This is a genomic window from Mycolicibacterium hodleri (assembly GCF_025822245.1).
In the GTDB taxonomy this organism is placed as follows: Bacteria; Actinomycetota; Actinomycetes; order Mycobacteriales; family Mycobacteriaceae; genus Mycobacterium; species Mycobacterium hodleri.
In genome coordinates, this window is sequence record NZ_JACKTL010000019.1 from 54,528 (window position 1) to 110,552 (window position 56,025).

59 protein-coding genes (2 of these 59 running past the window's edge) are annotated in these 56,025 nt (G+C 68.1%); 39 read left to right on the top strand and 20 right to left on the bottom strand.

What is annotated here, in order from left to right:
* On the bottom strand, positions 1-29 hold the 5' portion of the coding sequence (locus H7J06_RS05770) for a thiolase family protein (protein WP_264037704.1). It extends 1,117 nt beyond the left edge of the window; 29 of the gene's 1,146 nt are visible here — the first part of the coding sequence; its start codon is at positions 27-29; its stop codon lies off the left edge, out of view.
* Positions 30-217: 188 nt separating this feature from the next.
* On the opposite strand from H7J06_RS05770, the gene H7J06_RS05775 reads away from it, so the two are divergent.
* A complete protein-coding gene (locus H7J06_RS05775; protein ID WP_264037705.1) occupies positions 218-1,015 on the top strand; it encodes a FadR/GntR family transcriptional regulator in 798 nt (265 codons plus the stop codon).
* Here the strand turns inward: H7J06_RS05775 and H7J06_RS05780 are convergent.
* Positions 1,005-2,744 carry a DUF3556 domain-containing protein gene (locus H7J06_RS05780; RefSeq protein ID WP_264037706.1) on the bottom strand — a complete coding sequence of 580 codons (1,740 nt, stop codon included), beginning with the start codon at positions 2,742-2,744 and terminating at the stop codon, positions 1,005-1,007. The genes H7J06_RS05775 and H7J06_RS05780 overlap by 11 nt on opposite strands.
* Before the next feature lie 88 nt (positions 2,745-2,832).
* Between H7J06_RS05780 and H7J06_RS05785 the strand changes: the two genes are divergently transcribed.
* Complete coding sequence (locus H7J06_RS05785; protein WP_264037843.1) at positions 2,833-3,417, top strand: TetR/AcrR family transcriptional regulator; 585 nt, start codon at positions 2,833-2,835, stop codon at positions 3,415-3,417.
* On the opposite strand, the gene H7J06_RS05790 is transcribed toward H7J06_RS05785, so the two are convergent.
* Positions 3,414-4,691 carry a WS/DGAT domain-containing protein gene (locus H7J06_RS05790; RefSeq protein WP_264037707.1) on the bottom strand — a complete coding sequence of 426 codons (1,278 nt, stop codon included), beginning with the start codon at positions 4,689-4,691 and terminating at the stop codon, positions 3,414-3,416. The two genes, H7J06_RS05785 and H7J06_RS05790, sit on opposite strands and share 4 nt — an antisense overlap.
* A 23-nt stretch (positions 4,692-4,714) precedes the next feature.
* Here H7J06_RS05790 and H7J06_RS05795 point away from each other — a divergent pair, with 23 nt between their 5' ends.
* Complete coding sequence (locus tag H7J06_RS05795) at positions 4,715-5,518, top strand: SDR family NAD(P)-dependent oxidoreductase (protein WP_264037708.1); 804 nt, start codon at positions 4,715-4,717, stop codon at positions 5,516-5,518.
* On the opposite strand, the gene H7J06_RS05800 is transcribed toward H7J06_RS05795, so the two are convergent.
* Positions 5,519-6,439, bottom strand: coding sequence for an alpha/beta fold hydrolase (locus tag H7J06_RS05800; protein WP_264037709.1), 921 nt, complete (start codon positions 6,437-6,439; stop codon positions 5,519-5,521).
* Between the two features lie 66 nt (positions 6,440-6,505).
* Positions 6,506-6,979: a VOC family protein gene (locus tag H7J06_RS05805; protein ID WP_264037710.1), complete on the bottom strand. Its 474-nt coding sequence runs from the start codon at positions 6,977-6,979 to the stop codon at positions 6,506-6,508.
* Between the two features lie 117 nt (positions 6,980-7,096).
* Here H7J06_RS05805 and H7J06_RS05810 point away from each other — a divergent pair, with 117 nt between their 5' ends.
* The 4 genes from H7J06_RS05810 to H7J06_RS05825 all read left to right on the top strand — a co-directional run bounded on the left by H7J06_RS05810 (position 7,097) and on the right by H7J06_RS05825 (position 12,184).
* Positions 7,097-7,966 carry an alpha/beta fold hydrolase gene (locus H7J06_RS05810; RefSeq protein WP_264037711.1) on the top strand — a complete coding sequence of 290 codons (870 nt, stop codon included), beginning with the start codon at positions 7,097-7,099 and terminating at the stop codon, positions 7,964-7,966.
* On the top strand, positions 7,963-10,881 hold the full coding sequence (locus H7J06_RS05815; RefSeq protein ID WP_264037713.1) for an aminotransferase: 2,919 nt from the start codon (positions 7,963-7,965) through the stop codon (positions 10,879-10,881). Before H7J06_RS05810 ends, H7J06_RS05815 begins: the two co-directional genes overlap by 4 nt.
* 52 nt (positions 10,882-10,933) lie before the next feature.
* Complete coding sequence (locus tag H7J06_RS05820) at positions 10,934-11,308, top strand: limonene-1,2-epoxide hydrolase family protein (protein ID WP_264037714.1); 375 nt, start codon at positions 10,934-10,936, stop codon at positions 11,306-11,308.
* A gap of 108 nt (positions 11,309-11,416) precedes the next feature.
* Positions 11,417-12,184 (top strand): adenylate/guanylate cyclase domain-containing protein, encoded by a 768-nt coding sequence (locus H7J06_RS05825; RefSeq protein ID WP_264037844.1) that lies wholly within the window; start codon positions 11,417-11,419, stop codon positions 12,182-12,184.
* A gap of 5 nt (positions 12,185-12,189) precedes the next feature.
* Here H7J06_RS05825 and H7J06_RS05830 read toward each other — a convergent pair whose 3' ends face one another.
* A complete protein-coding gene (locus H7J06_RS05830; RefSeq protein ID WP_264037715.1) occupies positions 12,190-12,351 on the bottom strand; it encodes a hypothetical protein in 162 nt (53 codons plus the stop codon).
* A 64-nt stretch (positions 12,352-12,415) separates the two neighbouring features.
* Here H7J06_RS05830 and H7J06_RS05835 point away from each other — a divergent pair, with 64 nt between their 5' ends.
* Positions 12,416-13,108 (top strand): guanylate cyclase, encoded by a 693-nt coding sequence (locus H7J06_RS05835; RefSeq protein ID WP_264037716.1) that lies wholly within the window; start codon positions 12,416-12,418, stop codon positions 13,106-13,108.
* A gap of 29 nt (positions 13,109-13,137) precedes the next feature.
* Positions 13,138-13,395 carry a hypothetical protein gene (locus H7J06_RS05840; RefSeq protein WP_264037717.1) on the top strand — a complete coding sequence of 86 codons (258 nt, stop codon included), beginning with the start codon at positions 13,138-13,140 and terminating at the stop codon, positions 13,393-13,395.
* On the opposite strand, the gene H7J06_RS05845 is transcribed toward H7J06_RS05840, so the two are convergent.
* The 5 genes from H7J06_RS05845 to H7J06_RS05865 all read right to left on the bottom strand — a co-directional run bounded on the left by H7J06_RS05845 (position 13,388) and on the right by H7J06_RS05865 (position 20,187).
* Complete coding sequence (locus H7J06_RS05845; protein ID WP_264037718.1) at positions 13,388-14,374, bottom strand: FAD binding domain-containing protein; 987 nt, start codon at positions 14,372-14,374, stop codon at positions 13,388-13,390. The genes H7J06_RS05840 and H7J06_RS05845 overlap by 8 nt on opposite strands.
* Positions 14,371-14,898 (bottom strand): (2Fe-2S)-binding protein, encoded by a 528-nt coding sequence (locus H7J06_RS05850; protein ID WP_264037719.1) that lies wholly within the window; start codon positions 14,896-14,898, stop codon positions 14,371-14,373. Before H7J06_RS05850 ends, H7J06_RS05845 begins: the two co-directional genes overlap by 4 nt.
* A complete protein-coding gene (locus H7J06_RS05855; RefSeq protein ID WP_264037720.1) occupies positions 14,895-17,096 on the bottom strand; it encodes a xanthine dehydrogenase family protein molybdopterin-binding subunit in 2,202 nt (733 codons plus the stop codon). Before H7J06_RS05855 ends, H7J06_RS05850 begins: the two co-directional genes overlap by 4 nt.
* Positions 17,097-17,160: 64 nt before the next feature.
* On the bottom strand, positions 17,161-18,336 hold the full coding sequence (locus H7J06_RS05860; RefSeq protein ID WP_264037722.1) for an FAD binding domain-containing protein: 1,176 nt from the start codon (positions 18,334-18,336) through the stop codon (positions 17,161-17,163).
* Between the two features lie 75 nt (positions 18,337-18,411).
* The gene (locus H7J06_RS05865; RefSeq protein WP_264037723.1) at positions 18,412-20,187 is read right to left on the bottom strand and encodes a helix-turn-helix domain-containing protein; all 1,776 of its coding nucleotides are present in this window, start codon (positions 20,185-20,187) and stop codon (positions 18,412-18,414) included.
* A gap of 103 nt (positions 20,188-20,290) precedes the next feature.
* Between H7J06_RS05865 and H7J06_RS05870 the strand changes: the two genes are divergently transcribed.
* The 7 genes from H7J06_RS05870 (at position 20,291) to H7J06_RS05900 (ending at position 26,919) form a co-directional block, all read left to right on the top strand.
* Positions 20,291-21,781, top strand: coding sequence for an aldehyde dehydrogenase (locus H7J06_RS05870; protein ID WP_264037724.1), 1,491 nt, complete (start codon positions 20,291-20,293; stop codon positions 21,779-21,781).
* Between the two features lie 41 nt (positions 21,782-21,822).
* Positions 21,823-23,193 (top strand): MFS transporter, encoded by a 1,371-nt coding sequence (locus H7J06_RS05875; protein ID WP_264037725.1) that lies wholly within the window; start codon positions 21,823-21,825, stop codon positions 23,191-23,193.
* Positions 23,190-24,380 (top strand): FAD binding domain-containing protein, encoded by a 1,191-nt coding sequence (locus tag H7J06_RS05880; protein ID WP_264037726.1) that lies wholly within the window; start codon positions 23,190-23,192, stop codon positions 24,378-24,380. The genes H7J06_RS05875 and H7J06_RS05880 overlap by 4 nt, the downstream gene beginning before the upstream one ends.
* 28 nt (positions 24,381-24,408) lie before the next feature.
* Positions 24,409-24,849, top strand: a complete 441-nt coding sequence (locus tag H7J06_RS05885; protein WP_264037727.1) for a cupin domain-containing protein — start codon at positions 24,409-24,411, stop codon at positions 24,847-24,849.
* An 8-nt stretch (positions 24,850-24,857) separates the two neighbouring features.
* Positions 24,858-25,946, top strand: a complete 1,089-nt coding sequence (locus tag H7J06_RS05890) for an NADH:flavin oxidoreductase/NADH oxidase (protein ID WP_264037729.1) — start codon at positions 24,858-24,860, stop codon at positions 25,944-25,946.
* Between the two features lie 37 nt (positions 25,947-25,983).
* A complete protein-coding gene (locus tag H7J06_RS05895; protein ID WP_264037730.1) occupies positions 25,984-26,337 on the top strand; it encodes a hypothetical protein in 354 nt (117 codons plus the stop codon).
* A 321-nt stretch (positions 26,338-26,658) separates the two neighbouring features.
* Entirely contained in the window at positions 26,659-26,919 is a 261-nt protein-coding gene (locus H7J06_RS05900) for a hypothetical protein (protein WP_264037731.1), read from the top strand.
* 73 nt (positions 26,920-26,992) lie between these two features.
* Here the strand turns inward: H7J06_RS05900 and H7J06_RS05905 are convergent, their stop codons facing one another.
* The 6 genes from H7J06_RS05905 to H7J06_RS05930 all read right to left on the bottom strand — a co-directional run bounded on the left by H7J06_RS05905 (position 26,993) and on the right by H7J06_RS05930 (position 30,971).
* A complete protein-coding gene (locus H7J06_RS05905; protein ID WP_264037845.1) occupies positions 26,993-27,502 on the bottom strand; it encodes a P-loop nucleotide/nucleoside kinase family protein in 510 nt (169 codons plus the stop codon).
* Positions 27,503-27,504: 2 nt separating this feature from the next.
* Positions 27,505-28,533, bottom strand: a complete 1,029-nt coding sequence (locus H7J06_RS05910; protein ID WP_264037732.1) for a cation diffusion facilitator family transporter — start codon at positions 28,531-28,533, stop codon at positions 27,505-27,507.
* A complete protein-coding gene (locus H7J06_RS05915; protein ID WP_264037733.1) occupies positions 28,533-28,934 on the bottom strand; it encodes an ArsR/SmtB family transcription factor in 402 nt (133 codons plus the stop codon). Before H7J06_RS05915 ends, H7J06_RS05910 begins: the two co-directional genes overlap by 1 nt.
* A gap of 120 nt (positions 28,935-29,054) precedes the next feature.
* The gene (locus H7J06_RS05920) at positions 29,055-29,453 is read right to left on the bottom strand and encodes an ester cyclase (RefSeq protein ID WP_264037734.1); all 399 of its coding nucleotides are present in this window, start codon (positions 29,451-29,453) and stop codon (positions 29,055-29,057) included.
* A gap of 7 nt (positions 29,454-29,460) precedes the next feature.
* On the bottom strand, positions 29,461-30,483 hold the full coding sequence (locus H7J06_RS05925) for a hypothetical protein (RefSeq protein WP_264037735.1): 1,023 nt from the start codon (positions 30,481-30,483) through the stop codon (positions 29,461-29,463).
* An 80-nt stretch (positions 30,484-30,563) separates the two neighbouring features.
* Entirely contained in the window at positions 30,564-30,971 is a 408-nt protein-coding gene (locus H7J06_RS05930) for a styrene oxide isomerase (RefSeq protein ID WP_264037736.1), read from the bottom strand.
* Positions 30,972-31,122: 151 nt separating this feature from the next.
* Here H7J06_RS05930 and H7J06_RS05935 point away from each other — a divergent pair, with 151 nt between their 5' ends.
* From H7J06_RS05935 to H7J06_RS05990, 12 genes are all read left to right on the top strand, one after another.
* Positions 31,123-31,764 carry a class I SAM-dependent methyltransferase gene (locus H7J06_RS05935; RefSeq protein ID WP_264037738.1) on the top strand — a complete coding sequence of 214 codons (642 nt, stop codon included), beginning with the start codon at positions 31,123-31,125 and terminating at the stop codon, positions 31,762-31,764.
* Between the two features lie 121 nt (positions 31,765-31,885).
* Positions 31,886-33,250 (top strand): recombinase family protein, encoded by a 1,365-nt coding sequence (locus H7J06_RS05940; protein WP_264037739.1) that lies wholly within the window; start codon positions 31,886-31,888, stop codon positions 33,248-33,250.
* Positions 33,251-34,128: 878 nt separating this feature from the next.
* Positions 34,129-34,341 carry a helix-turn-helix transcriptional regulator gene (locus H7J06_RS05945; RefSeq protein WP_264037740.1) on the top strand — a complete coding sequence of 71 codons (213 nt, stop codon included), beginning with the start codon at positions 34,129-34,131 and terminating at the stop codon, positions 34,339-34,341.
* 202 nt (positions 34,342-34,543) lie between these two features.
* The gene (locus H7J06_RS05950) at positions 34,544-34,807 is read left to right on the top strand and encodes a hypothetical protein (RefSeq protein WP_264037741.1); all 264 of its coding nucleotides are present in this window, start codon (positions 34,544-34,546) and stop codon (positions 34,805-34,807) included.
* On the top strand, positions 34,807-35,265 hold the full coding sequence (locus tag H7J06_RS05955) for a hypothetical protein (protein WP_264037742.1): 459 nt from the start codon (positions 34,807-34,809) through the stop codon (positions 35,263-35,265). Before H7J06_RS05950 ends, H7J06_RS05955 begins: the two co-directional genes overlap by 1 nt.
* Before the next feature lie 582 nt (positions 35,266-35,847).
* Positions 35,848-37,305: a terminase large subunit domain-containing protein gene (locus H7J06_RS05960; RefSeq protein WP_308205709.1), complete on the top strand. Its 1,458-nt coding sequence runs from the start codon at positions 35,848-35,850 to the stop codon at positions 37,303-37,305.
* Positions 37,302-38,627 (top strand): phage portal protein, encoded by a 1,326-nt coding sequence (locus H7J06_RS05965; RefSeq protein ID WP_264037743.1) that lies wholly within the window; start codon positions 37,302-37,304, stop codon positions 38,625-38,627. The genes H7J06_RS05960 and H7J06_RS05965 overlap by 4 nt, the downstream gene beginning before the upstream one ends.
* Before the next feature lie 10 nt (positions 38,628-38,637).
* Positions 38,638-39,066, top strand: coding sequence for a hypothetical protein (locus H7J06_RS05970; RefSeq protein WP_264037744.1), 429 nt, complete (start codon positions 38,638-38,640; stop codon positions 39,064-39,066).
* Between the two features lie 124 nt (positions 39,067-39,190).
* Positions 39,191-40,018, top strand: a complete 828-nt coding sequence (locus H7J06_RS05975) for a phage major capsid protein (protein WP_264037746.1) — start codon at positions 39,191-39,193, stop codon at positions 40,016-40,018.
* A 2-nt stretch (positions 40,019-40,020) separates the two neighbouring features.
* Positions 40,021-40,344 carry a hypothetical protein gene (locus H7J06_RS05980; RefSeq protein WP_264037747.1) on the top strand — a complete coding sequence of 108 codons (324 nt, stop codon included), beginning with the start codon at positions 40,021-40,023 and terminating at the stop codon, positions 40,342-40,344.
* Positions 40,344-40,691, top strand: a complete 348-nt coding sequence (locus H7J06_RS05985) for a hypothetical protein (RefSeq protein WP_264037748.1) — start codon at positions 40,344-40,346, stop codon at positions 40,689-40,691. Before H7J06_RS05980 ends, H7J06_RS05985 begins: the two co-directional genes overlap by 1 nt.
* Before the next feature lie 359 nt (positions 40,692-41,050).
* Positions 41,051-41,911: a DUF4393 domain-containing protein gene (locus H7J06_RS05990; RefSeq protein ID WP_264037749.1), complete on the top strand. Its 861-nt coding sequence runs from the start codon at positions 41,051-41,053 to the stop codon at positions 41,909-41,911.
* Positions 41,912-42,013: 102 nt separating this feature from the next.
* Here H7J06_RS05990 and ychF read toward each other — a convergent pair whose 3' ends face one another.
* Positions 42,014-43,105 carry a redox-regulated ATPase YchF gene (gene ychF, locus H7J06_RS05995; RefSeq protein ID WP_264037750.1) on the bottom strand — a complete coding sequence of 364 codons (1,092 nt, stop codon included), beginning with the start codon at positions 43,103-43,105 and terminating at the stop codon, positions 42,014-42,016.
* A 95-nt stretch (positions 43,106-43,200) separates the two neighbouring features.
* On the opposite strand from ychF, the gene H7J06_RS06000 reads away from it, so the two are divergent.
* Positions 43,201-44,397, top strand: a complete 1,197-nt coding sequence (locus tag H7J06_RS06000; protein WP_264037751.1) for a DUF6542 domain-containing protein — start codon at positions 43,201-43,203, stop codon at positions 44,395-44,397.
* 9 nt (positions 44,398-44,406) lie between these two features.
* On the opposite strand, the gene H7J06_RS06005 is transcribed toward H7J06_RS06000, so the two are convergent.
* A complete protein-coding gene (locus H7J06_RS06005) occupies positions 44,407-45,411 on the bottom strand; it encodes a 4-hydroxy-3-methylbut-2-enyl diphosphate reductase (RefSeq protein WP_264037752.1) in 1,005 nt (334 codons plus the stop codon).
* 66 nt (positions 45,412-45,477) lie between these two features.
* Here H7J06_RS06005 and H7J06_RS06010 point away from each other — a divergent pair, with 66 nt between their 5' ends.
* The 10 genes from H7J06_RS06010 to H7J06_RS06055 all read left to right on the top strand — a co-directional run bounded on the left by H7J06_RS06010 (position 45,478) and on the right by H7J06_RS06055 (position 55,266).
* Complete coding sequence (locus H7J06_RS06010; RefSeq protein ID WP_264037753.1) at positions 45,478-46,065, top strand: lipid droplet-associated protein; 588 nt, start codon at positions 45,478-45,480, stop codon at positions 46,063-46,065.
* A gap of 28 nt (positions 46,066-46,093) precedes the next feature.
* Entirely contained in the window at positions 46,094-47,332 is a 1,239-nt protein-coding gene (gene xseA, locus H7J06_RS06015) for an exodeoxyribonuclease VII large subunit (RefSeq protein WP_264037754.1), read from the top strand.
* Complete coding sequence (locus H7J06_RS06020) at positions 47,319-47,531, top strand: exodeoxyribonuclease VII small subunit (RefSeq protein ID WP_149482412.1); 213 nt, start codon at positions 47,319-47,321, stop codon at positions 47,529-47,531. Before xseA ends, H7J06_RS06020 begins: the two co-directional genes overlap by 14 nt.
* A gap of 62 nt (positions 47,532-47,593) precedes the next feature.
* On the top strand, positions 47,594-48,676 hold the full coding sequence (locus H7J06_RS06025) for a 3-beta-hydroxysteroid dehydrogenase (RefSeq protein ID WP_264037755.1): 1,083 nt from the start codon (positions 47,594-47,596) through the stop codon (positions 48,674-48,676).
* An 83-nt stretch (positions 48,677-48,759) separates the two neighbouring features.
* On the top strand, positions 48,760-50,310 hold the full coding sequence (locus tag H7J06_RS06030; RefSeq protein WP_264037756.1) for an arylsulfatase: 1,551 nt from the start codon (positions 48,760-48,762) through the stop codon (positions 50,308-50,310).
* Positions 50,311-51,195: an HAD family hydrolase gene (locus tag H7J06_RS06035; RefSeq protein WP_264037757.1), complete on the top strand. Its 885-nt coding sequence runs from the start codon at positions 50,311-50,313 to the stop codon at positions 51,193-51,195. It begins immediately after the preceding gene.
* 36 nt (positions 51,196-51,231) lie between these two features.
* Positions 51,232-52,143 carry a formylglycine-generating enzyme family protein gene (locus tag H7J06_RS06040; RefSeq protein WP_372515244.1) on the top strand — a complete coding sequence of 304 codons (912 nt, stop codon included), beginning with the start codon at positions 51,232-51,234 and terminating at the stop codon, positions 52,141-52,143.
* Positions 52,144-52,227: 84 nt separating this feature from the next.
* On the top strand, positions 52,228-53,295 hold the full coding sequence (locus H7J06_RS06045; protein WP_264037759.1) for an NAD-dependent epimerase/dehydratase family protein: 1,068 nt from the start codon (positions 52,228-52,230) through the stop codon (positions 53,293-53,295).
* Positions 53,292-54,041 (top strand): SDR family NAD(P)-dependent oxidoreductase, encoded by a 750-nt coding sequence (locus H7J06_RS06050; RefSeq protein WP_264037760.1) that lies wholly within the window; start codon positions 53,292-53,294, stop codon positions 54,039-54,041. The genes H7J06_RS06045 and H7J06_RS06050 overlap by 4 nt, the downstream gene beginning before the upstream one ends.
* A 16-nt stretch (positions 54,042-54,057) precedes the next feature.
* On the top strand, positions 54,058-55,266 hold the full coding sequence (locus H7J06_RS06055; protein WP_264037849.1) for an AI-2E family transporter: 1,209 nt from the start codon (positions 54,058-54,060) through the stop codon (positions 55,264-55,266).
* Here the strand turns inward: H7J06_RS06055 and H7J06_RS06060 are convergent.
* On the bottom strand, positions 55,241-56,025 hold the 3' portion of the coding sequence (locus H7J06_RS06060) for a dienelactone hydrolase family protein (protein WP_264037761.1). It continues 19 nt past the right edge of the window; 785 of the gene's 804 nt are visible here — the last part of the coding sequence; its start codon lies off the right edge, out of view; its stop codon occupies positions 55,241-55,243. The two genes, H7J06_RS06055 and H7J06_RS06060, sit on opposite strands and share 26 nt — an antisense overlap.

Here is a 56,025-nt window from a genome sequence, read left to right on the forward strand (position 1 = left end):
ACCGCTTCTACGATGACGGCTTCGGCCATGGACATCTCCTTTGACGTGGTGCAACTGGACGGTTCGCGTGATGTTGCGATGACTTCGAAGGTAGATGAGTAGGTTTACTAGGTCAACCTACTGGTTGGTAGGCGGGCGGCGACGATCACGCGGCTGGGCTTGCCCCCACATGGTTTACTGAGTTGAACAACCGGCCGGCTACAGCACGGAGACCACGTTGGCTCGCACCACGCCTTTGGCACCCATGATGGGGCCGAATGCCGTCGCGCAGCGCGGCGGTACCACGATCCGCTCCCCCAAGACCGCCGAACTGGTCGCCGGGACGCTGCGCCGCATGGTGGTCGACGGCCAGCTCAAGGAAGGCGACTTCCTGCCCAACGAAGCCGAGCTGATGACGCACTTCGGCGTCAGCCGGCCGACGCTGCGCGAAGCGGTCCGGGTGCTCGAATCCGAACGACTCGTCGAGGTGCGGCGCGGTTCCCGTACGGGTGCGCGGGTCCGCGTGCCGGGCCCGGAGATCGTCGCCCGGCCGGCCGGGCTGCTCCTGGAACTCTCGGGCGCCACCATCGCCGACGTGCTCGTCGCGCGCTCGGGCATCGAGCCGCTCGCCGTGCGGCTCCTGGCCGAGACCGCGTCACCCGGCGCCCTCGACGAACTCGACGCCATGCTCGCCGACGACATCCCCGCGGGCTGGCAGTCGGGGCGGCTGGCCGAGGCCACCGGCGAGTTTCACCGTCGCATGGTGGAGCTCTCGGGCAACGCCACCCTGACGATCATCGCGGGCATGCTGCACGAGATCACCGTGCGCCACACGGCATTCGCCATCAAGGAGCTCCGCGAGGTCTCCAAGGCCGACTACGACAAGCTGACCCGGTCCTATCGGCGGCTGATGACGCTGCTGCGCGCAGGTGACGGGTCCGGCGCGGAGACACACTGGCGCAAGCACCTCGACACCGCACGCAACCTGCTACTGCAGGGCCTCGAGGACGTCAAGGTCCGCGACGTCATGCAGTAGTGGCACCTTCCGACCACGTCACGTGGACGGGCACGTCGTCGGCCCACGGCTGGCGCGTGACCATGTCGGCCACCCGCACGAAGCCGCGTTCGAACTCGCCGGTGGCCGCGTCGACCAGCCGGTAGGCCTGCCGCTGCCGGTGAATGGGCTGGGCGTCGAGCAGCACCACCCGCACCTCGCCCGGCTCGAAGCCGCAGCGCTCCTGCATCGCGGCGATCAGCTGCTCGTTGTGCATGTGCCCGTCGCCGAAGTTCCAGCCGATCGCGGTGCTGCACAGCCGTTCGCCCTCGGTGACGACGTAGTCGGCTTCGTCGCCGTCGGCCATCGCGCGGTGCACCAGGGTGAACAGCGCCCGGCCGTGGGTGTTCATCGCCCGGAACGCATAACCGGAGTGCAGCATCACCAGCGCCTGCTCGGGGCTGCCGTAGATGCGTTCCACTTGTGACTGCGGCATGCTCGCGATCGCGACCAGCCCGGCCCTGATCTTCTCCTCCGCCGAGGGCTTCATGCACCACTGCGTGGTGTCCCAGTTGCCTGCGTAGTAGCGCATGCCGGGCAGGAAGGACACCTTGCGCGGGAACAGGTTTCCCACCGCGACGGTGCCGGCCAGCACGGCGAACAGGACGATCGGCAGCGGGCTGGTCAGGTCGCCGAGGCCGACGTCCGCGTGGCCGACGAACAACGCCAGCACGCTGAACATCATGAAGACGTTCCACTCCAGCGGCACGCCCATCGGAATCGCCGAGAGGATGCCGAAGTGGAAGACCAGCATCACGAACGCCGCGATGGCGGTCGGCCAGCCACCATGGGTGAAGAACAGGACGAGCGGCACCAATCCCTCGACCGCCGTGCTGAAGTGGGCCACGATCCGTGAGATCCGCCCCGGCCGCAGGTCGTCGGGGAATCGCTCGAAGAACGCCCGCTTGAACGCCTTGGTGCGCACCAGCGGACTGTTGGACATCATCGTGGAGATCACGAACGGGAAGTGCTTGTTGAGCTTCGAGGTGGCCGCGCCGATCCAGATGGCCAGACACACCAGCTTGGCGGCGATGATCATGTCCACCCCGCCGAAGAGGAACGCCACCGTGAAGGAGGCGTACACCTCGCCGCGCGCGGCCAGGAAGATCACCTTGTCACGCAGGCCGGCGACGGCCAGCAGGCCCAGGATGGTCCAGATCTGCCACGTCGGTAGCACCCCGACGGTGGTGCCGAGGGCCGGAATGGGGCCGGTGCCGTCCGAGAAGAGAGCGACGACGAGCACCACGAGCAGCGCGCCGTAGAGCAGGGCGTCCAGCGGAGTGCGGGCCGTGCCCCGGGTCAGAGGGACACGTGTCGGCCACGGTGGCAGCCGGATCGTCCCCGGCCGCAGCCAGTAGAGGATCGATCCCATCGGCGGGAAGAACCGGTTGTTGAGCGGGCCGAAGCCGCACCCGAGCCCGACGACCTCGAACAGCATCGTGAAGAGCACGACCTTTTGGAACACGATCGGCTCGTCGTACCAGGCGGCCACATTGGTCAGTCCGCCGATTCCCGAGGTGGCGACCGCGAACAGCGCCCCGGCCAGGACGTAGAGCAGGATCTTGACGACGTAGAACAGGTGCAGCACCACCGGCGTGCCGAAGCCCACCTCGGCCCAATGGCGGGCCAGTGGTCTGATCCTCTCCGCGCGGGTGCCCTTGCTCCATTCGGCGAAGTCGACCACCGGTAGGTCGGGCTTGAGAAATCCCATGCCGGCCAGACTAGAACGTGTTCTAGATGCGTCGGGGCACTTTCCCCGGTCGCGTGGCGTAAAGTTTGGACCCGTGAGTCCAAACGGGATGCAGAAACTCACCCCGAAGGGCCGTGCGACGCGGCAGCGGATCGTCGACGGGGCGGCCGCCGAGATCCGAGTCCGCGGCGCGGTCGCCACCACACTCGAAGACGTCATGGCGCACACCGCAACCTCCAAGAGCCAACTGTTCCACTACTTTCCCGGCGGCAAGGACCAACTGCTGCTGGCCGTGGCCGAGCAGGAGGCGGCGCGGGTGCTCAGCGACCAGCAGCCGCACCTCGGCCAGCTCGTCTCGTGGGCGGCGTGGCAGAGGTGGCGCGACGCCGTCGTCGAGCGGTACCGCCAGCAGGGGCAACTCTGCCCGCTGTCGACGGTGATGTCGGAGATCGGTCGCACGCCCGGCGCACAGGCCGTCACGTCGACCCTGATCGACCAGTGGCGCTCGGAGATCGAGGCGGGCGTGCGGGCCATGCAGGCCCAGGGCAAGGTCGACGCCGGCGTGGACGCCTCGCGCGCCGCGGCGGCGATGCTGGCGGGCATCCAGGGCGGCGTGCTGGTCCTGATGAGCACCGGCGACCTCGGCTACCTGGAGGCCGCGCTCGACGTCGGCATCGCGGCGCTGCGGGGTTAGGTGTCCGACAGCGCGGTGCCGAGCGCGGCCACGTACTCGTCGATCCCGTCGGGGCCACCCAGTGCCGACTCGGCGGCGTGCACGCCGATCGTGACGGTGTCGCCGACACCGCCGACCACGTGGGTCAGGCCCATCATCGGCGACAGTCCGGCGAAGGCGGTCATCAGCGCGACCGGCGCCCCGCCGAAGCTGAAGTCGGCGGCGCCGCAGTTGACGCTGGAGACCACGGTGTTGCCCGTCACCGCCGCGGGGCGGACGTCGGCGTCGAACTTGCCCATCCCCCAACGCAACAACGTCGCGGGCGTCGCGGCGAACGCCAGGTCGGCCGCGCGCATCGCCTGGTGACCGGCGCGCAACCGCCGGGCCGCCAGGTCGTCGGTGATCCGGGCGATCCGGACCCGCCCGGGCAGGCCCGGATACAGACCGACGCCGACGTTGCCAAAGTGGTTGTAGCCCAACCGCGGTGGTGGCTTCGTCATGGGCACCTCGGCACCGAGCGCCGACACGTCGTCGCCCACGGCCGCCAGTCGCGCACCGAGCGCGGCCGACACCGCGGACAGGGCGGCCACCGTCACCGTGGCATCCGCCAGCTCGGAACGCCGCCGGACGACGGTCCGAAGGCTGCGTGGTCCCGACGGTCGGTCGTTGGTGCGCAGCAACGGGCGCAGCTCCGCCTGCGCGGGCACCGCCCCGCTCTCGACGTCGGCCATCAGCCTGCGGTGCGCCCGGGCGGCCCGAAAACCGGCCAACGGCAAGCTGATCGGGCCGATCGACCGGGGATGGATCGCCGGCAGGTCGACGTCGGCTCTGCCGAACATCAGCGCCGCATGCGCCGAGGTGCGGCCGCCGCCACCCAGGGCGTGCGAGATCTGCAGCACCGCCACGGTGCCGGGACCGTCCACCCCGGGCAGCGCGTCGACGTCGGTGAAGACGTGCAACCGCCACGCCGTGTCGGTGGCGTCCAACTGCTCGTCGACCAGCGCACCGACCGCGGCCAGGCACCCCGCCCAGGTGCGGTCCTCCAGGTCGTGCACCACGAACTGCGACCGGTCGACGTCGCGGTGCACCCAGCGCGGATAGCCCCACGCCCCGCCGTCCTGCACGCGCACCGACAACTCGGGACAGCTGCGGGCACGGGACTCGAGACCGTCGAGCGTGCGAGCCACGTCGGCGGGACCACCCGCGAAGCCGAACAGCAGGACGGTGTCGTTCGGGATCTTGCCCGCCAGCCAGAACGTCTGTGCGTCGATCGGCGTCAGCCGCTCCCGCGTCATGGGCCCAAGGCTAGGCTGCGGGCATGCTTCCAGCGGCCAGTGACCACGGGACGGTGCTCGTCACCGGCGCCTCGTCGGGCATCGGTGCGGAGCTCGCCAGGGAATTCTCCAGGCGGGGCCGGCACGTGGTGCTGGTGGCGCGGCGGGCCGACAAGCTGCAGGCCCTCGCGGCGTCGCTCGGGTCGGGCGCCGAGGTGCTGGCCGCCGACCTCTCCAAGGCCGACGAGCGCGCGGCCCTCCCCGGGCGGGTCGCCGAACTGGGACTGGTCGTCGACGTGCTGGTCAACAACGCCGGGCTCAGCACGTCCGGTCCGGTCGCGACGTCGGACCCCGTCGCCGAGCTCAACCTCGTCGAGGTCGACGTCGCCGCGGTGGTGGACCTGTGTAGCCGCTTCGTGCCGGCCATGGTCTCCCGCGGCCGTGGTGCCGTGCTCAACGTCGCGTCGGTCGGGGCCTTCGGGCCGCTGCCGGGACAGGCCGCCTACGGCGCGGCCAAGGCGTTCGTGCTGTCCTACACCCAGGCCCTCGGTCAGGAGCTGACCGGCACCGGCGTCGTCGCGGCGGCATTGTGCCCAGGTCCGGTGAAGACGGAATTCGGTGCGGCAGCCGGCATCTCCGACGCGGACGCCGAGGCCGCGCTGCCGAAGGCGATGTGGGTCAGCGCCGCCGACGTCGCCGCCGCGGCGGTGGACGGGTTGGCCGCCGGCAAGACGGTCATCGTCCCCGGCGTGTTCAACAGGGTGGGCGCCGCGGCCTACCAGATCCTGCCGCGCCGGCTGTTGCTGCCGATCCTGGCCCGCACCCACCCGGCCCTGAAGAAGCGCTAGCTAGCCGTCGGTTCCGACGAAGTCGACGATGCGGCGTGCCACGTCGTCCGGTCGATCCAGTTGCATGAAGTGCCCTGCGCCGTCGACGATCTCGGCCCGGCTGCCCGCCGGCAGCGCTGGCTCCACCCACCGCGTGTAGTCCGCCGAGGCGCACCCGTCGTCGGAGCCGTGCAGGTACAGCGTCGGCAACCGAAGGGGTGACAGCCAGTGCTCGTGCAGCTCGGCGTAGCGCGGCGGCGGGGTGCTTCCACGGACCGCCGCGCGGTAGTAGCCGAGCGCGGCACGCCAGTTGTCGGGGGCACCGATCGCGTCGAGCACCAGTGCCACGTCCTCGTCGGCGGCATACGACGGTGACCACTGCCGCCAGAGGCGGGGCACCACCCAGGACGCAGAACGCTCTGGCAGCAGCGGCAATTGGAAGAACATGATGTACCAGCTCCGCAGCAGCTGACGAGGAAGTTGGGCGGCCAGCTTGCCGGCGTCGGGGACCTGGCCGAACGGCCGGAAGGACCCCGCGGGCGGCACCGACATGATGACGGCCTTGCGGAACGGGCTGTCGGGCACGGCCGCCAGCCCGGCACCCGCGATCGCCCCCCAGTCGTGTCCGACCAGTACGTCGCGACCGGTCGGGCCGGCCGCGTCGAGCACGCGCAACGCGTCGTCCATCAGGGCCCCGACGTGGTAGCTCCCGTCGGCCGAGGTCGACGACGGGGCGTACCCGCGCATGAACGGCGCCACCACCCGCCACCCCGCGTCCACCAGCGTCGGCGCAATCTTGCGCCAACCGTGTGCGGTGTCGGGAAAGCCGTGCAGGCACAGCGCAATCGGGGCGTCGTCGGGGCCCCAGGTCAAGGCCTTGAGGCGGACGTCCGGGGTGGTGACGTCGAGCCAGCGTGGCTCCGTCCTCTCCTCGCCTGCCATGTTCGCTCCTTCGGCGTCGCCCGCGCGTCGCACTCAAGGTACCGGCCCGTCGTGCGGCGACCGGAGTCAGACGTCGCGCACGGCCTCCTCCAGTTCCGCGACGACGATCCGGCGCATGCCGAGCATTGCCGCGGTCGCAGCCGCGGCCCGGGCGGGGTCGGGGTCGTCGAGCAGTTCGAACAGCCGCTCGGGAACGATCTGCCAGCTCAGCCCGAAGCGGTCCTCGAGCCATCCGCAATGCGACTCGACACCGCCGTCCAGAAGCCGGTTCCAGTAGTAGTCGACCTCGTCCTGGTCGGCGCACCGCACCTCGAACGACACCGCCTCGGTGAACGGAAACTGCGGGCCACCGTTGATGCCGACGAAGCGGTGTCCGTCGAGCACGAACGTGCCGGACATGACCTCTCCCGGCGTGCCGGGGCCCGCCTCGGTGTAGCGGTTGAACCCCTCGATCGACGAATTGGGGAACACCGAGGTGTAGAACTCGGCGGCGTTCTCGAGATCGCCGTCGAACCAGAGCGACGGGGTGATCGGTGGCATGGTCGACGACCTCCTGTGTGGGATTGATTCACCCGTGCTGACCGGGCTCGACGCCGAAAGTCATCGCGGGCGTGCGGCCAGCGTCGAACGAAGATCGGCACCTTGTAACGTGCGGGCATGGCCACGAGCGAGGCAAGCAGCACGTTGACGACGGTGACGTTCCGCGGAGCGGACGACCTCGCCTTGGTCGCCGACGAATGGAACAGGGGTGTGGGCACCGCCGACGGGCGGCCCTCCATCCTGATGCTGCACGGCGGCGGGCAGAACAGGCACTCGTGGAAGAACACCGGCCAGGTCCTCGCCGACGGCGGCTTCCACGTCGTCGCCCTCGACAGCCGCGGCCACGGCGACAGCGACCGCTCGCCCACCGCCGACTACTCCGTCGACTCGCTCTGCGCCGACACGTTGCGGGTGGTCGACCAGATCGGCGGGCCGACGGTACTGATCGGCGCCAGCATGGGCGGGCTCACGGGCATTCTCGCCGCGCACGAGGCGGGTGCCGGCGTGGTCACCAAGTTGGTGTTGGTCGACGTCGTCCCCCGGTTCGAGAAGGACGGCAGCGCCCGCATCCGCGACTTCATGTTCAGCGGCGTCGACGGTTTCGAATCGCTGGAGCAGGCGGCCGACGCGGTCTCCGCCTACCTGCCGCACCGCGCCAAACCCCGCAGCCCCGAGGGGTTGAAGAAGAACCTGCGGCTGCGCGACGGCCGATGGTACTGGCACTGGGATCCGGCGTTCCTCACCAAGCCCGCCGACGACCCGTTCGTCCGAATGGACGCACTCGAACAGGCCGCGATCGACCTCCGGATTCCCATCCTGTTGATCCGTGGCAAGCTGTCCGACGTGGTGAGCACCGAAGGTGTCCAGGACTTCCTCGCCAAGGTGCCGCGCGCGGAGTTCGTCGAGCTCTCCGCCGCCGGCCACACCGCCGCGGGTGACGACAACGACGCGTTCACCGACGCCGTCGTGGGATTCGTGAACCGATGAGCGCCACCTTCCGTGTCACGGGCTTCAACTTCCTCGAGCAGCCGGAGCTGCCGGCGCCCCAGGTCGACGACGAGCGAGCCGAGGCGGTGTTGGCCACTCATTACGGCCTGACCGCCAGGGTGAAATCCCTTGGCAGCAATCAGGACAAGAACTTCCTGGTCTACGACGGCGACGACCGGCTGCTCGGCGTTCTGAAGATCGCCAACACCGCCTTCACCGCCACCGAACTGGCTGCGCAGGACGCCGCGGCCGAGGCCATCGCCGCGGCGGAGCCGACGCTGCGGGTGGCGGTGCCGCTGCCCAACCTGGCAGGCGAGCCGGCGACGACGGTCACCGATCTGGTGGACGGGACCGCTCACGTCCGGCTGCTGAGGTTCGTCGACGGCGGCACGCTGGTCGACAGGGGCTATCTGGCACCCGCAGTCGTCGCAGGCATGGGCGAGCTCGCGGGCCGGGTCAGCCGCGCGCTGAAGGACTTTCGCCATCCTGGCCTGGACCGGGCGCTGCAATGGGACCTCCGCTACGGCCACGACGTCGTCATGGCTCTGGCCGCGCACGTCGTCGACCCGTCGGCTCGGGAACACCTGACACGCGCCGCCGCCAACGCGTGGGCGAGGATCGCGCCCCTGGCCGACGACCTACCCCGCCAGGCGGTGCATCTCGACCTGACCGACGCCAACGTCGTCGCGGGGAACGGCACCGGCCGACCGGACGGCATCATCGACTTCGGCGACCTGTCGGACACCTGGGCGGTCTCCGAGCTCGCCGTCACCCTGTCCTCGGTGCTCAGCCATCCCGGCGCCGGCCCCACGTCGATCCTGCCCGGCGTCAAGGCCTTTCACGCGATCCGGCCGCTGAGCTCCGCCGAGGCCGACGTGCTCTGGCCGCTGCTGGTGCTCCGCACCGCAGTGCTCATCGTCAGCTGCGCCCAGCAGGTCGTGCTGGATCCCGACAACGAGTATCTGACCAACCAGTCCGACGACGAGATCCGGATGTTCGAGCGGGCGGCGTCGGTGCCGCTCGACGTGATGACGGCCGTCATCCGGGCCGAGCTCGGCCTCGCCGACGACGCGGGACCGGTGAGCGGGGCGTTGATTTCGGGTCTCGACGCCACGACCGTGCGAACGCTCGACCTCTCCACCGTCTCCGAGGTCTTCGACGACGCCCCGGAGGACTTCGTCGCCCCGGCTTTTCAGGACGTGTTGGCGCGCAAGGAGGTCGACGGAGGCGCGAGCCTGGTCGTCACCCGGTTCGGCGAGCCCAACCTGACCCGTGCGCCACTGTTGAGCCAGGACTCGCCAGCCGTCGTGGCCACCGGTGTGTCGCTGTGGCCGGCCGCACCGGTCACGATGGTGGCGCCGTGGGCCGGTGACGTCGTCCGGTCCGAGAGCGAATTCACGCTGACCGGTGCGGATTACGAGCTGACGGTCAGCGGGGTGCCGACGGCCGACCGCGTCGAGGAGGGCGCGGAGCTGACCACCGTCGCCGCCGACCGTTGGACCACCGTGAGCGTCCGGCCCGTCGGCGCGCCGGTGGCCCCGGCCTTCACGACCGCGGAGCTGGCCCCCGGCTGGCTGGCGCTCTCGCGTGACCCGCGTCCGCTCCTGGGCCTGCCCGCCGTGCCGGGCACCAAGGCGCGCGATCTGCTGGCCCGCCGCGACCAGAGCTTCGCCCGGGTGCAGGAGCACTACTACGCCGACCCACCGCAGATCGAACGGGGCCGACGGCACTACTTGATGTCGACGGCGGGTCGGGTGTACCTCGACATGGTCAACAACGTGACGGTGCTCGGGCATGCGCATCCGCGGATCGCCGAGGTCGCCGCGCGCCAGTTGCGCCGACTGAACACGAACTCCCGCTTCAACTACGAGGCGGTCGTCGAATTCAGCGAGCGCCTGGCCGCCACCCTGCCCGAGCCCCTGGACACCGTCTTCCTGGTGAACTCCGGTTCCGAGGCAAGCGATTTGGCGCTACGCCTGGCCATCGCGGTGTCGGGGCGCCGGGACGTGATCGCCGTCGGCGAGGCATACCACGGGTGGACCTACGCGACCGACGCGGTGTCGACGTCGACGGCCGACAATCCGAATGCGCTGACCACGCGACCGGACTGGATCCACGTGGTGGAGTCGCCCAACAGCTTTCGCGGCACCTACCGCGGCGCCGACGCCAGCCGGTACGCACCCGATGCGGTCGCCACGGTGGCCGAGATGGTCGCGGCGGGGCGCCCGCCCGCAGGGTTCATCTGCGAGTCGGTGTACGGCAACGCCGGCGGCATGGCCTTGCCCGACGGGTACCTGGCCCAGGTGTACGCCGCGGTCCGGGAGGCCGGCGGCTTCGCTGTCGCCGACGAGGTGCAGGTCGGGTACGGCCGCCTCGGCGAATGGTTCTGGGGCTTCGACCAACAGCAGGTGGTGCCCGACATCGTGTCGGTCGCGAAGTCGGTGGGCAACGGGTATCCGCTGGGCGCGGTGATCACCAGCCGTGCGATTGCCGAGGCGTTCAGCTCACAGGGCTACTTCTTCTCGTCCACGGGTGGCAGCCCGCTGTCCAGCGCGATCGGCATCACCGTGCTCGACGTACTGCGGGACGAAGACCTGCAGGGCAACGCGTCCCGGGTGGGAGGCCACCTCAAGAGCCGGCTGCTGGCGCTGCGTGAGAAGCACCCCGTCATCGGCACCGTGCACGGCATGGGCCTCTACCTCGGCGTCGAGATGGTCCGCGACCCCGAGGCCCTGGAGCCGGCCACTGAGGAGACGGCGGCCATCTGCAACCGGATGCTCGAGCTCGGGGTGGTCATCCAGCCGACCGGCGACCGGCAGAACATCCTGAAGACCAAGCCGCCGCTGTGTCTCGACGTGGCAGGCGCGGACTTCTACGTCGACGCGTTGGACCGGGTGCTTACCGAGGGGTGGTGAGCGCGGCGACTCCGTGGTTGCCTTTCGCCGCCACCGCACGTTTCATCGAGGCATGACAAACGATCCCGCCGAGCTGGTGACCGAGTTCTGCGCCCTGTGGGCCAACCCGGATCTCGAGACGATCCTGAGTTACTTCACCGAAGACGCGGTCTACCACAACATTCCGATGGCACCCGCCGAGGGCTTGGCGGCGATTCGGGCTCTACTGCCCATGATGCTCGACGGCATGGAGGGCATCGACTTCACGATTCATCGGCAGATCGCCAAGGGCAGTCTGGTGATGAACGAGCGCACCGACGTCATGCGACGGACGAACGGCGGTCGGCTCGAACTGCCCGTGATGGGCACCTTCGAGGTCCGCGACGGGCACATCGCCGCGTGGCGGGACTACTTCGATCTGGCGACGGTGACCGCCGGCTTGGCGTAGCTCGGCGCCGAGTGTGGGCCCTACGGCGATCAGTGGTGGCAAAATCCGCCATGGGGCCCACGGTCGGCGCGATGGTCCGGCATTGATAATCAACCCGTGTCGCTACCGATGATCGCGATCTACCTGCTGCTCGCCGTAGCCGTCGCCGAAGCCGGCGCCATCGCCGTCCTGTGGCAGCGGGTCAAGAAGCGCGACCAGGAGCTGGGTGAGTTGCAGCGCCGGCTCGACACCCGGGCCAACCTGGTGTCCGGCGGACGCGAGGCCGTCAAGACCGTGTGGCAGACCGCGAACATCTTCCGCAAGGAGGGATTCGGCGCAGCGGTCCGATCCAACATCGAGGACCTCGCCGACTGGGCGACCGTCGAACGCCCCGACCTGGCCCGGCTGGCGCCCAACGGACGCGTCGCCATCGTGTTCTCCGACATCGAGGGGTCCACCGCACTCAACGAGCGCATCGGCGACAAGGCCTGGGTGCGCCTCATCGACCGGCACGACAAGACGGTGAGCCGCTTGGTCAAACGCCACTCCGGATACGTCGTCAAGAGTCAGGGCGACGGCTTCATGATCGCCTTCGCCCGGCCCGAGCAGGCGGTGTGGTGCAGCATGGATCTGCAGCGCGAACTCGCCAAGCGGCCCAACGGGATTCGGGTCCGCATCGGCATTCACGCGGGCAAGTCGGTGCGCCGAGGCGACGACCTGTTCGGCCGCAACGTGGCCATGGCGGCCAGGGTGGCGGCGGCGGCCGAGGGCGGTGAGATCCTGATCAGCGAGTCGGTGCGCGATGCCCTCGGCGACGACGTCACCGTCGACGAGGGCAGGGACGTCGAACTCAAGGGGTTCAACGGCACTCACCGGCTGTACGCGGTGACCGCCTGAGCCGCCTACTCCTTCGCGTCGGACTCCGCCAGCCGCTGGTGCAGCTTCGCCCTGATGTCGTCGGGCGTATAGGCATTTCGCTTGCGCTGATCCCGCGCGACCAAGGCGCCGCCGGCCACCACCCCGGCAACACCGGCCAGTCCGATCCACTTCCAGATGCCTCGCATCGCCCCAGTCTGCATGAGAGCCCCGGGTCGCTTCGCTCATGCCCACCGAACCTAAGCTGCCATGGTGAATGCGAACACGGTGACGCTCGAACACGCGCTGGCCGAAACGCGAACCGGGGACATCTGGCTGTTCCGCGGCGAGTCGGGTCCCGACCGCGCGATCCAGACCATGACCAACGCCCCCGTCAACCACGTCGGCATGACGGTGGCCGTCGACGATCTGCCGCCGCTGATCTGGCACGCCGAACTCGGCGACAAGCTGGAATGCCTCTGGAGCGGCGGCCATCACCGCGGCGTGCAGCTCAACGATCTGCGGCAGGCGGTCGAGCGGTGGATGCTCACCTACGGCCAGCGATGCTGGCTGCGCCAGATGACCCCCTACGCCACCCGTCAGCAGGAAGACGACCTGCTGCGGGTGATCGCCCGGATGGACGGCACCGCGTTCCCGACGACCGCCAAACTCACCGCGCGATGGTTCCGCGGTCGGCTGCCCACGTTGCACGACTGGACGAAGGGCATTCCGATTCTGGACGACCGGGTTCAGCACCTCACCGGGCGCAAACGGGAGCGCCGCCGCAAGGTGGGTCTGGAGACCGCATACTGCGCCGAGACCGTCGCCGTCACCTACCAGGAGATGGGGCTACTGGCCACCGACAAGGACACCAACTGGTTCGATCCCGGCAAGTTCTGGAGCGGTGACACCCTCCCCCTCGCCCCGGGCTACGACCTGAGTGACGAGATCTCCGTCGTCCTCTGAACCTCGGCTGGGTACCGTAGCGTCGAGGCATGTACCGAACCGTCGCGGTCTTGGCCGCCATAGGTGTCGCCCTCGCGGGTTGCGCGGGGATCGGCGACGCGTCCACCACGTGCCATGACTTCACCGGCATGAGTCGAGACACCCGCAGTGCCACCGTCGCGAACGTCCTCAAGGCGCGCAACGGCCGCAACGCCTCCACCTCCGACGTCGCGACGCGCGTCGCGGCCACCCTCGAGTTCTGCGGCAAGGACGCCAACCGCGACAAGACCGTCGGCGACCTCAGCTGACCCGCAGGGCCGTCGACAGCGCACGCACCACCGAGTGCCGACCCAGGTCGACCTTGAACCCGTTCTGGCCCAACGGTTCGGCGTCCGCCATGATCCGCTTCGCGGCGCGCCGGAAGACGGCGTCGGTCGGCGACTGACCGATCAGCAGGGCGTCGGCCTCCGCCACGCGCCACGGCATCGGGGCGACCCCGCCGAGCGCCACGGCCGCGGCGGTGACGACCCCGTCCTCGACGCGCAACCCGGCTGCGACGGACACCAGCGCGAAGGCGTAGCTGTGCCGGTCGCGGACCTTGAGGTACCAGGAATGCTCGGCGAACGGCGACGGCGGCAGCTCGATCCCGACGATCAACTCCGCAGCGCGCAGGGTGTTGTCCCGATGAGGCTCGTCTCCGGGCAGCCGGAAGAACTCCGAGATCGACACCTCGCGGCGGCCGTCGGGTCCGTGCACGTGCACGACGGCGTCCAGGATGGCCAGGGCGACGGCCATGTCGGACGGATGGATCGCGACGCAGGACTCGCTGGCCCCGAAGATGGCGTGCTCGCGGTTGAAGCCGTCCCTGGCCGCGCATCCCGAGCCGGGATTGCGCTTGTTGCACTGCGCGAACGCGGTTTCCATGAAGTACGGGCACCGGGTCCGCTGCATCAGGTTTCCGCCGACGGTCGCCATGTTGCGAAGTTGGGTCGTCGCTCCCGACAGGATCGCTTGCGACAGAACGGGATACCGAGACCTGATCAACGGGTGGTTGGCCAGCGCGCTGTTGGTGACGCCCGACCCGATGAGGACGCCGCCCGATTCGGTGGCGGTCACGTCGCGCAGTCCCAGGCGGCGGACGTCGACGAGCGCTGCCGGTTCCTCGACGCCACCCTTCATCAGGTCAAGCAGATTCGTTCCACCGGCGTAGAACTTCCCGCCCGTCGCGACGACGCGGTCGACGGCGCCCTCGACGGTGGTGGCGTGCTCGAACTCGAAGGTCTTCACTTCTGCTCCTTCACCACGCCCGCGATGGCCTCGACGATGTTCGCATAGGCGCCGCAGCGGCAGATGTTGCCGGCCATGCGCTCGCGAATCTCGCTGTCGGACAACGTGTCCGGACCGTGGCACACCGTGGCTCGGCCCGCCTCGAAGGACGCCGTGGACAGGTCGCCCCTGGCGTGCTCGTGCAGCATGGCGTGCGCCGAGGAGATCTGGCCCGAGGTGCAGAAGCCGCATTGAAAACCGTCGCAGTCGACGAACGCTTGCTGCAGAGGATGCAGTTGGTCGCCGTCGGCGATGCCCTCGACGGTCAGAACGTCGCCGCCGTCGACCGACGCGGCCAGGGTCAAGCAGCTGACCACGCGCTCGCCGTCGACGGCGACGGTGCAGGCGCCGCAGAGACCGTGGTCGCAGCCCTTCTTGGTGCCGGTGAGGTGCAACGTCTCGCGAAGCAGGTCGAGAAGCGTCGACCGGACGTCGGCGGACACGGTGTGCGAGGTGCCGTTCACGGTGAGGGTGACGTCTCTCATGGGGTGCCTCCAGCATCCTCGAACGGGGTCATCAACTGCTCCAGGGTGATCGGCAGGTCGCGCAGCCGCTTGCCGGTGGCGTGGAAGATCGCGTTCGAAATCGCCGCGGGCACACCGCAGGTGCCGATCTCGCCGATCCCCCGCACCCCGACGGGATCGAGGCCGTAGTCGGGGACGTCGACGAAGCCGATGTCGAACTCGGGTCGGTCGGCGTGCGTGGGCAAGTAGTACTCGCCGATGAGTTGCGCGAGGTGCACGTCGTAGGGCACCTGCTCGAGCAGAGCCATGCCAAGCCCGAACGTGATGCCGCCCATCACCTGGTTGCGGGCCAGCTTCGGGTTGAGCACCCGGCCACAGTCCATGACCGCGACCCAGCGCGTCACCGACACCCGGCCGATCTCCTCGTCGACCGTGACCTCGCAGAAGTGCGCGCCGAACGACTGGGACACGGGCCCGTCGTCAGCGGCGCCGTCACTGGTCGTGGTGAAGCTCAGAGTTTCGAGTTGCCCGGGGCTGAGGCCGTCCAGTCGACCGCCCATGTCGTCCAAGCGCTTTCGCCATTCGGTGGCGGCCTGGTGCACGGCAGAGCCGACGGTGGCCGTCGTCTGCGACGCCCCGCTGTAGGGCGCGTCGGGAAACAGCGAGTCGCCGGAGTCGAAGCCCACCACCGCGACGTCGAGGCCCGCGGCATCCGCGGCGATCTGGGTCATCACGGTGCGGACGCCCGTGCCGACCTCGTGGGTGGCCGACGAGAACCGCACCTGGCCGGAGGCGTCGGTGGTGACGCGGCAACTCGCGGGCATGCGTCGGCCGGGGTAGGTGGCGGTGGCCATGCCCCAGCCCACCTGGAGACCGTCCCGGCGAAGCGACCGCGGGGCCATCGGACGTTGCGCCCACCCGAAGCGCTCCGCGCCCTGCAGATAACACTCGCGCAGATGCTTGCCCGACCATGCCTTGCCGCTGGCCTGGTCGTGGTCGGTGTCGTTGCGCAGGCGCAGTTCGAGCGGGTCGACGCCCGCGGCGTAGGCCAGTTCGTCCATCGCGACTTCGAGGGCGAACAGGCCCGGCGCCTCCCCTGGACCCCGCATGAAACACGGTGTGGGGTAGTTGATCCGGGCGACGGTGTGCGAGACGACCAGCCGCGGCGAATCGTAGAGGAACCGAGCCGAGAGGCCGACGGGTTCGCAAAAGTGCGCGACGGTGGACGTCTCGGTCAGGGTGTGTTGCTCGGTGCTCAGGATGTGCGCCGACTCGTCGGCGACCAGGGACAGGTGCTGCTCGGTGCGGGGGCGATGACCGGTGGAGGAGAACATCTGCTCGCGGGTCAGCACCAGCTTGACGGGACGCCCAACCTCTCGCGCGGCGACGGCGCACAGCGCGACGTGCATCCAGAGGAAGCTCTTGGAGCCGAATGCGCCGCCGACGAGTGGAGACAGGATGCGCACCTTGGCCTCGGGAATGCCGAGATAGGCGGCCAGCGCCATGCGTTCCCCGGTGATCCACCGGGTGGTGTCGTGGACGGTGAGGACGTCGTCGTCCCACTGCGCGATCGTCGCCGACAGCTCGATCGGGTAGTGCGTGTTCAGCGGGGTGGTGTAGGTGGCCGAAACCGTTGCGGCGCCCGTGGGTTCGTCGTCGGCGCCGCGGCTGTCCTGCAGCTTCTCCTCGCTGAGCTTGACGAAGTGGTCCGGCTGATAGACGCCGTGGCGGATGGCCCCGTCGTCGTCTCCGGCGCAGGCCCCCTCGTCGAGCACCGCTCGGGCGCTGAGCTGAGGTGCGGCGGTCTCGTAGGCCAGCTCGAACGTCGACGCCGCGGCGGTGGCGTTCTCCAGCGTGTCCGCGACCACCAGGGCCATGTGCTGGCCGACGTGTTGCACGGTCAGGTCGGACAGCGGTGGGCGTCGCTCCAGGGGCAGGTCGTCGCTCATCTGGGTTGGCGGGGCGTGCAGCGGAGGGCAATTCAGCGGAGTCAGGACGTGCAGTACTCCCGGCGCGGCGAGGGCACGCTCGGTGCTGGCCCGTAGCGAGTCGGCGGTGACGGTGCCGTGCGGGATCTCCGATTGCACCAGCGCGGCGTACGTGGTTCCCGAGACGACGACGTCGGCGGTGTAGGTAGCGTGCCCGGTCACCTTCTCGATGCCCTCGACTCGGTTCATCGGCGTGCCGACGATCGCCGTCGCGTCCGCGGTCGACGTCATGTCATCACCCTCGCCCCTCAACACAGTTCACGTCGACGCTGCTGGCCACCAATACGAATACCCGCTAGCGGGTATCGGCGCATGCCGAATGATCGGGACCGGCTGGGCCGAGCAGGGACTGGGCGGCCAATCGCATGCCCGACCGCGCCACCGATTCGAGGTGTGCCAACCGGTGCGCCTCCCAGGAACCGAGCCGCTGCTGGGACAGGCCCGCGGGCGGCCGCCAGCCGTGGAGGGCATGCGCCAGAGTCGCGGCGTCACCGAGCGCCTTGGACGTGCCGGAGGCGGTGTGCGGGCGGACCGTTCCCGCCGCGTCGCCGAGGAGCATCACGTGGTCGGCGACCATCCGCGCCGGCGGCAGGTCGAACACCGGTTGCATGAATACGTGCGACTGCTCGACCAGCTCGACGAAGGGGCCTGGCAGCGTCCGTTCGGCCAGTGCGGTCACCTCGGTCCGATTCTCCGCCGTCAGCTCCCCCGGTGGCAGGAAGTTGTCGTAGCGCCGGCCGGACGTGCCGGTGAGCAGCCGTCCGAGGCTGCTCTCGGCGGTGTTGACGTACCAGACCCAGTTGACGCGCCGCGAGCCACGTTCCAGCTCTCCGTTCGCACCGGGAACCAGGTAGCAGAGCATCTGCATTCCGGGGGCGCCGAATGAGGTGAACCGCTCGGCGACCAGGTCGACCAGGTGCGCGGGCAACTCCGCCTCCGGCTCGAGTCCGCGCCAGGCGACGTAGCCCGCGTAGGCGATGTCGCCGGGCAGCCGCAGCAGGCTGCGCGTGGTGGACCCGACGCCGTCGGCTCCGATCAGAAGATCGGTCGTCGTCCGGTGGCCGTCGGCGAATGTCGCAGTGACACGGTCACTTTCGACACTCAGATCGTGAAGTTCGCTGCCGAGGCGGTAGCAGACGTCGCCGAGCGGGGCCCGCAGCGCGCCGTACAGGGTGTCCCACGCCGTCATCCACTGCGGCGCCTCGTAACGACCGACGCGGCCGTCTCGGTGCAGTTGCTGACGTTCGTGCAGCAGAACGCTGACCGACGGCACCGAGACGCCGAGGCGGGCCAACAGCGATTCGACCTCGGCCTGCATGACGATGCCGGCGCCGCGCGGTTGGGTGCGGTCGACCGACCGCTCGTAGACGGTGACGTCGCCGCCGATGGACCGCAGCTCGTGGGCGGCCGCGAGCCCGCCGACGGACCCGCCGACGATCGCGGCCGTGAACGGGTGGGCGGCGGTGTGCATGACACCAGCCTGGTCTGGCGCGCAGCCGTCGGCAATGTCGCCGTTCACACACCTCGACCAGAAGCATGTACCGCCCTACACCGACGCCACGTCCAGCACCGTCAGCGCGGCGCTGAACTGCAACGCGACCGACGGGTCGGCGAGGTCGACGTCGCAGAGCTGTTCGATGCGTCGAAGGCGCTGGGTGACGGTGTTCGGGTGGATGTGCAGGGCACCGGCCGTCCGGCTCCGGTCGAGCTTGCAGGCGAAGTGGGTACGCAGCGTCTCGACCAGGTCGGTCCGGTGGACGGCGTCGTAGTCGAGCAGTGGACCCAGCGTGCGCCCGGCGAAGTCGACCAATTGCGTCGAGTCCTCTAGTTGCAGCAGCAGGCCAAGCACGCCCAGATCGTCCAGCCGCACCACGGTATTGGTGCGACCGGCGCGCATCGCGATGTCCAGCGCACCCCTTGCCGTGCGGTACGCCTCGCCGTAGCCGTGCGCCCCCGGCGCCGACACCGCCACGGTCGCGTCGGCCGACCTGGACACCGAACCCATTGCCCGGCGGATCAATTCGGCGGCGTCGTCGCTGGGTTGGCCGTCGACCGGCCACAACGTCACCACGTTGCCGCGATGCATCGCGGTCAGGGGTCGGGGGCGACGCGCGTGGGCGAGATCGGCGACGAGCGACAGCGACCGCTGGTAGAGCCGGCTGTCGGCAGGCTCGTCCGCCGAGCCCAGCGCACCCACCACGACGACGTGCGGTCGGCTGGGATCGTGGCCCAGCCGCTGCGCCCGCTGCACCAGCTGCTCGGAGACGTTCGGCCCGCTGCTGAACAGCTCGGCCAGCAGCTCGCCGCGCAACCGGTGCTCCACCTCGGCGGCCGTCCGAATGCGCAGCAGCTCCAGCGAGATCACGATCGACGCGTGCTCGACGGCGCGCACGCCGACCGGGTCCAACGCCGATCCCGCACGGGGGAACCAGATTCGGGCCACGGCCTCGTCTCCCAGCCAGGCGACGGAGACGAAGTACGCCGAACCGTCGTCACCGTCGAGCAGCACCGGGGCCGAGGCAATCGACCCGTCGACCACGGCCGACGCGCGCCAGTCGTCGTCGGGCAGCTCGGTGGCGTCACCGGCGGTGGCGAGGACGACGTTGCGGGCGTCGTCGATCAGCACCGGACGCCCGATCAACTCCGCGAGTACCGCCGCGATGCCGCTCAGTCCACCCGACCTCAAGGTCACCGACAGGAGGCGCTCGTGGATCTGCTCCGATCGGGTCAGCGCGTCGCGTTGTTCGCGCAGCGAGTCGTTGAGTTGGCGGAGTTGGTCGAGTCGGCTGGCCGACGTCAGCGCTATCGCGGCGTGATTCGCCAACAGGGTCAGCCGTTCCACCTCGCTGCCGGTGAACGTGTGGACGGGGGCGTAGTACCCGTTGAGGGTGCCCAGGATCTGGTCGCCGGCGACGAGCGGCACGCAGATAATGGCCCGATAACCCTGCTCGCGGGCGACGCCGCCCCATGGCGTGAACTCGGCCTCCGCGTCGATGTCGCGGATCGCCACGGCCGTGCCCGCGTGGAACGCCCGGCTCGACGGTGAGCCACTGTCGAGTCGGACCGGTCGATCGGTGTTGACCCGGGTCACGTACTCGGCCGACAAGCCACTCCACCCCGCGATGACGAGGGCTTCGCCGTCGGCGTCCGGCGTCAGCACGCCGCAGAAGTCGTACCCCAGTAGCGATCTCGCGGTGTCGGCGACGAGGTCGAGGACATGGCGTAGGTCGCTGGCCGAGGTGGACGCCGAACTCAGCTCGCGCAGCGCGCTCAGCCACGTGACCAGCTCGGCGTCCGGCCGCCGTCCCGCATCCACCGACATGCCGACCAGCATCCCACGCGAGTGTTCTGGGACACACAGCATTGGTCGAATAATGTTTCGCTCGACATTGAGGGCGGCGGGGACTGTGACGACACTCATAGACATGACCACCACCGCCCAAGATCCGGCCGCGACTGCCTCACCGTTCGACGAGGGCGTTCGCGACATCGTCAACCCCGCGACCGGCGCCGTCATCGCGACGGTCACCGAACACGGCGCCGCCGGCGTCGACGCGGCGGTCGCCAAGGCCAAGGCGGCATTCGAGAGCGGGCCGTGGCCCGCCCTGGTCCGCAGTCAACGCGCCCGCCTGCTGCTGCGCATCGCCGACGCGATCGAGGCGAACTCCGACCGGCTCTACACCCTGGAGGCTCAGAACAACGGACGGCCGATCACCGAGACCCGCGCGCAGCTGTCCCGGGTGCCGGAGTGGTTCCGCTACAACGCGGGCCTGCTGGCCGCCCAGCGCCAAGCGGTGCTGCCCGGCGACGGGCCGTACCTGACCTACCAGGAGCGCCGCCCGCTCGGCGTCTGCGGCATCATCACCCCGTTCAACCATCCCCTGCTCATCCTGGCCCGTAGCGTGTCCGCCGCCCTGGCCAACGGCAACACCGTCGTGGTCAAGCCGTCGGAGCTGACGCCGCTGACCACGCTGGTGCTGGCCGACATCATGGCCGAAGCCGGCCTGCCCGACGGCGTCGTGAACGTGGTCACCGGCGCCCGGGAGGCAGGCGCCCGGCTCACCCAGCATCCGGACGTCGCAAAGATCACGCTGACCGGCGGCACCGAGGCGGGCCGCGCCGCGGCGATCGCCACGGCGTCCCGCTTCGCCAGGGTCACCGCCGAACTCGGCGGCAAGACCCCCGTCCTCGTCTTCGACGACGTCGATCCCGTCGTGGCCGCCGAGGGTGCCGCGTTCTCCGCCTTCGTCGCCGCGGGCCAATCCTGCGTCGCCGGTTCACGATTCCTGGTGCAGCGCAACGTGTACGACGAGTTCGTCGCGGCCCTGTCGGCCCGCGCCCGCGCCATCCGCATCGGCGATCCCACCGACGCCGACACCCAGCTGGGTCCGCTGATCAGCGCTCGCCAACGCGACAAGGTGCAGGCCCTGATCCGGACCGGAGTCGACGAAGGCGCCCAACTGGCCGCCGGCGGCGGGGTGCCGGAGCTGCCAGAAGCGTTGCGGGAGGGCTTCTTCCTGCAGCCCACCGTAATTGCCGACGCCACCATGGCCAACACCGTCGCCATGGAGGAGATCTTCGGCCCGGTCGCCGTCGTCATCCCGTTCGACGACGAGGACGAGGCCGTGCGGATGGCCAACGACAACCGCTACGGCCTCGGCGCCGGAGTGTGGACCACCGACGTCGGGCGCGCGCACCGCGTCGCGTCGGCCATCGTGGCGGGCATGGTCTGGGTCAACGACCACCACCGCCTCGAACCGTCCCTGCCCTGGGGCGGAGTGAAGGAATCGGGTCTCGGCAAGGACGCCGGATCCGAGTCGTTCGACGACTTCTCCTGGATCAAGACCGTCGTCGTCCGCACCGCCGCCGATCACGTCGACTGGTACGGCGGTGCGGAACACGGCCGGTTGAACTGATCCAACCTCCCCCAAAGACTCGTCGTACGAAAGGAACCCGCATGACGTCCAGTACCGCACCACCGGCGGGGTGGCGCACGGAGATCACCCGCACCCAGTGGCTCGTCCTCGCGGGCACCACCCTCGGCTGGGGTCTCGACGGCTTCGCCGGCAGCCTCTACATCCTGGTCCTCGGACCGGCGATGAGCGAGCTGCTCCCCAACAGCGGGCTACATGCGGGCCCCGCCACCATCGGCTACTACGGCGGCATGACCGTCGCCCTGTTCCTCATCGGCTGGGCCACGGGCGGCATCCTGTTCGGCGTCCTGGCGGACTACTTCGGCCGCACCCGGGTGTTGTCGCTGGGCATCCTCACCTACGCCGTCTTCAGCGCGTTGGCGGCCTTCGCAGACACCTGGTGGCAGCTCGGAATCCTGCGCTTCATCGCGGGATTGGGCTCCGGGGTGGAGGCACCCGTCGGCGCGGCACTGATCGCCGAGACCTGGCGCAACCGCTTCCGGGCCCGCGCCGGCGGAATCATGATGTCGGGCTACGCCGCCGGCTTCTTCGCGGCGGCCGCCGCCTACGCCCTGTGGGGTAGCCACGGCTGGCGACTGATGCTGGCGTTGGCCGGCCTTCCCGCACTCGTGGTGTGGTTCATCCGCCGCTACGTGCCCGAGCCCCCCGAGATCAACGCTCACCTGACCGCGCGCCGCGAGCGAAAGACCAACGGCACCAGGACGGCTGACGACCAGTTCGTCCTGCGCCGGCTGTTGGTACCGCCGTTCCGCCGGCCGATGCTGATCTGCACGGCCCTCGCGTCCGGTGCCCTGATCACGTTCTGGAGCGTGTCCACCTGGTACCCGCAGATCATCCGCCAGCTCACCGCCGCCGAGAACCTGCCGACCGGCCTGGCCGACCACCGCGTGGCCACCGCGGCCATGCTGTTCAACGCGGGCGGCATCGTCGGCTACGCCTCCTGGGGCTTCCTCGCCGACGCGATCGGCCGGCGCAAGGCGTTCCTGGTCAGCTTTGGCATCTCGGCGGTGACAGTGGCGTGGACCTTCCCGTTCGACCGTGGCTACACCGAATACCTGATCGTGATGCCACTTCTCGGCTTCGGTCTGTTCGGCGCACTGTCGGGGACGTTCATCTACGCCCCGGAGCTGTTCCCGCCCAGCGTTCGCGCCACCGCGCTGGCGGTGTGCAACAGCGTGGGCCGCTACGTCACCGCCCTCGGGCCACTCGCCGCGGGCGCCATCGCCACCTCGTGGTTCGGCGGCAACCTCGGCATCGCCACCGCGGTGGTGGCCGCCTTCGGCCTTATCGCCGTCGTCGGCCTGGCGTTCTGCAAGGAGACCCGCGGGGACGCCCTGCCCGCCGATCCCATTCCCTCACAACACCTTCAGTCCACCGAGAAGAGCGCATCATGACCGACTACTCCAACTCACGGGCCATCGTCGTCGGCGGGTCGATCGGCGGGCTCACCGCCGCGCTGCTGCTGCGGGACCTCGGATTCACCGTCGACGTCTACGAGCGGACCCCCACCGCGCTCGACGGCCGGGGCAGCGGCATCGTCCTGCAGCCGGACACGGTGCGCTGGTTCACCGAACGCAGCACCCAGGACCTCGCCAACCTGAGCACGTCGACCTCCGCGGTCCAGTACCTCACCCCCGAGGGGGACGTGGAGTACCGCGAGGAGTGCACCTGGACCTACACCTCGTGGGGCACGTTCTACCGCGCGCTGCTGGCCGACTTCGGCACCGCGCACTATCACTACGGCGAATACGCCTGCGGCTTCAGCGAATACGACGACGGCGTCACCGTCCGATTCGTCAGTGGCCGGCGGGAGTCCGCCGACCTGGTGGTGTTCGCCGACGGGGTCACCTCCGTGGCGCGGCAACGGTTCGACCCCGAATCCGGGCTGCACTACTCGGGGTACGTCGGGTGGCGCGGCACGGTCGCGTTGCGCGACCTCGACGCCGCGACGCGGGACGTCCTGCAGGACGCCATCACCTATCAGGTGATCCCCCACTCGCACATCACGATGTATCCGATCCCGGGCGAGAACGGTCTCGGCCTCGAAGACCGGCTGATGAACTACGTCTGGTACCGCAACGTGCCCGCCGGGCCCGACCTGACGGAGATGCTGATCGACAAGCGTGGTTTCGCCGGCTCGGTGTCCGTGCACCCGGGCCAGGTGCAAGACCGCTACGTCGACGAGATGAAGCAGACGGCCGCCGAGCGGATGGCACCGGCAATCGCGAACGTCATCCAGGCCACCGAAACCCCTTATCTTCAGGTCGTTTCCGACAGCCGATCGGCACGCATGGCCATGGGGCGGGTGGCCCTCATCGGCGACGCCGCCTGTGCCGCCCGCCCGCACGCGGCGGCTGGAACGGCCAAGGCCGCGGCCGACGGGTGGGCGCTGGCCGCCGCGCTCGAGGAAGCCGGCGGCGACGTCGCCGCCGCACTGGTGAAGTGGGAGCCCGCCCAACTGCAGATGAGCGACGCCCTGTTGCGGCGCGTCGTGGCCATGGGCGAGCGTTCGCAGTTCAGCAACACCTGGACGCCCGGAGATCCCGATCTGCGCTTCGGGCTCTACGGCCCCGGCAAGTAACCAACTCCCACACACGAAGGACGACGACATGACCGACAGCAGCTTCCTCTCCGACCTGCCATTGGCCGGCGAGCTCATCTCCACGAACTTCGACGGCTGGCCCGAATGGCTCAAGGCCGAGTTCGCCGAACACGCGCACGACGGCGAGGTGGGATCACGACTCCTCAGCGAGAACGACCGGGTGCGGGTGTGGGAGATCCGGCTCGCACCAGGTGCGCGGTGGCACGCCCACCGGCACGTGCTCGACTACTTCTGGACCGCGGTCAACGCCGGCCGCAGCAGGCAGCACACCTTCGACGGGACCGTCCGCGAGGTGTCCTACGATGCCGGTGAGACCCGCCACTTCCACTTCGGACCGGGAGAGTATCTGTTGCACGACATCGAGAACATCGGCGAGTCCGAGTTGATCTTCAGCACGGTCGAGCACCTCGACAGCGCCAACGCGCCGCTGACCACCGGCCGAGAGTAGAAGACGTCATGGCGCACTTGTTCACTCCTCTCGTGCTGCGGGAGGTGACCTTCGCCCACCGGGCGTGGATGTCGCCGATGATGCAGTTCGCCGCCCAGCCGGACGGCGAGGACGTCGGATCCCCGTCGGACTGGCACCTGCAGCACCTGGGGTCGCGAGCCGCCGCCGGGGCGGCGCTGGTGATGGTCGAGGCCACCTCGGTGCACCCCGTCGGCCGCAGCAGCGTCTACGACACCGGCCTCTGGAACGACCGTCAGGCCATGGCATTTCGGCGCATCACCGAGTTCGTCTCGGCGCAGGGCTCGGTTCCGGGCATCCAGCTGGTCCACGCCGGCCGCAAGGGCTCGACCGGCCGGCCGTGGCCCGACGAGGACCGCGAGCCGGAGTCGTGGCAGACGGTCGGGGCCAGCGACCGGCCCTTCGGCCGGCTGCCGAGTCCCGCCGAGCTGAGCGTCGACGAGATCGCGTCACTGGTGACGGCGTTCGCCGATTCGGCGAGCCGCGCGGCCGCCGCGGGCTTCAAGGTGTTGGAACTCCATGGGGCGCATGGCTATCTGATCCACCAGTTCCTCTCCCCGCACTCCAACGCCCGCACTGACCAGTACGGCGGCTCGCTGGAGAACCGTCTGCGCTTCGCCCTGGAGGTGACGACGGCCGTGCGCCACGCCTGGCCCGAGGAGCTGCCGCTGTTCTTCCGCGTCTCGGCCACCGACTGGCTCGGCGGTGACACCGACGACGAACGGCCCGGGTGGACGGTCGACGAGACGCTCGAACTCGCGTCGCGGCTAAAGACCCTGGGCGTCGACCTGATGGACGTCTCCAGCGGCGGATCCGCCCCGGACGCGAAGATCCCCGTCGGTCCCAGCTACCAGGTTCCGTTCTCGGCGCGGGTGCGCAAGGAGATCGAGATTCCCACGGCCGCGGTGGGGCTCATCACCGAAGCCGAGCAGGCCGACACGATCATTGCCGAAGGGGACGCCGACGCGGTCTTCCTGGCCCGCGTGCTGCTGCGCAATCCCAGTTGGATCAGGCAGGCCGCCGACGAACTCGGCGCGACGCTGGCGCACCCACCTCAGTACGCGCGGGCGTTCCGCTAGGCACCGACTCCCAGGAGGGGCTGCTAGCGTGCGACCGATGGGCAGCGCCGGCAGTGTTCAGATCGTCGTGATGGACGGCCCGACGGCCTCCACGCTCTCGCAGATCCTGCCGTTGCTCCTGCTCACCCTGATGGTCGAGCTACGGCGAAGCGCGTTGCACCAGAGGATCTCTCGGGTGCTGTTTGGCGTGTTCTTCATGGTGTTCGGCGTCATCGAGACGGTGCTCGTGCTCTCGATCGACGGAACTCTCTACCCGTTCCAGTGGGGCGATCTTCTCTCCGCCCTGGCCATCTTCACGCTGCTCGCGATGATCTTCGTGATCTCGTTCATCGACCCCGGCCCGCGATGGGACGACGTTCGGGAGCGGCGCGACGGAGGCAACCCGAAGTAGGGGGGCAGCCGCAGCAGGTAGACCAGCCGATCGAGCCGCCGCCGACGGGCGCGCAGCTTGAGCGTGACGCGGATCCCGACGACGAGTGCCGCCGTCACCACGCCGATCCACAGGAGCGCGGCGACCAGAACGATCACGTCGACGGCAGTCATGCCGTCGACCCTTCCCGATCGTGGTCCCGCCAAGGTCACGGCCAAGCCACACCTCGGCCACCCTTCCGGCTAGCTGCAATACGGAATGGGTGTCAGCAGCGACGACGTGGCCAGCTCCCCGCAGCAGGATTGGAGATGTCACACAGACCGACCCACACGAGGAGCCATCATGAAGACACCGTTCACCTACGTCATCCCGGGACTGGCCGCCATTGCAATCGGTGGCGTCGTCGCCCTCGCCCCCGCCGCCAACGCCGCTCCCCTCGCGGCCCCGGCCGCCCACTCGGTGATCGCGACCGCAAGCGGTGAGGGCACCGACCCGCTGGTGCCCTTCGGCACCGAGCCGCAGGAACCGGCTCACCTGGGATACGTGGACTCCAACCACGACGAGGCCAACACCAGCAACGGCCAGGTCGACCTGCCGTTCTGACGCACGGGAGAGGCGGCGGCCCGGTCGACACACCACGACCCTTGCCGCCGCCCCACGTGCGCTGCGCTGCACGTCATTTCACCCCAAGCCGATCGCAGACCTCCGCTACCGACAGTCCGGTGGTGTCGACTTCCCGGAACTCACCGCGCCACGGCGCGTAGTCCCTCGCGCGATCGCACACCTTCGACCACGATGGCTCCGCAACACGAGTGAATCCGCGGTGCCGGCGTTCCAGACGTCGCCGGTGCTCATCCGGATCCGAGCAGGCGAGCACCACGAACGTCACGGATGCGGTGACCCTGCGCCACGTGTCGCGTGCCGCGTGACTGTCGTTGACCGCGTCCACCACGACGGTCCTGCCCAGGGCCACGTTCGCCGCGGCCATCGACGCCACCGCCTCGTAGGCCGCGACGCCCAGATTCCAGCCGGGCGGCAGACCGCAGGCCAGCAGTGCCTCCTCCACGGGGTCGACCGACAGATGCACCGCACCCAGCCGTCTCGCGATCTCGGTGGCGACCGCGGTCTTGCCGACGCCGGGCAACCCGGACACGACGAGGAGCGCTCCCCCTGCCGGCTGCTCCACGGTCAACGCCGCCCACCCACCGCGTCCTCGGGGTAGGCGTGGACCAGCGCGGAGGTCAACCGCGGGACGGCGTGCGTCAGCGTGTGTTCGGCAGCGTGGGCGATGCGATGGGCGTCCGACAGGCCGAGGGCGGGATCGATGTCTAGTTCGGCGTCGGCGTGCAGCCGGTGCCCCATCCATCGCATCTTCACGCTGCGCACCCCGGTGACGCCGGGCTCGGCGGCCAGGGCCGCCTCGGCGGCGTCGACGTAGGTCGGGTCGACCCCGTCCATGAGGCGACGGAAGACGTCGCGCGCGGCGGTGCGCAGAACCGCGAGGATCGCGATCGTGATCACCAACCCGATGATCGGATCGGCCAGCGGGACGCCGAGGGCGACGGCGCCAGCGCCGAGAAGCACCGCCAGCGAGGTGAATCCGTCGGTGCGAGCGTGCAGGCCGTCGGCCACCAGGGCCGCCGATCCGATCCGACGACCCACCCGAATCCGGTAGACCGCGACGACTTCGTTGCCGATGAACCCGACGAGACCGGCCACCGCGACCCACGCGACGTTCTCGACGGGAACGGGGTCGACCAGGCGACGGATCGATTCGATCCCGGCGACGACGGCCGACACGGCGATCATCGCCACCACGAAGAGTCCGGCCAGGTCTTCGGCGCGGCCGAATCCGTAGGTGTAGCGCCGGGTGGCGGCCTTGGTACTCAGCGCGAACGCGATCCACAGCGGGACGGCGGTTAGCGCGTCGGAGAAGTTGTGAATGGTGTCGGCCAACAACGCGACCGACCCGGAGACGGCGACGACGGCGATCTGGGCGACGGCCGTCACGCTCAGGGCCAGCAGGCTGATCTTGACGGCCCGGATGCCGGCGGCGCTGGATTCCAGCGCGTCGTCGATGCTGTCGGCGGCATCGTGGCTGTGCGGCGCGAACACGTCGCGAACCGCCGAGCCAAACGACCCGCCCCAGCCGTCGTGGTCGTGGTGATGGTCGTGGTCGTGGTCGTGGTCGCGCGTACCGGTCGGCTGGTGGGCCATCAGGACTCCCCCTGCAACGCAGTCGGTTCGGGATGAAGGGCGCGCAGCGCGGCGACGCCCGCATGATGCCCGGGCACGCCCGGTCCCGAGTGTTCGGCGTTGAACACCGCATCGGTGACCAGCTGGGCGACGTGGTCGTTCTCCAGGCTGTAGTAGATCGTGGTCCCGTCGCGGCGGGGCCGGACGAGCCGCGCCATCCGCAACTTGGCCAGGTGCTGAGACACCGAGGGCGCCGGCTTGCCGACGTGTTCGGCGAGCTCGCTGACCGACATCTCCCGATCCACCAGCGCCCAGAGGACCTGAACCCGGGTCGCGTCGGCAAGCATCCGGAACACTTCGACGACGAGACCCGCCTGATCGTCGGGCAGCCGACGACGGCATCCACCCGTACTTGCATTCATACGCAGATAATGTACGCGACTGCGCCCGCTGCGACGAATCCGTGGACGTGCGTCGAGTGCCGGTGACGGGTTACCCGTCTTCACCGCGTGCGCCAGCCTCGCGCGTCCGGTAGGCCCGCGTCACGGCCGTTCGCGAAACCCCTGCTGACGGATGGCGTCTCGGTCGATCAGCGACCACACCTCGCCGATCCGCCGGTCGTCGAACCGGTAGAACACGTGCTCGACGAACGAAACCCGTTGTCCCGTCGGCCCGAAACCCAGGAACGCGTGCTGCGGAGTGCAGTGGAAGACGAGCCGGCAGGAGACGACCCGATCGTCGGCGAGCAGGAACTCCGGGACGAATTCGAGGTCCGGGATCGCGTGCGTGTCACCTTCCAACATCGCCCGATACCCGCTCAGACCCAGCGCTCGCCCGTTGTGCACGACGTCGTCGGCGACGTACTCCCCGAGGTTCGACCACCGCCGATCATTCAGGCACGCAAGGTAATTGCGGTAGAGGTGGAGCAGGTCGTCGGCCATTCGTCGGTCACCCTCCGTCGTCGACGCGGACCCCCTGCAGGAAGGCGCCGCGGCAAAACAGGTCGTCGTCGCTGAGATCCCGCCAGCGCGGTGCGAGCCGTTCGCGACCTATGCCGTCGCGGCGGTGTCGTTGCAGGGCGGTCACCAGCTGCATGCCGTTGCCCTCGATGCACGCCACGTGCTCGGAGTATGGCAGGCGGTTGATCAGCCAGGCGCGTCGTCCCGTCACCACCTTCCACAGCCATTCCGGGCACGCGCGGTGTCCGTTCCAGACCGGCGACAGGTTCAGCGAGCCGAGGTCGATCTGGTGGCTGAACCATCCACCGGGCGCGAGCCATTGGCCGACGCAGCGCTGGGTGCCCGGCAGGTCGGCCACGTGCTGGAGAACGGTGTGGGAGAACAGGAAGTCCACCGTGCCCTCGGCCACGTGCGACGCGTCCTGCCAGGGGGCGACGTAGCGAATGCTCACGTCGTCCGCCTCCCCGCCCTCGAGCAGCGCGCGACGGATGGTCGCGACGCGCGCCGGGGCGAGCGTCCGGTCGAGCAGCTCGTCGGTCAGGATGTGGCTGGGGAACAGGTCGTCGTCGAGCCACTGGTCGTAGTCCGGCCAGCCTGCCGCCGGCCGCGGCGCACGACGGCCGAACATCTCGACGAGCTCGTCGAACAGGTCGACGTTGCCGCGCAGGCTGGTGTACGGAGTGGTGTCGAGCGCGTACAGGGTCGTCGCCCCGCTCAATAACGCGCTGAGTCCTGCCCCGATGCTGTCGCCGGGACCGAGTTCGGCGACGACGCGGGGGATCCGAGGCATGCCGTGGTGCACGGCCAACGTCAGGTGCTTGATCCAGAGTTCGTAGAAGTAGCCCGCCTCGGCCCGGTGACCCGTGTCGCGGTCCGCCCTGAGGCCGGTGCCCGGAACGTAGGTGAGAAGGCCCCGCACGATGGGGCCGGGACGCATCTCCCACGGCACTTGGCATTCCCCCGCTACCCCGACGGCGCACCGCATCCGTCGCAGGCCAGGGTCGGTGGCCACGGCCGGGTCGGCCCGCCGGAAGGTGCTCCCGACCAGCCTAACTCAGCGGCCCGGCGACGCCTGCTGGCTCAGCGGGGGCATCAACGCACGACGCCGACGACGAGAATGATGCTGCCGGCGATCATCGCAGGCGCCAGCGACACCAGCAGAAGGTTCACTAGGCGCTCCCTTGCGGCAGATGCCACGTGCTCACCCGTCGCGAGCGGCGCGAACTTCCGACCTGCGCCCCATAGTGCTGCGAGTTGCGTTGCGAGCCAGTTTGCATAGGCGCCGTACACGAGTAGCGCCGCAGAAACGACCTGCCAGGCGTGGGACAGAGTGACGTGCGGCCACAACAAGCCGATTACGACGAGAAGCGGGCCGTTCGTCATTCCCTGGAGGTGACTGGCCAGCCCCATTCGGGGGTTCTTCATGGCCGGGATCGCCACTCCCGTGACGAGACCGAGAACGAAGAGGATCAGCCCCAGAGCGAACAGGAGCGTCTGCATGGTCGGATGCTACGAGAACACCCCGCGAACTGCATGAATCCTCAGATTCATACGTTGAAGCGGAATTCCACCCAGTACGGCGCACCGCGAACCTCCGGTCACTTCATAGATATGCCGCGCCGCCTCAGCGTCGGTGTTCTACGGTCGTCTGATGGGGGTCCGAGACACCGTCATGGCGGGCATTGCTCAGCAGCTTGGTCATCCAAGGGGGCTGCGCGGTCGGCTGGTTGGTGCGGCGCTCAATCGGGGCAACCGACGGTTCGTGCGCGCCGCCGCGCAGGCGATGGTGCAACCCGGCGAGGCCTCGGTGGTGGCCGATATCGGATTCGGTGGCGGGGTGGGGCTCAAATTCTTGCTTGCCGGTGTCGGCCCGTCGGGCCGTGTTCACGGTGTCGAGGTGTCCGAGACGATGATCAACCAGGCCGCAGGGCGGTATCGCCGCGACATCGCCGCGGGGAGGCTGTCACTGCATTCGGCGACCATGACGCAGCTACCCTTCGCCGACGGCGAATTGGACGGCGCCATGACGGTCAACACCATCTACTTCGTCGCTGATCTCGACACGGCGTTCCGAGAGCTCGCCAGGGTGATGAATGGTCGGGGTCGACTCGTCATCGGTCTGGCCGACCCCGAAGTGATGGCGAAACTGCCATTCACGGGACATGGGTTTCAGCTCCGTCCGGTGCCGGACGTGATCGACGGACTACGCAGCACCGGCCTTGCGGTCGAACACCGTCAGATCAGTGCAGACCCCAACGCTCCGCACCTGCTGATCGCCCACGCGGCCCCGTGAAACGTCGTGAACGAGTGACGTGGCTCGGCCGGAAGGCACGCCTTACTGCTTCGTCTAGACGTTGAAGCGGAACTCCACGCAATACCGCGACCGAACAACATGTCGCGGTAAACTCCCCACCGTGACCCTCCCACCGCTCCGAACCGTTCTCTACCTGCGGGTATCTCTGGACCGAACAGGCGAACAGTTGGCGGTGGAGCGGCAACGGAAGGACGCGGAGCGAATCGCGAGCCAGCGAGGGTGGCACATCGTTGACACCTACACCGACAACTCGGTGAGCGCGGCGGGCAAGAAGGCGCGACCCGCGTTCACCAAGATGCTTGACGCCATCAAGCGCGGCCAGGTCCAAGCCGTCGTCGCCTGGTCGCTGGACAGGTTGGCCCGAAACGCACGGGACCGTCTGGCACTCGTTGAAGCCTGCCGAGACCACGGCGTGATTATCGCACTGGTCCAGGGCTCAGACATGGACCCGACGACCGCATCCGGTCGCCTCGTCATCGGCGTACTCGGTGAGGTCGCCGAGATGGAGATCGGCCTAAAGAGTGAGCGCCAGACCGCCGCTGCGGTCCAACGTTCGAACCTTGGCCGTCCTCCGCTCGGTGTGCGCCTGACCGGCTACACCCCTGGCGGCGAGACGATTGCCGAGGAAGCCGAGCTGGTGCGTCGAATCTTCACGTTGTTCCACGCGGGCGAATCGCTGCGATCCCTCACGCGGCTACTGAACGAGGAGGGCGTCACCACCCGGAAGGGCCGTCCATGGAACTCCTCCAGCATCCGAGGAATCCTGACCAACCCGCGCTACGCAGGCCGCGCCATCTATCAAGGCGAAGCGACCGGTAAGCGAGGCAACTGGGAGCCATTCGTCTCCGGCGATGTGTTCGACCTGATCCAGGCCCGGCTGGCGGACCCGCGCCGCACAACCAACCGGGTGGGCACCGACCGCAAGCACCTCGGTTCGGGTCTATACCGCTGCGCGGTCTGCGAGATGCCCACGTCGTCATGGTCTCAAGGCCGGTACCGCTGCAAGGAAAAGCATGTGAATCGCTCACAGAGCCAGGTTGACCCCTACGTCCTCGACGTGGTGGCAGAACGCCTGCGCCAGAGCGACATTGCGGACCTTCTGGCACCTGCCAGAGCTGATCTAGCTCCGCTCCTCGAAGTGGCAGGGCGGTTATCCGCGCGGCTGGAGCAGATTGAATCGGACTACGACGCGGGACTGATCAACGGTGTGCGCTACGCATCCGCCAATGATCGAATACGCGCGGAACTAGCAGCAGTGCAACAGGAGATGGCCGACGCTGACTCCGGTTCGGCACTGGGATTACTCCTCGGAAGCAAAGACCCGGCCTCCGAGTTTCTGAACGCTGGCCTTATGACGCAGCGAGCAATCGTGGATGCGCTTGCGACAGTGCGGCTTCATCCCGGGACGCGCTACTCACGCGTGTTCGATCCCGACTCGGTTCAGGTTGACTGGCTGACGGACTGACGCCCCCCGTCAACAGCGCGACGAGCTTGGCCCGCTGCTCTCCAGTGATAGGTGGCGCTTTCGCGACCACTTCTCGGATGCACCGCGCCCGCTTCTCTTCGGGCGTCTCCGCAGGCGGTGCAGTCGGCAGTTGACGGCGTGACGCCCGCCGCGCAGGGGCCTTCGCCGCCTGCTGGTCTACACATTCCTTATCCGCCACGCCTCACAGGAGATACCGTCCCTGTAATCCCAGGTAGCGTGTTTGCCGGAAAGCTCGCGAGCTTCCCTGTAATCCCTTCTTTGACTGGTCTACGCTGGTGAGGACCAGCGATGAATCCAGCGGACTCCCTGGAATCAGAGTTTGCTGTAAACTGGAGTGAGAGCCAACAGGAGGTGTGATCCATGTCAGAGACCAGAGTCATCGATGGACGCACCTACACCGTGAAGCACCTTCCCGCTCAGCGGGGTTGGACGCGGAACGTCATTGCTCACAAAGGGGCACGCGGCGGTAGGCGTGCGATACATCGCACGGGGCGACCCGGGCCGATCAGGGTCGGTTAAGCGCAGAACATAGGCGGGCAGGCTCAGCGCCTCAACACTGAGCGTGGGGGTAACCGGGTGCCTATCGTCCCAGACCTAAGCAGCGTTGAGCTGTGAGCGACCCCTAGGCCGATCTTGCGAAAGATCAATCCCGTTGGGACGCATGTATGCCCAAGAGCGAACGGCGAAGCCCCACCGAACACCATGACGATTGATCCCATCGTGAATGGGCTGGTGTTCAACGGAATTCGCATCCCCATCCCCGAGGAGAACGCGGGCATGGAGGCATAAGGGCAGAGGTGTTATCCCCTCTCCCGAGCCCGTAGTACAGAAGCCACTCACCAGTAGGAGCAGACCCCGTGGCGCACACCGATGAACTTTTCACAATCGAGGAGGCCGCCTCGTATCTCGGTCTCGGCACGTCCCGGCTGTATCAGCTTCGGGGGGCGGGTGAAGGCCCGGTGAGCTGGCGGCTAGGCAAGCGCCTGGTCTACCCGCGAAGCGGACTGGACGCGTACCGGGCGGACCAGCGGCAGCGGACCATGCGCGGCCGTGGCGTGGTCACCGCGTGAGCAACACCCACGAAGCCCAGACCGCACCGCTAGTGCGAGTAATGAAGGGACGCTGCACAATTCGATGCCCGTTTTGCGGCGGTCATCATAGTCACCCAAAGGCCAACATGGGCAGCAGCGCGACACTGGCCCCTTGCCACCAGCCCGACCGCGACGAGCTGCGCGTCTACGCCATACCCACCCACCTGGAGACGAGGACACCATGACCGCTACCGACCAGGTACTCCGCATCGAGCTGGAGTTCAGCCGTGAGCAGACCGAAGCGCCCAGCTTCGTCGCCGTCGCCACCCGTGCCTTCACCCGCGAACTTGGCCTCTACGTAGACGTGCCCACCGACGAACGTGACATCGTCCGTGAGAAGGAAATTGCCATCCTCTGGCTGCGCGACAAGATCACCGAACTCGAAGCCGAACTAGCAGACCGTGAACGCGCAATCAACGCGTCGTTCATCGAGTCACTGGGCTAGTGGCCGACGCACTCCGCGAGCGCATCACGGAAGCACCGTACGCGGACGCACCGCTGATCCTCTGGGAGGCTTGGCAATCCGGCCACATGACCGCCGACCACCTCGCCCGCTTGGCGTCATGGGTGTGGGGTAGAGCAGGAGCAGAGCGGCACACCGCCCTCACCCGCCCGCAGTGGCGCCAACTGTTCACCGCCGCAGGGTTCACCCGCAACGGCCAACCCGACACCGCACCACACGCACTGACCCTGTACCGGGGATCACCCGTGAAGTACCGCGCCAACTGGTCGTGGACCGAACGCGTAGACGTAGCTGAGGGTTACGCACACCAGCACGACGGCCAGGTGTGGACGCTCACCGCGCCGTCCTGCGCGATCCTGGCCTACCGCTACTCGCCCGTCCTGGACATCTCGGAGTACGTGGTCGACACCAAGGGTCTGGAGATCCGCGAGCACCAGTGAGCACACTCCAGCGACCATGCCTGACTTGCGGAACCCTGATCCCCAGCGGATCTCGGTGTCGCGACTGCAGGCCCAAGCGCACCACCACGGCAACCCGCCAGGAACGCCACCGGCCAGCGGCATGGGACCGGCTGTCCAAGCGACTGCGCCAGCTCTCCCCGTTCTGCGAATGGTGTGGCACAACAACGGATCTCGTCTGTGACCACATTATCCCGGTGAGTGAGGATCCGACGCTCGCACTGGAACCACTCAACTGCCGAGTGGTTTGCAGATCCGAGAACGCCAGCCGCAAAGCCAACTGCACCGACGCCGAACGGCAGATGGTCCGCGACCGCATCGAAGCCCGTCGCCGCCAACGAGCCCTCAGGGCGACGCAGCGCTAGCAAACAAGACGCCCCGGTGTGATCTATCCGAACGCACTGTTCACGTCCGTCAGCGTTGCGCACAGCCCCAGCCCCCGGCAACCAGGGGGATCGGGTCAAGGCGACCCGTCTCCGGACAGACCGGCAAAGCCTCGAGAGCTGAAATCGCACTTTGTGCAGCTCAACCCGCAAATCCTGTTTCCGACAGTTGGAGTACCTGATGGCACGACCGAAGGTTGTGGACGACAGTCCGCTGCCGTGGCGTCCGCCGAAGGGTCCGCGCTCCGAACAGTTCAGGTACTTCTGCCACCGATTCATCAAGGTCGGCAAGGGTGGCCAGAAGCTCACGCCGCTGGTGCTGCGCGACTGGCAGATGGACATCGCCCGGGACATCCTCGACTCACCATCTCGTCTGGCGTGCTTGCTGATCGGGCGCGGAAATGGGAAGTCGTCCCTACTCGGGGCACTCGCCGCCTTCGACCTCTTTACCTACGGCGAGTCAGCGTCCATCGTGATCTGCGCGACCAACCAGGAGCAGGCCGGAATCATCTTCGGCATCGCACGCCGGTACATCGAGCTGGCACCGGAGCTTGATTCACGCTGCCAGATCGCGAATGAGAAGATCTTCATTCCGCACACAAACTCCTCCATGGTGCGCCTTCCTGCCGACCCCAAATCACTTGAGGGTCTGGACTATTCGAGCTGCTATCTAGATGAGTGCGGCGTCGTGTCGCGGGACACCTACGAGGTGCTGCTACTGGCACAGGGCAAGCGCGAATCGTCCCGGTTGATCGCCGCAGGCACCCCGCCGACGAACCCGCAGGACTCGGTGTTGACCGACCTGAGGAACCTGCACCGCGAGCTAGGCGACGACGCCGTGGTGTTCCGTGCCTTCAGCGCTGACGACTTTCAGCATCACCCCGCCACGTGCATGCATTGTGCCCAGCTCGCGAACCCGGCGCTCGGGGACTTCCTGCACGCCGACGCCCTGAAGCTCTCTCGGGGCACCCGCGAGAACACCTACCGGCGTCAGCGGCTGTGCCAGTTCGTTGAGGACAATGAGTCTCCCTTCGTCGATGCCGAGACCTGGGACGCGTTGAGCACCGGCCAGGCCATCCCCGCAGGCACCGAAGTGGTGCTCTCAGTGGACGCCAGCCTCAAGGACGACAGCACCGCAATCGTGCTGGGCACCGTGGAGGCCAAGCCCCACTTCGACAAGCTCGCGGTCTGGGAGAAGCCCGCCGACGGTGACGGGTGGCGCGTCGACATCTTGGCCGTGGAGGACGCGATCCGGCAGGCGTCACGCCGGTGGAAGATCCGCGAGGTTGTCTACGATCCGGCCTACTTCACCCGCTCTGCACAGGTACTCGCCGCCGAGGGATTGCCGATGGTGGAGTTCAGCCAGAACGCGTCACGGCAGACACCCGCGACGAACGATCTGCACAGCGCCGCCATCAACGGTCTGATGAGCCATTCCGGCGATCCAGATTTGCGCCGCCACGTACTGGCCGCGACCGTGCGCGAGTCCGACAAGGGCATTCGTATTGCCAAGGTGTCGCGTTCGAAGAACGCCCCGAAGGTGGACCTGGCTGCGGCCCTCGTCTTTTGCCACTCGCGTTGTTCCTGGCTGGCCAGCCGACCCAAGAAGCGCCGCCACCGAGTCATAGGAAGCCGATGAACTCCCCACTGCTGAACGACCTCCTCGACGCGTTGAACGCGCCCCAGGCCCGGCTTGCCGAACTGCACCGCTACGCGACGGGCACGCAGCGGCAGGCATTCCTGTCCGAGGAGAGCCGCAAGGCCCTCGACAGCCAGCTCTACCGGCTCGCGGTGAATATCCCAGCGCTGTCAGTCTCCAGCCTGTGCGAGCGGCTTCGCATTCATGGCTACAGCGACCCGCGAGCAACGGAACTGTTCACCCGCACCGACCTCGATCAGCTTGCAACACAGGCAATGTCGGACGCCTTGACCTACGGCACCGGCTACGTCCTGGTTTGGGCGAAGAACGGCAAGCTCGTTGCGTCGGTGGAAGACCCGAGCCAGTGCGCCGTCCTCAAGGATCCTGCTGACAGGTCCGTCCTGGCGGGCATCAAGCGCTATCAGACCGCCTCGACCACCGAGGTCTACATCTACCTAGCCGATGAGGTGCAGCACTGGTCAGCGCCCACCAAGGGCGGGGTCACTTACGCACTGGTGGAGACGATCCCCAATCCGACCGGAATGGTCCCGCTCATCCCCATCGACAACGGGCGCTCTGAACTCGATGACCTTCGGGGGCCGGTGGATGCGCTGAACAAGGTCATCCTCTGCATGCTCGTCGGCGTCCACCGGGCAGGCTTCGGACGCTCTTGGGTCACCGGCCTGGAGCTGACCGAGCGGCCCATCCTCGACGGGGCGGGCAACCCCCTCTATGACGACGAGGGCAACCCCTTGGTTGAGGTGGTCAGTCCCATCGATGACCTCTCGACGCTGCCCATGGCCATCGCGGAGGCACCGGATACCAAGTTCGGCAACTTCAACGAGCCGACGCTGGGCGGCTTCGAGACCGCCGTGCGGGTTCTGGTCTCGCAGATCATGGCCGTCAGTGCGCTGCCGAGCCATTACCTCGGCATCCTCACCTCGCAGCCCACCTCGGCGGATGCGGTACGCGCCTCCGAGGCCAGTCTTGTTGCGCGAGTCGAACAGCGGCAGTTGACTTTTGGACGCGCCTGGGAACAGGTCGGACGGCTGCTGCTGGCCATCGACACCAACACCGACACCGCAGACATGCCGCTACGCGTCACCTGGGCACCGGCAGACACCCGCAGCGAAGCGCAGGTCAGCGACAGCGTTACCAAGCTCGTCCAGTCGGGCATCCTGCCCGTGAGCTACGCGCTGCGCCGACTGGGATATTCCGAGCGGGAGATCACCGACATTCTCGCCGCCCGAGAGTCCGAGATTGCCTCGGGCATGCGGGCCGACATCCAGCGGTACACCAACGCCACGATTCAGAACGGATAGGGACGACCCCATGGCAGAGAACGACCCCCTAGATAGCCCGTCAGCAAACGAACAGGCCCCGTCAGGCGTGGACACACCGGAGGTTGATTCGGAAGTGGCAGAGGACGACACAGAGCCTCTCGTCAGGAAGCTGCGCGACGAGTCCGCAAAGTACCGAACCCGCGCCAAGGATGCCGAGGCACGCATCCACACCCTGAGCCGTGAGCTGTTCGCGCTCAAGGTGGCCGCGCTGGACAAGCTGGCCGACGCGACAGACCTGGAGTACAACGCCGACTTCCTGGACGATCCCGACGCACTGGCCCTGGCCGTGGACGAACTCCTCGAAAAGCGCCCGCACTACGCGAAGCGCAACCGGCCCAACGGCGCTGTTGGACAGGGTGATCGGGGCGACAGCGTCGCAGCGCCCACGTTTGCCGCACTCCTCCAATCGCGCCGCTGACTTACACTTGAGGTAGCCGAATCGTCCTGGTGGCGCGTGCTACTCACCCCTGAGCCCGGCGCTCAAACCCCCGTTCGCCCTGGCGGCTGAACGTCAAACACTCACCACCACATAAGGATTCATCATGACCGTTTTGAACTCAAACCTCGCAGCCGCTTGGACGCCGGAAGACTACGGCGCTCTGGTCGACCGCGTGGTCGACGCCACCTCGGTTGCGTTCACCGCAGGCACCGTGATCGACACGCAGCTCCAGTCGATCCGCATTCCCATCCTGGCCGCTGACCCGTCCACCGGGTGGTACGCCGAGAACACGCCCATCACGCTGACCGACCCGACGACCACCGAGATCGAGATCAAGCCCACCAAGGTCGCAGGTCTGACCCAGGCATCGAATGAGGCCGTCGCCGATTCGGAGCCCGCCGTGGCTAACCAGATCGGCACCTCGCTAGCCCGCGACATCTCCAAGAAGGTCGACGCCGCGTTCTTCGCCAACACCACCACCAACGGCCCTCCGGGTCTGCTGTCCGTGTCGGGCGTGCAGGTGGTCGACACCGGCGCTGTCTGGGCCAACATCGACGCCGTCCACGACGGCAAGGCCGCTGCACTGGCGCAGGGTGCGAACCTGACTCACATCCTCCTCGCGCCCGACGTGGCTCTCCAGCTCGCCAAGACGAAGGTTCAGACCGGCTCGAATCAGGGCCTGTTCGACAACGTGGCCGATGGCATCACCCTGGCCGGTCTGACTGTGCTGGTGTCCCCGGCGATCCCGGCAGGCAACGCGTGGGCCGTCGACAACTCGCAGGTTCTCATCGTGCGTCGCACCGGCACGGCGGTCGTCGTGTCGACCGACGCCGCGTTCGGCTCGGACGCCGTGCAGATCCGCGCAACCTCGCGTGTCGGGTTCGGCTTCGCCAACCCCGCTGGCATCGTCCGCCTGTACGACGCAGCCTGATCGTGGCGGCGCTTCCCACTAGTGCCGACCTGTCCGCACTGATGGGCCGGAACCTGGACAGTGAGCAGGCTGTTCAGGTTCTGGCCATCGTCACCTCGATGGCGAAGGCTCACACGCGGGGACGCGGCTTCGACGCCAACGGCGATCCCGTCGCCGAGATTCGCGCCGTCATCCTGACCGCCAGCGCCCGCCTGTTGAGCAACGCCAAGGGGCTGCTGTACGACGAATCCGTTGGGCCAGAGTCCATCTCGTATCGATCAGCCTTCAACGGCTGGACGCTGGTCGAGCGCATGTGCTTGGACCGCTACAGGATCAACGCGCTCTGATGGCGACCGGCACCCTCTACCGCGCCGCCGCACTGGACGCCTATGGCGATCCCGTCGACAGCGACGGCAACGTCATCCGCGTCGGCAGTGACGGCACCCGCGTGGGCGTCGTTCACGGCATCGTGATCGGTGGCCCGTCCTGGCGACCCGCTGACGGCGGCACCGTCGACACCACCGGGCTGATCGGCGTGCCGACCACGGAACCGAACCAGCCGATGCACGGTGACCGCCTGGTCCTCGACGGCATCCGCTACACCGTCCAAGGCCCGCCGCAGTGGGCCACGCGTGGACTGGTCGACACACCAACGCGCTACCGCTGGTGGGCCGTGACCGCCACTTCCAACTAGAAGACTTGCCGTCCGTTCCGACAGTCCACGACGGGGATGACGCGGGCGGCACCCAGACACACCACCGGGCCAGAGCGCATGACGCTCAGGGATCAAGGCTCCCGCCAACCCGGTGGTCAGGCGCGACTCGTCCTCGCGCCCACGCTCCTGGTCGGTTGAGACCCGATGCAGGGGCACCTACTCCCCGGGAACCGTCCCGGGTGGTGCGCCGTCCCCCACCTGGCAGCACCTGCGCAGCCCCCCACTGGCGACTTCTCCCGCCAGTGAGGGGCTGTTGACGTTCGGTGCCCTCCACCAACATGCAGGCCGTTTTGTTTCGGGCACCTAAGTTGTGGTCCGTCCTCATCTAGCATCGAAACATGTCCGGACTGGAACCTGTGGCAATCGCTGGTGCAAAGGCTGTGGCGAAAGCCGTCGAGGAAGACCCAACGGAAAAGACGCTCCTCGCGAAGATCGCGGCGGAGTCTGGCGAACTGGATCCCGCAGCACGTGCGCTCGCGAAGCGCTCGACAGTGAAACAACACGTCAGGTTAAAACTGATGCAGCCGTTGGGCATGCTGTTCGGGGTTCCGCGTGAATACTTCGCGACGAACTTCGAAAACGAGATGGCCGACAGGCTCGCGGACGTACCCGACGAGGATTTAATAGCACCCAAACTGTCCGTTGCGGGGCCAACAGTTCAAGGGATTGCCTTCACCGTCGAAGAACCGGACCTGAAAGCGATGTATCTGAACCTCCTGGCGACTGCTTCGGATAAACGAGTGGAGGCGTCTGCGCATCCCGCCTTCGCCGAAGTCATCAGACAGCTCACTTCGGAAGAAGCGAGGCTGCTTGCTGGAGCCTTGGACGCGGTCCATAGAGCGATCGTGGTGATCCGTCGACGCATCACCACGACCGAAGATCCGACCGCGCAGGGCCATATCGTCATCGCAAATCACGTAGTCAACATGACTAGCGGCAATACCCCAACCTGGTCGGCCGAGACCGCTGTCTACATCGATAACTGGATTCGGTTGGGCCTTGTGGACGTTGACTACGGCAGCTTTCTTACGGCCCCGGGCAGTTACGACTGGGTAAGCAAGAATCCGAGATATCTCACTGCCCAGGCAGAATTTGATACCGAGGAACTGCAGGTGGTCGAGTTCGGTCAGGGGATATTGAGCCCGACCGATTTCGGGCGGCTGTTCCATCGGGTTGTCATGGGACAGTCGGACGCTTAGCGGTCACGCGCCAACGCCACGACACCCCACGCCCGAGTGACCTAGGCGACCCGCGCGTTAGCCACCAACGGCGCGGAAACGTCATAGGTCAATAGTCGGGGCTCAACCCTTGCTGGTAGACGTTGATCCAAAGCGGAACTCCACCACGTCACCGTCGACCATGACGTAGTCCTTGCCCTCCATCCGCACCTTGCCCGCGGACTTCGCCGCGGCCATCGAGCCCGCGGCGACCAGGTCGTCGAAGGACACGATCTCGGCTTTGATGAAGCCCTTCTCGAAGTCGGTGTGGATGACGCCGGCCGCCTTGGGCGCGGTGTCGCCCCGATGGATCGTCCACGCCCGTGACTCCTTGGGCCCGGCGGTCAGATACGTCTGCAGGTTGAGGGTGTGGAAGCCGGCGCGCGCCAACGCATCCAGGCCCTTCTCGGTCTGGCCGATCGACTCCAGCAATTCGGCGGCCGACTCGTCGTCGAGCTCCTGCAGCTCGGCTTCGATCTTCGCGTCGAGGAACACCGCGTCCGCAGGCGCCACCAACGCGCGCAGCTCGGCCTTCTTGGCGTCGTCGGTCAGCACCGACTCGTCGGCGTTGAACACGTACAGGAACGGCTTGGTGGTCATCAGGTTCAGCTCACGCAGTGACGCAACGTCTGCACCTGCCGCGAAGAGCGTGGTGCCGCCGTCCAGCGTCGCCTGCGCGGCCACCGCCGCCTCGTGAACCGGCTTGCGGTCCTTGTTGTTGCGCGCCTCCTTCTCCAGCCGCGGCACCGCCTTCTCCAACGTCTGGAGGTCGGCCAGGATCAACTCGGTCTCGATGACCTCGATGTCGGACTTGGGGTCCACCTTGCCGTCGACGTGGACGACGTCGTCGTCGGCGAAGACCCGGACCACCTGGCAGATGGCGTCGCACTCGCGGATGTTGGCCAGGAACTTGTTCCCGAGACCGGCTCCCTCCGAGGCACCCTTCACGATGCCCGCGATGTCCACGAACGTGACGGGCGCGGGCACGGTCTTCTCCGAGGAGAAGATCTCGGCGAGCTTGTCGAGCCGCGGATCGGGCAGCGCGACGACGCCCTCGTTCGGCTCGATGGTGGCGAACGGATAGTTCGCGGCGAGCACGTCGTTGTTGGTCAACGCGTTGAACAGCGTCGACTTTCCGACGTTGGGAAGTCCGACGATTCCAAGATTGAGGCCCACGGGTTGAACAGTCTAGGGGTCGGCCGACCCCGGTCCGTGGGCGCGCCAGCGCGCGCTGTCAGTGCACTCATCGCGATTGCCGGTACGGTCGACGTGTGTCAGGACTGCGTGGACGGTCGGCGGTGGCCGTCGACCATCGATCGGCGCTGCCTCAGGTTCCCGGAATCCCCTGGTGGGGGGCCGCGATCGTGGCAGTTGCCCTCACGGCCATCGGTGTTGCGTTCGACGCGGGCAGCGGCACCGACGCCCTCGGTGGGGTCTTCGCCGCGTGTTACGTGCTCGGCTGCGTGGCCGCCGTGCTCGCCGTCCGGCAGTCGGGGATCTTCACCGCCGTCATCCAACCCCCGCTCATCCTCTTCGTCGCCGTGCCCTTCGCGTACTTCGTGTTTCACGGCAGCACCTTCACCGGCATCAAGGACACGCTGATCAACTGCGGCTACCCGCTGATCGAGCGCTTTCCCCTGATGTTCTTCACCTCCGCGACGGTGCTCCTCGTCGGCCTGATCCGGTGGTACCTGGGAACGGCCGCCAAGCGGGCTCTGCCAAAGGACGCCGAACAGACCGCGGAGGCGCCGGACGAAGTGGCCGTCGCGGCCAGCAAGTTGGCCACCAAGGGCCGTCGCAGTACCCGAAGTGCCCGCGGCACCGAGGGCCGCGCGGCCCGCGCCGCCACGGCCGAAACCGTCGACCCGACCGACGACGAGGCACCGCGACCCCCGCGCCGCCCGAGGACGTCTGCCGCCGGTGCCGACAGGTCGACCGGGGCAGCCGCGGGCAAGGGCTCCCGGCGTTCGCGGCACTCCCGTCCGCCCGAGACCGAGATCATCGAGCCCGTGCTGGACCGGCCCCGTCGGCGCAACACCCCGCCGGTCGACCCGCCCGCCGAACCACGCCGTCGCCCCCGGACCACCGAGTCCCGCACCCGCGAACCGCGCGAACCACGGGAGCGCGCCGATCGGCGCCCCCTGCCCCCGTTGGACCGCCGAGGCGGCTCACCGGACCGGGACCGTCCGGAACGCGAGCGCTACGACCGCCCTCAGCGACGCGAACGAGCCGACTCCTACGAGCGTCCGGAACGGACCGAACGCCGGCGGCCCCGCGCCACGGACTACGACTCGTATGAGCCCTTTGAGCCGTACGAGCCGCCGGTCACCCGCACGAACGGCAGCAGCGGAACGCATCACCCGATCTCCCGGGTGCGTTATCGCGGGTCGGAGGACGACGACTCGCGCACCGAGCACCGCACGAAGCCGCGCCGGCCCCGGCATTCGGCGCCGGACTCCTGGGAGTAGGGCGGCGGGTCAGACGTTGCGCTTGGCGCGGATCGCCTTCGGCAGCGTGAACACCAGCGTCTCGTTGGCGGTCGTCACCGGCTGCACCGTGCCGTAGCCGTACTCGGCCAGGCGATCCAGCACACCGCGCACCAGCACCTCGGGCACCGAAGCACCGGAGGTCACGCCGACCGTGGTCACCCCGTCGAGCCAGGCCGGGTCGATGTCCTCGGCGTAGTCCACCAGGTAGGACGCGTTCGCACCCGCCCCGAGCGCCACCTCGACCAGCCGCACCGAGTTCGACGAGTTGCGCGACCCGACGACGATGACCAGCTCGCACTCCGGCGCCATCACCTTGACCGCCACCTGGCGGTTCTGGGTGGCGTAGCAGATGTCGTCGCTGGGCGGATCCTGCAACTTGGGGAATCGCTCACGCAGCCGCTGCACCGTCGCCATGGTCTCGTCGACGCTCAGCGTGGTCTGCGACAGCCAGATGACCTTGTTCTCGTCGCGGACGGTGACCCCGTCCACGGATTCGGGGCCGTCGACCAGCTGAACGTGGTCGGGCGCCTCGCCGGCGGTGCCGACGACCTCTTCGTGGCCCTCGTGACCGACGAGCAGGATGTCGTAGTCGTCGCGGGCGAACCGCTTGGCCTCGTTGTGCACCTTGGTGACCAGCGGGCAGGTGGCGTCGATGGTGGTCAGGTTCCGCTCGGCGGCCTCGACGTGCACCGTCGGTGCGACGCCGTGGGCCGAGAACACCACGATGGACCCCTCGGGCACCTCGTCGGTGCGCTCGACGAACACCGCACCGGCCTTGGCCAGGGTCTCCACCACGTAGCGGTTGTGGACGATCTCGTGGCGGACGTAGACCGGGGCGCCGTGTTTCTCCAGCGCACGCTCGACGGTCTCGACCGCGCGGTCGACGCCTGCGCAGTATCCGCGCGGCTCGGCGAGCAGTACGCGCTTGCCCTCCACCGGCGCGACGACGGAAAGGGTCGCGCCCGGCATACCCATGTTGATCGTCTCCGGCATGGGGTCCAGGGTACTTACCGTCGGCCTACCAGCACCACCTGTGGACTCGCCCGTACTCTTGCACTCATGGCTACTGCCCCCTATGGAGTCCGTCTGCTGGTCGGCGCCGCGGTGACCGCGCTGGAGGAAACTCGCAGACTGCCGCAGACCGTCATCACCTACCCGATGACCATCGTCAGCCAGTTCGCGCAATTGGTCATGAAGATGCAGCAGGACGTCGCCGATCTGGTGAACCGGGGCGACGAGACCCTGGACCATCTGTTTCCGCCCAAGGACGAGCAGCCCGAATGGGCCACCTTCGACGAGGACGACGACGAGTCCGACGACGGCTCCGACGAAAGCGGTGGCGACACCCCGCGCAACGGCGAACGGCTGACCGAGGGCCGGTTCGCTCTGTACAGCACCGGAGAACCCGAGTCCCGCGACGCCCCCGAACCCGCACCCACGGTCGACGAGGCCCCGGCACCGGCCCCCGGCGTGGTCGCCGAGTTGGACTACGAATCGCTGACGCTGGCCCAGCTTCGGGCCCGGCTGCCCTCTCTGAAGGTTCCCGACCTCGAGGCGCTGCTGGCCTTCGAGGAGGCGACCAAGGCGCGCGCGCCGTTCCAGACGCTGATCGCCAACAGGATCACCCGCGCGTCCGCCAAGTCGTGATCTTCCCCGTCGCTTCGCTCGCCCGACCGTGACAGAACCCGCTCAGGGCAAGTCCGCCGACAATCCGTGGCCGGTCCGCTCGGTCGCGATGATGGTCAAGGATTGGATCGACCGCCTCGGCACCGTGTGGGTCGAGGGGCAGATCGCCCAGCTCAACGTTCGACCCAACTCCTCGACGGCCTACATCACGCTGCGCGATCCGGCCGCCGACATGTCCCTGCAGATCACCTGCCCGCGGGACCTGGTCTTCAACGCACCGGTGAAGCTCACCGAGGGCACCCAGGTGATCATGCACGGCAGACCCAACTTCTTCGTCGGCCGCGGCTCGTTCTCGTTGCGCGTCAACCAGATTCGCGCCGTGGGCATCGGCGAGCTGCTGGCCCGCATCGAGCGGCTCCGCCAGCTGCTCGACGCCGAGGGCCTGTTCGACCCTCGCCTCAAACGACCAATTCCGTTCCTGCCCAACACCGTCGGACTGATCACCGGCCGCGCGTCGGCCGCCGAGAAGGACGTCGTGTCCGTCGCCGAGGCCCGCTGGCCCGCCGTGCGCTTCGCCGTCCGGAACACCATCGTTCAGGGTCCCAGCGCAGTGCCCCAGATCATCGACGCCCTACGGGAACTCGACGCCAACGCGGCAGTCGACGTCATCGTGATCGCCCGCGGCGGCGGCAGCGTCGAGGACCTCCTGCCGTTCTCCGACGAGACGTTGTGCCGCGAGATCGCCAAGTGCACGACGCCGGTGGTGACCGCCATCGGCCACGAGCCCGACAATCCGCTCTGCGACCTGGTCGCCGACGTCCGCGCCGCCACGCCCACCGACGCCGCCAAGCGAGTGGTCCCCGACGCCGCGGCCGAGCAGGCGCGCGTCGCCGATCTCCGCGAGCGATGCGCCAGGGCCCTGCGCAGCTGGGTGCACCGCGAACAACGGACGTTGGAGCAGTTGCGCAGCCGTCCGGTGCTGGCCCAGCCCCTGGCCGCGCTGACCGCTCGCGTCGAGGAAGTCCACCGCGCCAGGGCGACGGCCCGCCGCGACGTCACGAGGCTGATCGAGACGGAATCCCGCAGTGTCGCCCACCTGTCGGCGCGGCTGGCCACCCTGGGACCGGCGGCCACCCTGGCGCGCGGCTACGCGGTGGTGCAGATCGCGTCGGACTCGATGTCGATCCTGCGGTCGACGACGGATGCGCCGGCGGGCACCCGGCTTCGGATCCGCGTCGCAGACGGCGCGATAACAACGGTGAGCGAGGGATCAGATGAAGCCCATTAGTCAACTCGGATACGAACAGTCCCGCGACGAACTCATCGAGGTGGTGCGCCAGCTCGAGGAGGGCGGACTCGACCTCGACGCGTCGCTCAAGCTGTGGGAAAGAGGCGAGGAGCTGGCCAAACGGTGCGAAGAGCACCTCGCCGGAGCGCGGGAGAAGGTCGAGCGCGCGTTGGCCTCCAGGGATGACGCCGACGCCTGACCGCACGGCCCCCTGACCCAACTGGGGTCGAAACTGGAACACGTTTCAGTTACTCTCGCCACATGGGCGACTCAACGCTGACCACTGACCTCGGCCGCGTGCTGGTGACCGGCGGCTCCGGTTTCGTCGGGACCAACCTCGTCACCGAGTTACTCGACCGCGGCCACGCCGTACGCTCCTTCGACCGCGCGCCGTCCCCCCTCCCCCCACGCGACCGGCTCGAGACCGTCGTCGGAGACATCACCGACGCAGACGACGTCGCCCGTGCCGTCGAGGGCGTCGACACGGTCATCCACACCGCCGCGATCATCGACCTGATGGGTGGCGGATCGGCCCCGGCCCGCGAGCGCAGCTTCGCCGTCAACGTCGGCGGCACCAAGAACCTGGTGCACGCCGCCCAGGCCGCAGGGGTCAAGCGGTTCGTCTACACCGCGTCGAACAGCGTCGTGATGGGCGGACAATCCATCACCAACGGTGACGAGACCTTGCCCTACACAACGCGATTCGCCGATCTTTACACCGAGACCAAGGTGGTGGCCGAGAAGTTCGTGCTGTCGGCGAGCGGCCAGGGCGGGATGCTCACCTGTAGCATCCGGCCCAGCGGCATCTGGGGCCGCGGCGACCAGACGATGTTCCGCAAACTGTTCGAGAGCGTGCTGGCCGGTCACGTCAAGGTGCTCGTCGGCAGCAAGGACGTCAAGCTCGACAACTCCTACGTGCACAATCTGATTCACGGTTTCATCCTGGCCGCAGAGCATCTGGTGCCCGGCGGTTCGGCACCTGGGCAGGCCTACTTCGTCAACGACGGCGAACCCGTCAACATGTTCGAGTTCTCCCGACCCGTGATCGAGGCGTGCGGTCACCGCTGGCCCCGATTGCGGGTGTCCGGACGGCTGGTCCACGCGGTCATGTCGGCATGGCAGTGGCTGCACTTCCGCTTCGGACTCCCCCGCCCGCTGCTGGAACCCCTTGCCGTGGAGCGCGTTTACCTCGACAACTACTTCTCCACGGCCAAGGCCGAGCGCGACCTGGGGTACCGCCCGCTGTACACCACCGAGGCAGCCATGGCCGACTGCCTGCCGTACTACGTCGACCTGTACGCCAAGCTCAAGGATGCGGGCTCCCCCGTCCCCGCTCCTGCGTGAATCTTTGGCGCAAGCCCTGACAGGGCACCCCTGCCCGCCTAGCGTTGCTCTCGCACGGTCCGACTCGAGCGAGGGAGCTCATCATGCCCGGCGGCAAACCCAACATCCTGGTCATCTGGGGTGACGACATCGGCATCTCGAACCTGAGTTGCTACAGCGACGGCATGATGGGCTACCGGACGCCCAACATCGACCGCATCGCCACCGAGGGCATGCGCTTCACCGATTCCTACGGCGAACAAAGCTGCACCGCGGGCCGGGCGGCCTTCATCAGCGGCCAAAGCGTGTACCGCACCGGAATGAGCAAGGTCGGCGTCCCCGGCGTCGACATCGGTTGGGCCGCCGAGGATCCCACCATCGCCGAACTGCTCAAACCGCTGGGCTATGGATGCGGACAATTCGGCAAGAACCACTTCGGCGACCTGAACAAGTATCTGCCCACGGTGCACGGCTTCGACGAGTTCTACGGCAACCTCTACCACCTCAACGCCGAAGAGGAACCCGAGCAGTTCGACTACCCGCACAAGGACATGTTCCCGCGGCTCTACGAGTTGGCGCTGCCGCGCGGCGTCCTGGACTGCAAGGCCCTGTCCGAGGATTCCACCGAGCCCGACGACGAGAAGTTCGGACCCGTCGGCAAGCAGACCATCACCGACACCGGCCCGTTGACCGCCAAGCGCATGGAGACCATCGACGACGACATCGCCGACCGCACCGTCGAGTACATCACTCGGCAGCACGAAGCGGACACCCCGTTCTTCGTCTGGTGCAACTTCACCCACATGCACCTCTACACCCACCTGAAGCCGGGCAGCAAGGGCCAAGCCGGGATGTGGCAGTCCGAGTACCACGACGCGATGATCGACCACGACAAGAACGTGGGCACGGTGCTCGACGCTCTCGACGACCTCGGAATCGCCGACGACACCATCGTCATCTACTCCACGGACAACGGTCCCCACCGCAACAGCTGGCCAGATGCCGGCACCACCCCGTTCCGCAGCGAGAAGAACACCAACTGGGAGGGTGCCTACCGGGTGCCCGAGTTGATCCGCTGGCCCGGAAGGATCAAGGCGGGCAGCATCTCCAACGACATCGTCCAGCACCATGACTGGCTGCCGACGCTGCTCGCTGCGGCCGGTGACCCCGACGTCAGCGAGAAGTTGAAGAAGGGTCACGCGGCCGGCCGAGACGGCGACACCGAATACAAGGTGCACATCGACGGCTTCAACCTGTTGCCGTATTTGATGGGCGAGGTCGAGAGCAGTCCGCGCCGCGGCTTCTTCTACTTCAACGACGACGCGCAGATGGTGGGCATGCGTTTCGAGAACTGGAAGATCGTGTTCGCCGAGCAACGAGCACAGGGCACGCTGCGGACCTGGTCCGAGCCGTTCACCGAACTGCGGGTGCCCAAGCTGTTCAACCTGCGCACCGATCCTTTCGAATACGCCGACATCACGTCGAACACCTACTACGAGTGGTTCCTGCGCCGCGACTTCTTCGTCCTCTACGCCACCGCGATGGCGTCGATGTTCCTCGACACGTTCAAGGAGTTTCCACCTCGGCACCCGCCGGCCAGCTTCAGCATCGACCAGATCGTGAAGAAGCTCGACGAATTCCTGGCCGCCGACTAGATGCTGGAGTCCTGGAAGGATGGGGCCACGAAGTCGGCGATCGTCGACTTCGTGGAGGGTACGGCCACCGACCTCCCTCCCGAGGAACGAGTCGCGGTGTTCGACAACGACGGCACCCTGTGGTGTGAAAAGCCGATGTACGTCCAACTCGACTTCCTGCTGCGCAGGTTCGCCGAACAGGCCGAAGCCGACCCGTCGCTGCGGGGCGAGCAGCCCTACCGGGCGGCCTACACCGGTGACCTGACGTGGTTGGACAATGCCGTCACCAAGCACTACCAGGGTGACGACTCAGACCTGAAACCGCTCGTGGCAGCAGTACTCGACTCCCAACACGACATCACCGTCGACGAGCTGGCAGCGCGGGTGACGACGTTCTTCGCCGACGCGAAGCACCCGACGCTGGATCGGCCGTACACCGAATGTGGCTACGTCCCAATGGTCGAGTTGTTGCGCTACCTGGAGTCCCACGGTTTCACCAACTACGTCGTCTCCGGCGGCGGACGCGACTTCATGCGTCCGATCACGTGGCGGCTCTACGGGATTCCGCCCGAACGGGTGGTCGGCAGTTCGGTGGGCCTCGTCTATCGCGAGGGACACCTCTACACGACGTCCACTCCGGAGTTCTTGGACGACGGGCCCGTCAAGCCCGCGCGGCTGTGGGACCGCATCGGTCGGCGGCCGATCCTTGCTGCGGGAAACTCCAACGGCGACGTCGAGATGCTGGAGTTCACCCACGGTCTGAAGCTGCTCGTCCGGCACGACGACGCCGACCGCGAATTCGCCTACGTCACCGGCGCGGAGCGGGCGCTGGCGGACGCCGAGAAGGGCGGCTGGACCGTGGTGAGCATGCGCGAGGACTGGGCGAAGGTCTTTGGCTCCCGCTGACCGTCGCGTGTGCGCACAGATCGCGAAAGTGAGCGAATGACCGACCCCACAGCACACCCGATGACGGGTGGCGACGGCTTCGCGTGGATCCCGCCACAGACCGCCACGCTCGGCTCCGACGCGCACTACGCCGAGGAGGCGCCCGTCCGCGACGTCACGGTCGGCGGCTTCTGGATGCACACCCATCAGGTGACCAACGCCGACTTCGCGGCGTTCGTCGACGCCACCGGCTACCGCACCGTGGCGGAACGGCCCCTCGACCCGGACGACTACCCGGGCGCCCCACCAGAGAACCTGCACCCCGGGTCGATGGTCTTTCACCGCACCCCGGGACCGGTCGACCTGCGCCATCTGAGCCAGTGGTGGACCTGGACGCCGGGCGCCTGCTGGAACCACCCCCGCGGACCGCGGTCGACGACGCGGGGCCGCGAGCGGCATCCCGTCGTCCACGTCGCCTTCGAGGACGCCGCGGCGTACGCCGACTGGGCACACCTCAGCCTGCCGACCGAGGCGCAGTGGGAGGTCGCCGCCCGCGGCGGACTGGACGGCGCGACCTACACCTGGGGTGACGAGCCGGAACGGCCCGGCCAGCGACTCGCCAACTACTGGCACGGTGAATTCCCCTACCTGCCCGACACCGGCTACGGCACCACCCTCGCCGTCGGCAGCTTCGCGCCCAACGGGTACGGCCTCTTCGACATGGCGGGCAACGCCTGGGAGTGGACAGCCGACTGGTGGTCGGACACCACCGACGTCGAATCCTGCTGCGCCGCAGACAGTTACGATCCGGCCCAGCCACAGTTCGCCCGGGGGCGCAAGGTCGTGAAGGGAGGGTCGTTCCTGTGCGCGGACGGCTACTGCCTGCGGTACCGTCCCGCGGCGCGCCGCCCCCAGATGGTCGACACCGGGATGAGCCACATCGGGTTCCGCTGCATTCGGACGCCGTGACGTCACCCGAGAGCCCAACCCTGGTGAACCGCGCCCGTCTAGGCAATGATGCCTGCAACACGTTCTAGTCGACGAGGGAGTTGCATGACGGACGCCGTACTGGTGACGGGAGCCTTCGGGCTGGTGGGATCCTCGACGGTGAAGCGGCTCGCCGCCGACGGCCGTCGGGTGGTGGCCACCGACCTCGACGTCGCGGCCAACCGCAAGGCCGCCGACAAGCTTCCGCCGGGTGTCGAGGTGCAGTACGCCGACCTGACCGACCCCGCCGCGGTGGACGCGCTGCTCGCGGCCGTCGCACCGGCGGCGATCGTCCACCTCGCCGCGATCATCCCGCCGTTCATCTACACGAGGAAGGCGCTCGCCGAGAAGGTGAACGTCGGAGCGACGCGCTCCCTGCTGGCGGCCGCGGAGAAGCAGCCCCGCCCGCCGCGGTTCGTCCTGGCGTCCAGCATCGCGGTCTACGGGGCACGCAACCCGTACACCCACCCCGACCCGTTGACCGCGGACACCCCACTCGACCCGGCCGACGTCTACGGCGCACACAAGGTCGCGGCCGAGGCGCTGGTCCGGGCGTCGACGCTGGACTGGGTGATCCTGCGCCTCGGCGGGGTGCTGACCGTCGACCCCGCGGCTTACATGAAGATGGACAACCTGTACTTCGAGGGCGTGCTGCCCGTCGACGGCCGGATCCAGACCGTCGACGTGCGCGACGTGGCTCGCGCCTTCGCGGCGGCCACCACCGCCGACGCGGTCGGCGAGACGCTGCTCGTCGGGGGCGACGACACCCACCGCCTGGTCCAGGGTGACGTCGCACCCGCAATGGCCGCGGCGATGGGTCTGGTCGGCGGGCTGCCGACCGGCCTGAAGGGCGACCCGGCCAGCGACGCCGACTGGTTCAACACCGACTGGATGGACACCACTCGCGCGCAGGAAGTGCTCAAGTACCAACACCATTCGTGGCCGGAGATGCTCATCGAGACCGCCAACAAAGCCGGCGCCACCCGTCACCTGCTGCGCGTCGCCGCACCGCTGACCAAGGCGATCTTCACTCGCCGCGCGGCGTATCACGGCCGCACCGAGCCGTACGCCGACCCGTGGGGCGCGATCGCCAAGAAGTGGGCCGACCCTCGGCCGGACGGGGTCGTCGCGTGAGAACGGCCGTCGTCGTCGGAGGGGCCTCGGGCATCGGCTGGGCGTCGGCCCGGGCACTGGCCGCCGACGGGTACCGGGTCGTCGTCGCCGACCTCAACGGCGACGCCGCCACCGCGCGGGCGACCGAACTGGGCGATCCACACCGCGGGGAAGTCGTCGACGTCGCCGACGAGTCCTCCGTCGCAACGCTTTTCGAGACCATCGGCGCGTGCGATGCGGTCGTCAGCTGCGCAGGCTTCTCCACCTTCGGCCCCATCGTCGACCTTCCGGTCGAGCAGTTCCGCTCGGTCGTCGACGTGTGCCTGACCGGGGCCTTCATCGTCGCCAAGTACGCGGGCCGCCACTTGGTGGACGGCGGATCGCTGGTGTTGATCTCCTCGCTCAACGCCCGCCAGCCCGCCATCGGCATGAGCGCCTACTGCTCGGCGAAGGCCGGCCTGTCGATGCTGACGCAGGTCGCCGCGCTCGAACTCGCACCGCGCGGCATCCGGGTCAACGCCGTCGCACCGGGATTCGTGCTCACCCCGCTCACCGAGGGCGCCGCCCTGGTGCCCGGCGTCGTCGAGGAGTACGTCGAGAACACGCCGCTGGGCCGGTCGGGCACGCCGGAGGACGTCGCCGAGGCCGTCCTGTACCTGACCAAGGCGGCGTGGCTCACCGGCGAGGTGCTGGACCTCAACGGTGGCGCACACCTGAAGCGTTATCCCGACATCCTGGGCCACCTGACGAAACTGGGAGCGCCGTAGGCTCGTCGCCGTGGCCATGACGACGGAGTTCACCGAAACCCAGAAGCGCGCGCTGGCCGTCGCGGTCGTCGTCGCCCTGGCCTTCGGCGCGTACTTCCTTCGCGGCTACTTCGTGCTCGTCGTCGTGGCCGCGGTCGCCGCCTACCTCTTCAACCCGCTGTTCAACTGGTTCCTCACCCGGTTCAGCCGCGGGCTGTCGGTGACGTTCACGTTGTTGGCGGCGATCTTCGCGGTGATCATCCCGGTGGGCCTGCTGATCCTGCTGGCCGTCGTGCAGATCAGCGCCATGGTGCGCAGCGTGTCGGACTGGGTGTCGCGGACCGACCTCAACTCCCTCGGCGACCACGCGCTCAAGTGGACCAACGACGCCGTCGACAAGATCCCGTTCCTCGGCGACGTGCAGGTGACGCCGCAACTGCTGCAGGAGAAGATGAGCAGCTTCGCCCAGAGCGCAGGCCAATACGCGCTTGGCGCGCTGGAGGGCGCCGTGGGTGGACTCGCCGGAGGGCTCACCGCGGCCGTCCTGTTCATCTACGTGTTCATCTCGCTGCTCTCCAATCGCGAACGCGTGCAAACGCTGATCCGCAAGCTCAACCCGCTCGGCGAGGACGTCACCGATCTCTATCTCGAGAAGATGGGCGCGATGGTGCGCGGCGCGGTGTTCGGCCAGTTCGTCATCGCGCTGGCCCAGGGGTTGGCGGGCGCGGTGTCGATCTACCTCGCCGGCTTCCACGACGGTTTCTTCATCTTCGCGATCCTGCTCACCGCGCTGTCGGTGATCCCGCTCGGCGGCGGCATCGTGAGCATCCCGTTCGGCGTCGGAATGATGTTGTTCGGCAACGTCTTCGGTGGGCTCTTCGTCATCGCCTGGCACCTGATCGTCGTGACCAACATCGACAACGTGCTGCGGCCGATCCTCATCCCGCGGGCGGCCCGCCTGGACTCCGCGCTCATGCTGCTGGCCGTCTTCGCCGGCATCACGATGTTCGGCTTCATGGGCATCGTCATCGGTCCGGTGCTGATGATCGTCATCGTCACCACCGTGAGCGTCTACCTCGCGGTGTTCAAGGGCGTGCCGATCGACGACCCCGACGACGACGAGGACAAGGGACCGGGGCCCGTCGCCCGACTGGTCGACAAGGCGCGCACGCGCATGTGGGGCCACCGCGACCGCAAACGGCGCGAGGCCCAGGCCGTGGCTACTCCGCAGCCAGCCGAGACGTGAGGAAGTCGACGACCCTCTTGCGGGCCTCGTAGGCCGGGTGACCCTCCACCTCGCGAACCTCGAGCGTCAGCACGGAGTGGGCCATCTTCCCGAACCCGTGCTCGTTGCCCTTCTTCGAATTGATCTCGATCACCTCGAAGGCGTCCCCGAGCCGGGCCTTCAGCGTGGTGAAGCGCGCGGCGGGCGACAACGGGTCCTCGCTGAACCGCAGCCCCAGCGCGCACAGGCCGTCCTCGGCGACCCGACGTTCGACGACCTTCAGCTCTGCCTCCGAAAGACCCGGATCGGCCTTGTGCTTGGCGGTCAGCCCGATCGGCAGTGACGGCTGGCTCAGCACGGGCGCCAGCACGCTGTCGTCCACCGCGGCCGCCAGGGCGAACCCTCCGCTCCAGCACTCTCCGATGACGCCGACGCCCTTGCCCGGCGTCCGCTCGTTGAGGTCACGGGCCAACGCCCGCAGGTAGTGGGCGACGGGCCGGTCGGCGTTGGTCGCGAAGGCCGCGAACTCCTTGGCCACGCACCCGCGCAGCATCACCGGAACCGCACCCGGCCGGATGCCCTTGGCTCCCGGCGTGCCGTATAGCGAGGGACACGCCACGGTGAAGCCGTTGTCCACCAGGTGGTTTCCCAACGCCAGCACCCCTGGGTGGATGCCGGGCATCTCCGGGATCAGCACGACGCCGGGGCCCTCGCCCTTGCGGTAGACGTCGTAGGTGTAGCCCTCGGCGGTGAAGGGCGCGACGGCCCATCCGGTGAGGT

Excerpts from the sequence above, each read along its gene's own strand:
- H7J06_RS05875 (WP_264037725.1), top strand. The coding sequence starts at position 21,823 with ATGACGTCCAGTACCGCACCACCGGCGGGGTGGCGCACGGAGATCACC.
- H7J06_RS06040 (WP_372515244.1), top strand. The coding sequence starts at position 51,232 with ATGACCGACCCCACAGCACACCCGATGACGGGTGGCGACGGCTTCGCG.
- H7J06_RS05975 (WP_264037746.1), top strand. The coding sequence starts at position 39,191 with ATGACCGTTTTGAACTCAAACCTCGCAGCCGCTTGGACGCCGGAAGAC.
- H7J06_RS05825 (WP_264037844.1), top strand. The coding sequence starts at position 11,417 with ATGATCGCGATCTACCTGCTGCTCGCCGTAGCCGTCGCCGAAGCCGGC.
- H7J06_RS05870 (WP_264037724.1), top strand. The coding sequence starts at position 20,291 with ATGACCACCACCGCCCAAGATCCGGCCGCGACTGCCTCACCGTTCGAC.
- H7J06_RS05970 (WP_264037744.1), top strand. The coding sequence starts at position 38,638 with ATGGCAGAGAACGACCCCCTAGATAGCCCGTCAGCAAACGAACAGGCC.
- H7J06_RS05795 (WP_264037708.1), top strand. The coding sequence starts at position 4,715 with ATGCTTCCAGCGGCCAGTGACCACGGGACGGTGCTCGTCACCGGCGCC.
- H7J06_RS05860 (WP_264037722.1), bottom strand. The coding sequence starts at position 18,336 with ATGCACACCGCCGCCCACCCGTTCACGGCCGCGATCGTCGGCGGGTCC.
- H7J06_RS05915 (WP_264037733.1), bottom strand. The coding sequence starts at position 28,934 with ATGAATGCAAGTACGGGTGGATGCCGTCGTCGGCTGCCCGACGATCAG.
- H7J06_RS05965 (WP_264037743.1), top strand. The coding sequence starts at position 37,302 with ATGAACTCCCCACTGCTGAACGACCTCCTCGACGCGTTGAACGCGCCC.
- H7J06_RS05815 (WP_264037713.1), top strand. The coding sequence starts at position 7,963 with ATGAGCGCCACCTTCCGTGTCACGGGCTTCAACTTCCTCGAGCAGCCG.
- H7J06_RS06035 (WP_264037757.1), top strand. The coding sequence starts at position 50,311 with ATGCTGGAGTCCTGGAAGGATGGGGCCACGAAGTCGGCGATCGTCGAC.
- H7J06_RS05935 (WP_264037738.1), top strand. The coding sequence starts at position 31,123 with ATGGGGGTCCGAGACACCGTCATGGCGGGCATTGCTCAGCAGCTTGGT.
- H7J06_RS05880 (WP_264037726.1), top strand. The coding sequence starts at position 23,190 with ATGACCGACTACTCCAACTCACGGGCCATCGTCGTCGGCGGGTCGATC.
- H7J06_RS06010 (WP_264037753.1), top strand. The coding sequence starts at position 45,478 with ATGGCTACTGCCCCCTATGGAGTCCGTCTGCTGGTCGGCGCCGCGGTG.
- H7J06_RS06025 (WP_264037755.1), top strand. The coding sequence starts at position 47,594 with ATGGGCGACTCAACGCTGACCACTGACCTCGGCCGCGTGCTGGTGACC.
- H7J06_RS05890 (WP_264037729.1), top strand. The coding sequence starts at position 24,858 with ATGGCGCACTTGTTCACTCCTCTCGTGCTGCGGGAGGTGACCTTCGCC.
- H7J06_RS05830 (WP_264037715.1), bottom strand. The coding sequence starts at position 12,351 with ATGCGAGGCATCTGGAAGTGGATCGGACTGGCCGGTGTTGCCGGGGTG.
- H7J06_RS05960 (WP_308205709.1), top strand. The coding sequence starts at position 35,848 with ATGGCACGACCGAAGGTTGTGGACGACAGTCCGCTGCCGTGGCGTCCG.
- H7J06_RS06055 (WP_264037849.1), top strand. The coding sequence starts at position 54,058 with ATGACGACGGAGTTCACCGAAACCCAGAAGCGCGCGCTGGCCGTCGCG.
- H7J06_RS05855 (WP_264037720.1), bottom strand. The coding sequence starts at position 17,096 with ATGACGTCGACCGCGGACGCGACGGCGATCGTCGGCACGCCGATGAAC.
- H7J06_RS05805 (WP_264037710.1), bottom strand. The coding sequence starts at position 6,979 with ATGCCACCGATCACCCCGTCGCTCTGGTTCGACGGCGATCTCGAGAAC.
- H7J06_RS06045 (WP_264037759.1), top strand. The coding sequence starts at position 52,228 with ATGACGGACGCCGTACTGGTGACGGGAGCCTTCGGGCTGGTGGGATCC.
- H7J06_RS05985 (WP_264037748.1), top strand. The coding sequence starts at position 40,344 with ATGGCGACCGGCACCCTCTACCGCGCCGCCGCACTGGACGCCTATGGC.
- H7J06_RS05820 (WP_264037714.1), top strand. The coding sequence starts at position 10,934 with ATGACAAACGATCCCGCCGAGCTGGTGACCGAGTTCTGCGCCCTGTGG.
- H7J06_RS05840 (WP_264037717.1), top strand. The coding sequence starts at position 13,138 with ATGTACCGAACCGTCGCGGTCTTGGCCGCCATAGGTGTCGCCCTCGCG.
- H7J06_RS05810 (WP_264037711.1), top strand. The coding sequence starts at position 7,097 with ATGGCCACGAGCGAGGCAAGCAGCACGTTGACGACGGTGACGTTCCGC.
- H7J06_RS05900 (WP_264037731.1), top strand. The coding sequence starts at position 26,659 with ATGAAGACACCGTTCACCTACGTCATCCCGGGACTGGCCGCCATTGCA.
- H7J06_RS05895 (WP_264037730.1), top strand. The coding sequence starts at position 25,984 with ATGGGCAGCGCCGGCAGTGTTCAGATCGTCGTGATGGACGGCCCGACG.
- H7J06_RS06005 (WP_264037752.1), bottom strand. The coding sequence starts at position 45,411 with ATGCCGGAGACGATCAACATGGGTATGCCGGGCGCGACCCTTTCCGTC.
- H7J06_RS05790 (WP_264037707.1), bottom strand. The coding sequence starts at position 4,691 with ATGACGCGGGAGCGGCTGACGCCGATCGACGCACAGACGTTCTGGCTG.
- H7J06_RS05780 (WP_264037706.1), bottom strand. The coding sequence starts at position 2,744 with ATGGGATTTCTCAAGCCCGACCTACCGGTGGTCGACTTCGCCGAATGG.
- H7J06_RS05990 (WP_264037749.1), top strand. The coding sequence starts at position 41,051 with ATGTCCGGACTGGAACCTGTGGCAATCGCTGGTGCAAAGGCTGTGGCG.
- H7J06_RS05800 (WP_264037709.1), bottom strand. The coding sequence starts at position 6,439 with ATGGCAGGCGAGGAGAGGACGGAGCCACGCTGGCTCGACGTCACCACC.
- H7J06_RS05785 (WP_264037843.1), top strand. The coding sequence starts at position 2,833 with ATGCAGAAACTCACCCCGAAGGGCCGTGCGACGCGGCAGCGGATCGTC.
- H7J06_RS05930 (WP_264037736.1), bottom strand. The coding sequence starts at position 30,971 with ATGCAGACGCTCCTGTTCGCTCTGGGGCTGATCCTCTTCGTTCTCGGT.
- H7J06_RS05910 (WP_264037732.1), bottom strand. The coding sequence starts at position 28,533 with ATGGCCCACCAGCCGACCGGTACGCGCGACCACGACCACGACCACGAC.
- H7J06_RS05885 (WP_264037727.1), top strand. The coding sequence starts at position 24,409 with ATGACCGACAGCAGCTTCCTCTCCGACCTGCCATTGGCCGGCGAGCTC.
- H7J06_RS05865 (WP_264037723.1), bottom strand. The coding sequence starts at position 20,187 with ATGTCGGTGGATGCGGGACGGCGGCCGGACGCCGAGCTGGTCACGTGG.
- H7J06_RS05920 (WP_264037734.1), bottom strand. The coding sequence starts at position 29,453 with ATGGCCGACGACCTGCTCCACCTCTACCGCAATTACCTTGCGTGCCTG.
- H7J06_RS06030 (WP_264037756.1), top strand. The coding sequence starts at position 48,760 with ATGCCCGGCGGCAAACCCAACATCCTGGTCATCTGGGGTGACGACATC.
- H7J06_RS06020 (WP_149482412.1), top strand. The coding sequence starts at position 47,319 with ATGAAGCCCATTAGTCAACTCGGATACGAACAGTCCCGCGACGAACTC.
- H7J06_RS05850 (WP_264037719.1), bottom strand. The coding sequence starts at position 14,898 with ATGAGAGACGTCACCCTCACCGTGAACGGCACCTCGCACACCGTGTCC.
- H7J06_RS05950 (WP_264037741.1), top strand. The coding sequence starts at position 34,544 with ATGACCGCTACCGACCAGGTACTCCGCATCGAGCTGGAGTTCAGCCGT.